This is a genomic window from Tardiphaga sp. 862_B3_N4_1, assembly GCF_051811085.1.
In the GTDB taxonomy this organism is placed as follows: domain Bacteria; phylum Pseudomonadota; class Alphaproteobacteria; order Rhizobiales; family Xanthobacteraceae; genus Tardiphaga; species Tardiphaga robiniae.
In genome coordinates, this window is record NZ_JBPWQB010000001.1 from 3582384 (window position 1) to 3626430 (window position 44047).

Consider the following 44047-nt stretch of genomic DNA (forward strand, 5'->3'; position numbering starts at 1 on the left):
TCGACCGGGCAGTTGATCCACTGCCGCTTGCCCATGATGGTAGCGAGCTCTTCCTTGTTCTCCATCTTGTCGGCCCACTGCTGGGCTTCCATGATAGCCATGGTGATCGCCTTCGCCGCCTTCGGGTTCTTGTCGACCCAGGCCGCGCGCATGCCGAGCGACTTCTCCGGATGCTTGTTCCAGATCTCGCCGGTGTTCACCGCGGTGTAGCCGATCTTCTGGTGCACGAGCTGGCCGGGCCACGGCTCGCCGACGCAGAACGCGTCCATGGTACCGACCTTCATATTCGCCACCATCTGCGGCGGCGGCACGGTAATGGTCTCGACATCCTTGTCGGGATCGATGCCACCGGCCGCGAGCCAGTAGCGGATCCACAGGTCATGCGTGCCGCCCGGGAAGGTCATCGCCACCTTCACCGACTTGCCCGCAGCCTTCTTCTTCTCGAACGCGGCTTTCAGCGGCGCGACATCGAGGCCGACCTTCAGATCGGCATATTCATTGCCGACCGAAATGCACTGCGCATCGAGATTGAGACGCGCGAGGATATACATCGGCGTCGGCTGATTGTTCTGGGTGACCTTGCCGGACGAGATCAGGTACGGCATCGGCGTCAGGATATGCGCGCCATCGATGCCATTGCCTTCGGAGCCGAGCACCATGTTGTCGCGCAGCGTGCCCCACGAGGCCTGCTTCGACACTTCCACATCGGGCATGCCGTATTTGGCGAACAGGCCCTTGTCCTTGGCAACGAACAGCGGACCGGCATCGCTTAGTGCGATGAAGCCGAGCTTGGCGCCTTTCACTTCGGGCCCGGCATCCTGCGCGAAAGCGCCGCCGGGGAAGTTCAGTCGGGCGGCCGCGAGCAAGGCAGCGGTTCCCGCGCCGGCTTTCAGAAGCTGACGGCGGCTGATCTTGCGGCCCGGCTTGTTGGTCTCTGACTTCGTCATGTGCTGCTGTCGTCCTTTCGCGCCTCGGATCGCCTGCACCGTCATTGGCCCCTCGTCACAGCGCACCTTGGGTCGAAGGCGTACGGACATAGCGGCGCGCCTGGGGGAAGCCCCATGATGGCAATGCTGGCTGGTGATTGATTGTGACGGCTACAATGGCGTCGCTAAGAACTATTCAAAGTTCGTGCCAACCGCTGCCTGATGGAAATTTCGATAAATTGCAATCACTTACCTAAAGGCAACAAGACCAGCGCAGAGAACCACGCGCATCGAAAATTTGCGGGACGCTCATTTATTGTGCGACGCACGCGGAATAGGCAATGAATTGTGAGGTACTATTTTGCCGACTTCATCGGCATGCCGACCCGTGGATCGGTGCTATCAACCGAGTCCAATTTCCAGCGAACGGATCGCTTCATGCCGACCATTCCGGTGATCACCGAACCTGCCCTCTCGTCGCTTCGAAAGGTAATCAGCACCCTGAAGGCGGCGACCGTGGTGTCCGCGGCAGCGATCCTGTCTCAGGGCAAAAGCGACCTCGAAGCGAATGCGGCGGCAGCGTTCGGTCATTTCGAGGATGTCTCACGGCAACTTCATATGTTCCGAAAGAGCGTCCTTGAGGACGCGCTGATACCGACCAAAGACAACACTGTCACTGTGGATGTCGATATCGATGCCCTCGATCGCGCCGTCGACGATATCGATCTACAGATCGCACAAACCAAAGGCGCACTCCACGCCGTCCTCGAGAGCTCTGATCGCAGCGGGCTCGAGGCCTTTGCCGAGCGCATCGGCGAACTCGGCCGCGCGCTGTTAGGCATGGTCACCCTCATCGCGCCATCGGCCGCACACGGCGATACACCGTTCCTGTTCGATCAGTTCTTCCTGGAGTCGCTGCAGGAACTCTCGCAACGCGACTGGAGCGCGACCTGATCGCAGATGGCAGACGGCCGAGATCGCTTACGCCTCGGCCTTTTCCGGCATCATCGGCTGCGGCACCGTGCCCTCGCCCGGCTTCATCCGGAAATTATAGGTCATCAGATGCCACGGCCCCGTGGCAGGCTGACCATCAGGCATAAAGGCATCGCTGCGGTTCTCGACGGTGGCGATCAGATCGTACTTCACGCCGAACACGACATCGGAGTCGAGATATTCGTCGCCCTCGATGAAGACGTGAGTGATCAGCGGTTCATAGCCGGGAGCCGCGACGAGAAAGTGCACATGCGCCGGACGCATTGGATGACGTCCCGTTTTCAGCACAAGATCTCCGGCCGGACCATCGGTCGGGATCGGATAGCTGCAGGGCAGAATGGTGCGGAAGAACAGCCGGCCATCACTGTCGGTGATGAAGCGCGCGCGCGACGAAGGGCCCTGCGTGGCATAGCTGGCTTTCTGCGAGTCGTAGAAACCGTCATCATCGGCATGCCAGATGTCAACCGGCACGCCCGTCAGCGGCTTGCCGTCGAGATCGGTGACGCGGCTCTGCACGAACATGCGCTCACCCGTGAGGCCCGGAGAGATATCAGCGCCATGCGCCATGACGGGATGCTCGCCGACATAGAACGGTCCGAGTACCGTCGTCTGTGTGGCCCCCTCACGCTCCCTGTGGTTGACGGCATCGACCAGCATCGAGACGCCCAGCACGTCAGAGAGCAAAATGAACTCCTGCCGGATCGGCGTGCATTTCTGGCCCGTGCGGGTCAGGAAGTCGATCGCCACTTCCCATTCACCGAAGGTGAGATCGGTCTTGCGAACATAGTCGTGCAAAGACTTCACGAGTTCTTGCAGCAGGAATTTCGTACGCGGATCGGGCGTCCTGTCGAAGCTCTGGATGACGGCCGCAGTGAGTTCAGTGTCATTGAATTGGGTCATAATTCCATCCTGAGCAACACGACGCGATTACATCTTTAAGGATACACCAAACAGAGCTTCACGTAAGCTCGCCCCGCTACAAACCCATATGGACAACCGCTGATTTTCATCCATAGAAACGAGCCGCGTCCACACATCGGAGTGATGTTGCAATGCCGTCCCAAAGCCTGAGCCCTTCGTCTGCGTCACCCGAACAGGTCGGCATGTCGACCACAGCACTGGCCCGCGTCGAAGCGCATCTCAAGCAGCGTTATGTCGATGCCGGCCGTTTTTCCGGCACACAGCTTCTGGTCTATCGCCACGGCGAGATCGTGCACAGCGCGACGCAGGGCTTTGCCGATCTCGAGCGAAAGATCGCCGTCAAGGACGATACGATTTTCCGCATCTATTCGATGACCAAGCCGATCACGTCGGTCGCCTTCATGATGCTGGTGGAGGAAGGGCGCGTCACGCTCGATGAACTCGTGCACAAATATATTCCGGAATGGGAAAATATCGGCGTGTTTCAGGCCGGCGTAACGGCGCCGTTCGTGACGAAGCGACCGGCCCGTCCCATGCAGATCATCGACCTGCTGCGTCACACGTCGGGACTCACTTACGGCTTCCAGCAGCGCACCAATGTCGACGCCGCCTATCGTGCACTCAAGATCGGCGAGATCGAAAAATCCGGCACGATGACATCGATGATTTCGGATCTCGCGAAGGTCCCCTTGGAATTCTCCCCGGGGGATGCATGGAATTATTCGGTCTCGACCGACGTGATCGGCTATCTCGTCGAGAAGATCAGTGGACAGCCATTCGAACAATTCCTGCAGGAACGTATCTTCGATCCGCTCGGCATGACGGATACCGGCTTCTTTGTGCCGCCCGACAAGGCGCATCGTCTCGCGGCCTGCTACGCCGCCGACGGCAAGGGCGGCTTTGTTCTTCAGGACGATCCCGCGACGAGTTCATTCCTGTCGCCGCCTAAGATGATTTCCGGCGGCGGCGGCCTATGCTCCACCGCCGCGGACTATCTCACCTTCTGTCGCGCCCTGCTCAATGGCGGTGCGCTCGGCGACGTGCGCCTGCTCGCTCCGAAGACGATCGCGCTGATGACCAACAATCATCTGCCCGGCGGTGCCTACGTCGCCGACATGTCGACGTCGATGTTCAGCGAAACGAGCTATGCCGGCGTCGGCTTCGGACTTGGATTTTCGGTGATGATGAATCCGGTCAAGACCATGATCCCCGGCAGCGCCGGTGAGTATGGATGGGGCGGCGCGGCGAGCACGGTGTTCTGGATAGACCCGGCTGAACAGCTGATCGCAATCTTCATGACACAGCTGTTGCCATCGAGCGCTTATCCGGTTCGGCGCGAGCTGCGTACCATGATCTACTCCGCGATTACCGACAGCAATGTTTAGTAACGAACGGTATGATCAATATTGCTCAGTCGGCGCGCGCCACCAGGCACCGGACGCGTTCAACATATCCAGCACGAATCAAATGAAATTCTCTCTCAGTGAGAATTTGGAATGAAACTTCCGGTGCGCATGGGACGTAGCAACAACCACCCACGGAATTGTGATATTACGTCGGTGCTACACAGGAGATCGTAAAGTGCGAAATTGCAGCTGGAAATCGCATGGAATGCTGCATGCCAGAGATTTGCAGCTTACGAATGCGAACGACTCTCAGTTATCCTGCGTGCGTCAGGCAAGTCACATGTGTATAGCATGATGACCAACTTGTACTTTCGCTTCCGCTGCAAGGCCCGTATCGATAGAAATTGAGTTCCGGTATTCGTTGGAAGTTTTGCAAGCAATGCGAAGTAGCAACAGAATACCGCAAGGTTTTTTGTACGATTGGATGACCCTCGCGATTACGTGTCGATCAATTCGAGTATCGCGACGATTTCAGCCATCCCAATCGTCATGACGATGTGTATAACAGAGATGCCTTTGAAAGTTAGCTTTAAGGGCTCTCGGGCTAAGAAGCTCTAACAAGAAAATAAAACCAAACTCCCTTATTCAAACAAACTGAATGGTGACGAATGAAGCAACGTAGCGCCGGCAAACCCGACATTGAGATGGGCAAGAGGATCCGTCTGCGTCGTGTTGAGCAGAAAATTTCGCAGGCGGATTTAGGCGAAAAGCTGGGCGTCAGCTTCCAGCAGGTTCAGAAGTACGAAAAGGGTGTCAATCGCGTTGGCGCTGCGCGTCTTCAGCAGATTGCGACGGCGCTCGATGTGCCGGTCACCTTCTTCTACGATGGCGATGGCAAGAGCCGTGAAGTGGAAAGCTTACTGTTCCTCGATAGCGCTTTCAGCCTCCGCTTGCTTCGTGCTTACAGCCGCATCAAGAGCCAGACGGTCCAGCGCCAGATGGTCGTCCTGATGGAAGCGATCGCCGACGAAGAGAAGTAATCGTCGCATGGCCGCCGGAGCGACCCGGCCGCTGATCGGCTCGATTTCAATCCCCCCTCGACACGAAAAGAACTCGCCGTAACCGCGGCGAGATTTTACGCATCTGCACCTAGCGGTGGCACAGTTGTTGCTGGAATATTCGTGAACCTCAGGGGGAGCGAACCATGTCTACAGCTACGATTACCGCCGTCGAACCAATCCGCAAGCCTCTCTATCAGTCGCTCTTCGTGCAGGTGCTTGTCGCCTTGCTACTCGGCATCGTCCTTGGCATCGCCGTGCCCGACTTCGCCGTCGGCCTGAAGGTCTTCAGCGACGCCTTCCTCAAACTCATCTCCATGATTGTGGCCCCCATCGTGTTCTGTGTGGTGGTGCATGGCATTGCCGGCGCAGGTGACTTGAAGAAAGTCGGCAGGGTTGGCGTCAAGGCGCTGATCTATTTCGAGGCCATGACCACGCTGGCGCTCGTTGTCGGCCTGGTGCTGGCCTATCTGTTCGGCCCGGGCCACGGCATGAACATCAATCCGGCCTCGCTCGACGGCAAGGCACTCACGACGGTCGCAGACAACGCTCACAAGCTGCAGGGCGGCGGCATCGGTAGTTTCCTGCTCAACATCATTCCGACCACCTCGTTCGACGCTCTGGCGCGCAACGACGTCCTGCAGGTGCTGTTCTTCGCCATCCTGTTCGGCACCAGCCTGGCGCTGGTCGGTGGCGAGAAAGGCGAGCGGATTTCGAGCTTCATCGAAGCCGTATCGACCGTTCTGTTCCGCGCCATGGGACTGATCGTTCGCCTCGCCCCGATCGGCGTGCTCGGCGCTGTCGCCTATACGGTCGGACGCTACGGTGTCGGATCGCTGAAGCAACTCGTCTCGCTGGTGGTGCTGTTCTATGTCTCGGTCGCGATCTTCGTCTTCGGCGTACTCGGCGGCGTGATGGCGCTGGCCGGGCTGAACATCATCAAATTCCTGAACTATCTGCGCGAAGAACTCACCATCGTGCTCGCCACCGCGTCATCGGATGCAGTGCTGCCCCAGGTCATGCGCAAACTCGAACGGCTCGGCGTCAAGGACAACGTGGTCGGCCTCGTGATCCCGACAGGCTACTCGTTCAATCTCGATGCATTCTCGATCTATCTGACGCTGGCCGTCGTGTTCATCGCGCAGGCCACGAATACACCGCTGTCTTTCGGCGATCTCATGCTGGTGCTGGGCGTCTCGCTGGTAACGTCGAAGGGCGCCCATGGCGTACCGGGCTCAGCGATCGTGATCCTTGCCGCGACGCTGAATGCCGTGCCGAGCATTCCCGCCATCGGTCTCGTGCTGGTGCTGTCGGTAGACTGGTTCATCGGCATGGCCCGCGCGCTCGGCAACCTGATCGGCAACTGCGTTGCCACCGTCGTGGTCGGCGCATGGGAAGGCGATCTCGACCATGCCAAGGCGAAGCGTGTGTTGGATGGCGAAGAGCTCGTGGATGTAACGGCCGGCTAATCGCGTCACCCGTCAAAAAAGAAGCGGCCCGAAGGCCGCTTCTCAACGTCAGAATGAATGCTTCAACCTTACGCCGGCGTGAGGATCGCGCGGCCGACCAGCTTGCCGTCTTTCAGGTCGTTCAGAGCGGCATTGGCTTTTGCGAGCGGCATCGGGCTTGTCGGGATCGGCTGCACCTTCTTGGTGCGCACCAGCTCCAGCAATTCCTTGGTCTCGCGGAGATTGCCGACATAGCTGCCCTGGATGGTGAGCGCCTTCATGGCGATCAGCGGCAGCGCCCAGGTGGCGCCGCCACCGAACAGGCCGACCATGATCAGCTTGCCGCCCTTGGAGAGCACGTCGAAGCCGAGCTGCGTCGTTGACGGAGTGCCGACCAGATCGATCACCGACAGAATCGGCTGACCGGCGGCCTTGGCAAGCTGCTCAAGCGCGTCGGGCGCATTGCCGTCCACGGCCGCCAGAGCGCCGGCCTTGATCGCCGCCTCGCGCTTTCGCGCATCGATATCGACAACGATGGCGCCCTTGCCCCCCATCGCCTTCAACAGTTCAAGCGCCATCAGGCCGAGGCCACCAGCGCCGAAGATCACGATCGGATTGCCGAGATCGCTCTCGATCTTCTTCAGCGCGCTATAGGTGGTGACGCCCGAGCAGGCGTAAGGCGCGGCGATGACCGGATCCATGCCCTTGAGGTCGATCAGGTAGCGCGGATGCGGCACTAGAAGGTGATCGGAGTAACCACCGTCGCAATGTACGCCGAGGCAGCGCGGCGCGAGGCAGAGATTCTCATCACCGGCAAGACAGACCGCACATTTGCCGCAGCCGATCCATGGATAGGCCAATGCGATATCGCCAATCTTGACGCCGCCGGCTTCCTGCTGCGCATCCGGACCAAAGGCAATGACTTCGCCGACGGTCTCGTGGCCCATGGTGCGCGGCAGCGTGATGCCGCGATCCTTCAGCGATAGCTTCTTGCGGCCGTGGCCGAGTTCATAGCCGCCTTCCCAGATGTGCAGGTCGCTATGGCAGACGCCGGCAGCCTTCACGCGGATCAGCACCTGCGTGCCGGTCGGCTGCGGTGTCTGCTCGTCGACCTCGCCGAGCGGCTCGTTGAATTCGAGAACCTTGAAGCTCTTCATTGTGTTTTCTCTCCCGGTTGAAGTTTCTTGTTATCCGCAGGATGGGTCGAGCGAAGCGAAACCCATCGCATAGAACCCGATCATGATGGGTTTCGCGACGACGCTCTACCCATCCTGCTGGGTCTCAGCCATGCGTTGCGCTTGCGCTCCTGATCGCTTCCCACACCTTGATGGGTGACAGCGGCGTATTGAGCTGCGTGATGCCCAGTGGTTGCAGCGCATCCAGCACGCCATTGACGATGCAGGGCGGACCGCCGATCGCGCCGGATTCGCCGCAGCCCTTCGAGCCGATCGGGTTGGTGACGCAGGGTGCCGAACCATCCAATGTCACTGACAGAGGTGGCAGGTCGCCGGCGCGCGGAATGCAGTAATCCTGATAGCTGGCTGTGATGAGCTGGCCATCCTCGTCGTAATGAACGTTCTCGAACAGCGCCTGGCCGATGCCCTGCGCCACGCCGCCGTGGATCTGGCCGGTCACCAGCATCGGATTCACCGCTACGCCGACATCGTCGACCGTGGTGTAACGAACGACATTGGTGATGCCGGTCTCCGGATCGATCTCGACCTCGCAGATATGCGTTCCGTTCGGCCAGGTCGGGCCGTCCGCCACGCCGGTGGACTCGACGCTGAGCTGTTCGCCGTCTTCGGCCTTCGCGATTTCGAACAGGCCGACGCGCTTGTCGGTGCCGACGACGGTGAGGAAGCCCGCGGAATACTCGATGTCCTCCACGGAGGCTTCGAGCATGTTGGCCGCCTTCTCGCGCGCCTTGGCGATCATGTCGGCGGCCGACACCACCGCGGCAGTGCCGCCAACGAACAGCGAACGCGAACCGACACTACCCATGCCGACGATGACGTCGGTATCGCCCTGGATCACATCGATCTTGTCGATGCCAATGCCAAGGGCTTCAGAGACGAGCTGCGAATAAGCGGTCTGCAGGCCCTGTCCCATTGCCATGGTGCCGGAATGCAGGATGACGCGGCCATTGGCCGTGGCGCGCAGGCGAACCTTCTCGGTGGTGCCCGGACCGCCGGTCCATTCGATGTAGCTGGTGAGCCCGCGGCCGTAGAGCAGGCCTTTCTTCTTCGCCGCCTTCTTGCGCGCGGCGAAGCCGTCCCAATCCGACAATTCGGTGGCGCGGTCGAGCATGTGCGCGAAGGCGCCGCTGTCATAGGTCTGGCCGACGGCGTTCTTGTAGGGAAACTGCGTCGGCTTGATGTAATTCACCTTGCGGATCGCCCGCGGATCCATGCCCATCTGCCGCGCGGCGGCATCCATCAAGCGCTCGATGATGAAAACGGCTTCCGGACGCCCGGCACCGCGATAGGCGCCCACCGGCGCGGTGTTCGTGATGACCGCCTTGATATCGTAATGCACGTTCTGCAGGTCGTAGACGCCGGTCTGCACGAACGGTCCCAACACCAACGGAATGATGACCGCGGTCGCCGACATATAGGCACCGGTGCCGCCGATCGAACGCACGCGATAGGCCAAGATCCGACCCTTGGCATCGAGCGCGAGTTCTGCCGTCGACGTCAGATCGCGACCATGCGTCCCGCCGACGAATTCATCGGTGCGATCGCCGCGCCAGCGGATCGTCTTGTTCAGCTTCACGGCTACATAGGCGACGACGCCGTCTTCCGGATACAGGCTCGTCTTCTGGCCGAAACCGCCGCCGATATCACCCACCACCACGCGGATCGATTCCTTCGGACGCTTGAGCACCGCGTCGGCAAGGATATCGCGGGTCGATGCCGGGGTCTGCGACTGCACGTACAGGGTCAGCTTGCCGGACTTCTTGTCGACTTCAGCGATGGTCGAGCGCGGCTCCATGGCCGATGGCACGAGACGCTGACTCACGATGTCCAGCGACACCGTATGCTTGGCAGCGGCAAAAGCAGCCTCCACCTTGGCAGGATCGCCATAGCTGGTGGCCGCGACAATATTGTCCGGTGCATCCGGCCAGACCACGGCCGCACCGGGCTTCATCGCCTCGACGGGATCGACCACCGCGGGCAGGACGTCATAGCTGATGTCGATCGCCTCGGCCGCGAGCTGGGCAGCGGCGCGCGACGTGGCGACGATCGCCGCCACTGCTTCGCCGGCGAACCGCACGACCTCGTGCGCGAGCAGCCGGCGCGGCGGAAAGGTCGCCGCCGAGCCGTCGGGACGCTTGAAGATCGGCAGCGTCGGCAGCGTGCCGACATCGTCGGCCACGAGATCCGCGCCGGTATAGATCGCCTCGATACCGGGCATCGCCTTGGCGGCGGCCACGTCAATCGCGGTGATCTTCGCATGGGCATGCGGCGAGCGCAGCAGATGCAGCCACAGCGCGCCGTCTTCCGGCTTGTCGTCGATGAATTTGCCCTGCCCGGTGAGAAGTCTTTGATCTTCAAGGCGCTTGGGAGAAAGACCGGCGCCGAAGCGCAGATTGCCGGGCAGAATGTTCATCAGACGTCCTTCAATGGCGAGCCTTACGGGCGGGCTGTATGGTTTCTAGCCCAGAAAGACCGCGTGAGCCAACAGGCCAGCCGCACAAGGCTGAGCGACAGAATGTGCATGAGCGCTGCTCGTTTGCGCGTCTGGCGGCAACGACATCGATCAGCCGACATCCCGCAAAACGGCCTCGATCACCTTGCGCTCGTCCGCGGTCAAAGCCGGCTGCGGGGCCACGGGGTCGCCGACCTCATAGCCCTGGATCGCGAGGCCCGTCTTGATGCAGGCCGCCAGATTATAGCGCGCAAAGGCCTCGTTGAGCCGCCACATCCGCCGCTGCAAGACCATGGCCTCGTCCCAGCGATGCGCCTTGCAGAGATTGTAGAGTTCGACGCTCTGCTTCGGCACGACGCAGGCAGGTCCCGCCATCCAGCCAACGCCGCCGATCAGCATGACGGCTGACGGAATATGCGCCGAGGCGGCAAACACTTTCAGTTTGTCGCCGCAGCGGTTGATGATCGACAACAGCCGGCCGGTATTGGTGGAGGCATCCTTGATATACTGGATGCGCGGATGCTCGGCGAGCCGCGCCACGACGTCGAGCGTCAGATCCGAACGCTGGAATTGCGGATTGGTGTAGATCACCACGGGAATATCGACGGCATCGGCGATGGCGCGGAAGTAGGATTCGATCTGCGCATCCTTGAGCGGGAAATACGCTTCGAGAATAGCCAGGATGCCGGTGGCGCCGAGCTTCTGATACGACTTCGCCTGCGCCACCGCATCGACCGTCGAGGTCGATGCCACGCCTGCCACCACCGGCACGCGCCCGCCTGCCGCATCGATCGTGGCCTGCACCACCGTCCTGCGCTGCTCGCGATTGAGATAGGCGAATTCGCCGGTCGAGCCGAGCGGCGTCAGACCATGCACGCCCGCGCCGATGAGATCGCCGCACAGGCGGCCCAGCACATCGGTGCGGATACGCCCCTCGTCGTCAGCCGGCGAGACGAGATAGGGAAACACGCCGTGGAAATCTGCCATCGCATCAGGCCTTCGGCTTAAAATTCTCGATCACGCGCAACAACACGCGCGCACCGACCTCGACATCCGCATCGTCCACATGCTCGGCAGGATTGTGGCTGATCCCGCCGCGACAGCGCACGAACAGCATCGCCACATCGGCAATATCGGTCATCGCCATGCCGTCATGGCCGGCCCCGCTCGGCAGCTCGAACGCGCGATAGCCCTCGGCAGTAATTGCATCGGCGATCTGCTTCTGCAGCCAGGGCGCACACGGCACCGTGCGATTCTCATGGGTGATGTTGATCTGCAGATCGAGCTTGCGCGCTTTGGCGATCGACTCGATCTCGCGCACCATGTCGGTGATGGCGAGCTTGCGATAGGAATCCTTCGGCGATCGGATATCCATGGTGAACGACACCAGACCCGGGATCACATTGGTCGCGCCCGGCATCGCGTTGATATAGCCGACGGTGCCGACAAGACCGCCGCGGTCCGACTGGCAGAACTCCTCGATCGCAACGATACATTCGGCGGCGCCCACCAGTGCATCGCGTCGCATCGCCATCGGCACCGTGCCGGCATGACCGGCCATGCCGTGCAACTCGACAGCAAGCCGCGTCGCACCCGAAATGGCAGTCACGACCCCTACCGGAAGCTTCTGCGCTTCAAGCACGGGCCCCTGCTCGATATGCAATTCGAGATAGGCCAGCAATTCGCCGGGCGCGCGCGCTGCGGCGCCGACGTGATCGGGATCGAGGCCGAAGGTGATCATCGCCTCGCGCATCGAGATACCCGCTTTGTCGCGGCCGCCGAGCACGCTCTCGACAAACGTCCCGGCCACCGCGCGGCTGCCGAGCAGCGTCGAGGCGAAGCGTACGCCCTCCTCGTCGGCGAAGGCGGCGATCTCGATGGCGAATGGCAGACGCAGACCACGGCGATTGAGATCGCTAACGCAGGAAATCGCCGTGATGATCCCGAGCGGTCCGTCCCAGCGGCCGGCATCGCGCACGGTGTCGTAATGTGAGCCCAGCATCAGGCACGGCAGACCGGGCCGGTCGCCTTCATAGCGTCCGCAGACATTCCCGATCGCATCGATACGCGCCCGCATGCCGGCTGCCTGCATCCATCCGATGATCAGTTCGGCGGCAGTACGATGTTCCGGTGTAAGGAATATTCGTGTGATGTTGTCCGGCGCTTCCGAAATAGCAGCCAGCGCATTGATGCGTTCGACGATCTCGCCGCCGAGCGATTGGCCGGAAGCTCCGACGACTTTCTCTTCCATCGCAATCATGCTTCTTTGTTCAGACCACAGACCCGGCTGGGACTTGAACGATTTAGATCGTCAATACTAGTGCGGCCAGCGGGCCAAAGCGAATCCGCGCCTAGCCTCGCGGGAAACTAGCAGATTTCGACGCGCCGACGACAGGAGCCCCCTGATGCCAAAGCAAGACTCGTCGAGTAGGGATGAGGCCTTTCTCAGGCTTTCTTTCGACGCTGCACGCAAAGCCGTGGAGCGCGGCAACCATCCGTTTGGTGCGATCCTGGTCGATGCGCACGGCAAGGTCCTGATGGAAGCCGGTAACGCCTTCATGCCCTCTCATGACGGCACCGCCCATGCAGAGCGGCTGCTGTGCAGCGAAGCCTCGATTGCCTATGAAGAGACCGAGCTGAAGACCTTCACGCTGTATTCGTCGGCAGAACCCTGCGCGATGTGCGCGGGCGCGATCTATTGGGTCGGCATTGGACGGCTGGTTTATGGGCTCGGCGAAGCAAGGCTCAAGGCGATCACCGGCGACCATCCGGAGAATCCCACGCTTGATCTGCCTTGCCGCAATGTCTTTGCTGCCGGGCAGAAGAGCATCGAGGTCGTCGGACCGCTGCTCGAAGACGAGGCAGCCGCGCAGCACGAGAATTTCTGGGCGCAGCTGCGCTAGCGGCACGCGCGCAGGAGCTTGCAAAAAACTGAAGGCGCCGCGAGGACATCGCGACGCCATCAGCCTGGAGATTGGCCTTGGAGAATTAGCCCCGGAAGTCAGCTCAGATCAGAACTTGACGGTGACGCCGGAATAGAGCGAGTCCTCGCGGCACGATCCGGGCGCAAACGTGGTGCACGGCAGGCTGGCATTCTCATCCAAGCCGAACTTGTTCCGCCAGAGCCGATAGGCCACCCACACGTCGACATTGTGAGTGTATTTCGGTCCCCAGATCGCCTTGCTGGCGTCGAAGGTCAGACGGATCGGTTCGGCGTTGATCTCCATCTTGGTTGCCGTGCCGATGATCTGGCCGTTCTCCGAACCTTTCGGCCCGTAGAAGCCTGCGCGGCCGCTGATCGCGAAATAATCCATGCTCGGCGGCAGGAAGCCGAGATCCATGTAGTAATTGAGTTCAACGGCCCAGGTCGGGTTGAACTGGCGGTTGCCATCGATGTTACAGGAGACGCCAGGAATCTGGCCGGGAGCCCCGGCATAACCACACTGCGTGAACGTGCTGCGATTGGCGAATTCGTAGTAGAACAACGGATTGACGTTGAAGAAGCCCTTGTAAGGCAGGTCGAAAGCGAATTGCAGACCGGTCACGACGTCGCGCTTGGATGCGGAGAAGAACCGATTTTCAGTGCTGCCATCCGCACCGATGACGAACGACACGTTGCGCAGCGGCCCCATCGAGAAGGCCTTGGTGTTGAAGACCTCGTTGAAGCCGATCGTGCTACGGATCAGGCCGTAGATTTCTGTTGCGCCTTCGCAGCCCGTGATCGGACGCAGCGGATCGGCGCACGGATTAGCCGGGCTGCTCTTACCCGCCTTTTCGAGACCGATGTTGAAGAAGTTGGTGCCGTAGGTCCACACGTCGAAGTGGGTGAAGGCGAAGACCTGCTTGGTGGTCTTGGCGGTGACGCCGGGATCGACCGCCCCCCACTGATAGGCATAGGTGAAACGGTTATCGATCAGCAGGAAGAACGGCAGATCCGGGATCGGCTTTGCCTTGACCGGCATGGCCGCCATGTCGGCGGCGCCTGCCGAGCCTGTCGGCACCATGGCTGTTAGCGACAGCAACGTCGCGGCTGCGATTGCGCGGAAACGATTGGCCATTGGAATTACCCCCACCTGTTGACAATGATTGCGTGCCTCTCGCGAGAGAGTTGTTGCAATCAGTCCGGGTGAGAAGCCTCAACTTTTTCCAATAGTTGCCACGGATTTCATCAGGGATGCCCAGTGAAATCAGTATTTTATGCTTGAAGCATCGTGTTTTCGGGATGGTGAAATGACGCCATGCGAGCGCGTGTAAGACAAGCGCTTAGAGACTGTAAAGATTGGTATTTTGCGACGTTCTGTCGCAGGTTTCCGTACGAAGCTCCGATGGTGAATTCACACTGTGATTCCGTGTTTGCACTGCAAGAAAATCACTGCCCAACTTCTCAACACACGAGAAAATCCGGATTCCGAATTCGTTGCACATGTACCAGAACTGCAACACTTCAGACCAAGTATACAACGCGAAAGTCGAATAAACGTCATTCAATCAATGAAAAGCCCGAGCCTTACGCGATTGCGTCGAGAGGAATCGCCCAAGAAAGCGATCCAGTCCAAAAATAAGGCAGACGCTGGCGCTTATTCGAGATTTACGCTGCATTCCAATCCGGCACACACTTGCCGCAAACCTCCTTTTCACGCGTGAGTAGCGAATGTTGGATTCGGGATCGGGACACGCGCGTATGGGGACGGTGCTTCTGCAGACCATTGGTCTGACCAAGCGCTATGGCAGTTTCCTCGCCAATGACGCCATCGACATCGCGATCCGTCCGCAGGAAATCCACGCGCTGCTCGGCGAGAACGGCGCCGGCAAATCCACGCTCGTCAAAACCATCCACGGCCTGATCCAGCCGAGCGAAGGCGAGATGCTCTGGCAGGGCGAGAAGATGGTGCTCGCCGGCCCGCATGATGCGCGCGCGCGCGGCATCGGCATGGTGTTCCAGCATTTCTCGCTGTTCGACAATCTCACTGTCGCCGAGAACGTTGCGCTCGGTCTCGACGGCAAGGAATCCTTCAAAGCGATGTCGGCGCGGCTCGAACAGGTGTCGCAGCAATATGGCCTGCCGCTCGATCCCAAGCGCGAGGTCTGGCAACTCTCGGTCGGCGAACGTCAGCGCATCGAGATCGTGCGCGTGCTGATGCAGAATCCGAAATTCCTGATCCTCGACGAGCCCACCGCCGTGCTGACGCCGCAGGAGGCCGATCAATTGTTTGTCGTGCTGGAGCGCCTGAAGTCGGAAGGCCGCGCGATCCTTTACATCAGCCACAAGCTGGACGAAGTGAAGCGGCTCTGCGACACCGCGACCATCCTGCGCGGCGGCAAGAAGATCTCGACCTGCCTGCCGCGCGAAGAAACTGCCGCATCACTGGCGCGCATGATGGTCGGCACCGAGATCAAGCAGGTGAAAGCCGCCGCCAACCGGCAGACGACGGTGCCACGGCTCGTGGTCAATGATCTCAGCCTCGCGCCCGACGAACCACATGGCGTGCATCTGAAAAACATCTCGCTGGAGCTGAAGGGCGGCGAGATCCTGGGGATCGCTGGCGTCGCCGGCAATGGGCAGGACGAGTTCTTCGCGGCGCTCTCCGGCGAGCGTCTCGCCAAAGATCCCGGCACCATTGTCATCGACGGTCACGCCGCCGGACATCTGTCGATCACCGCGCGCCGCAAGCTTGGCGCGGCCTTCGTGCCCGAAGAACGGCTCGGCCACGGCACCGCGCCGCGCATGCGCCTGTCGGAGAACGCGCTGCTCACCGGCCACGCCGCATCCGGCATGGTGCACAACGGTTTCATCAATACGGCGGCAACGCTCGCGACCGTCGATCGCGCCACCGAAAGTTTCGACGTCCGCAAGGCCAAGCGCGATCCAGAAGCCGCCAGCCTCTCCGGCGGCAACCTGCAGAAATTCATCGTCGGCCGCGAGATCCTGCGCAATCCCATCGTGCTGGTGGTCAGCCAGCCGACATGGGGCGTCGATGCCGGCGCTGCCGCCGTCATTCGTCAGGCGCTGCTCGATCTTGCCGCTGCGGGCGCGGCCATCCTCGTCACCAGTCAGGACCTTGACGAACTCGCTGACATCGCCGACCGCATCGCCGTGATGTTCCACGGCCGTCTCTCCGAGCCATTGATGACGGCAGATGCGGACAGGGAAACGCTGGGCTTGTTGATGGGCGGCAGCGCACTCACGCCAAAGGACGTGCCCGATGCAGTTGGTGCTTGAGAAGCGCGCGGAGCGATCGACCATCATCGCGCTGGTATCGCCTGTTATCGCCATCGGGCTCACCATCGTGACCATGAGCATCCTGTTCGTGATCATCGGCAAAAATCCGATCGCCGCGCTCAACGTCTATTTCATCACGCCGCTGACCGACGCCTATTCGCTGCAGGAGCTCGCGGTGAAAGCCGCGCCACTGGTGATGATCGCCATCGGCCTCTCGCTCTGTTATCTCGCCAATGTCTGGAACATCGGCGCGGAGGGACAGTTCCTCGTCGGTGCCGTGGCGGGCAGTTGGCTTGCGGTGAAGACCAACGGCACCGATGCCGGCGTCTGGGTCTTGCTGGCGATGCTGCTGCTCGGCGCCATCGCGGGCGCGCTCTATGCATTGATCCCGGCCTTCTGCAAGGTGCGCTTCGGCGCCAGCGAAATTCTGGTCAGTCTGATGCTGGTCTATGTGGCCGACCTGCTGCTCGATTATCTCGTCCGCGGCCCGTGGCGCGATCCCAAAGGGTTCAACTTCCCGACCACGGCCGAATTCGATCCGGTCGCCACCGTGCCCCTGCTGTTCGAGGGTGGACGGCTGCATCTCGGCGCGGTCATCGCGCTGGTGATCGTTGTTGCCGCTGCTGTCCTGCTCGGCCGCACCATCAAGGGCTTTGAAATTCGCGTGGTTGGCGCGGCACCGCGGGCGGCGCGCTTCGGCGGCTTCTCGTCGAACCAGCTGGTGCTGCTGACTTTCGCGATATCCGGCGCGCTGGCCGGCCTCGCGGGGATCATCGAGGTCGCCGGCCCCGTCGGTCATCTGCAGCCCGGCATCTCGCCCGGCTATGGCTTCACCGCGATCATCGTTGCATTTCTCGGACGGCTCAACCCGGTTGGAATACTAATTGCAGGGCTTTTCCTGGCGCTGACATTTATCGGCGGGGAGCAAGCGCAGATCGCTATGAAGATCCCACTCGATATCACCAAGGTGTTTCAGGGTATCCTGCTGTTCTATGTGCTCGCCTGCGACAGCCTGATCCTGTACCGGATCAAGCTCATCATGCCGCAGCGGAAGGTCGCCGATGGAGCTGCTTGAAGCCATCATCCTTGCCGTACTCGCGGCGTCGACACCGCTGCTGCTCGCCGCCTCCGGCGAGCTGCTGGTGGAGCGCGCCGGCGTGCTCAATCTCGGCGTCGAAGGCATGATGATCGTCGGCGCAGCCTGCGGCTTTGCTGGCGCCTGGGCCACCGGCTCGACATTCATCGGCGCGCTGTGCGGAATTCTCGCGGGCGTCGCGCTCTCATTGGTATTTGCACTGATGACGCTCGGCCTCGCCGTCAATCAGGTCGCCACGGGTCTCGCGCTCACAATCCTGGGCATCGGCGTGTCCGGCCTGATCGGCGCCGGCTTCGTCGGCGAGCGTATCGCCACCGCGCCGCGGCTGTACATTCCCGGCCTGACCACGCTCCCCTTCGTCGGCAAGATCCTGTTCGGCGAAGACGCCTTCGTCTATGTCTCGCTTGCGCTGATCATCGGCATGTCCTGGTTCCTCTATCGCACCCGGGCGGGGCTGGTCCTCCGCGCCATCGGCGACAATCACGTCTCCGCCCATGCGCTCGGTTATCCCGTGCTCAAGATCCGCACCCTCGCCGTGATGTTCGGCGGCGGCTGCGCGGGTCTGGCCGGCGCCTATCTGCCGCTGGCCTATACGCCGTTCTTCGTCCCCGGCATGACCGCCGGCCGCGGCTGGATCGCGCTGGCGCTGGTGGTATTCGCCTCATGGCTGCCGGGGCGCCTCGTAATTGGCGCCTATCTGTTCGGCGCGGTCTCGATCTTGCAACTGCATGCGCAGGGCTGGGGCGTCGGCGTGCCCTCGCAACTGATGTCCGCACTGCCCTATCTCGCAACCGTCGTCGTGCTGGTGTTGATCTCGCGCACCCGCAGCGGCGGCTCCACGGCGCCGGCAGCATTGGGCACGGTATTCGTGCCCGACCGCTAAAGACATTCTCGCAAGACTATCTCGCAAACAGGAGACGCGTATGAACAGGAAAGCACTTGCAGCCGCCGCCCTACTGCTGGCCACCGGCCTCGGATTGGGTGCAGCCGTCGCCGCCGACAAGCTGAAAGTCGGCTTCGTCTATATCGGCCCGGTCGGCGATTTCGGCTGGACCTATCAGCACGAAGTCGGCCGCCAGATGATCGTCAAGGAGTTCGGCGACAAGATCGAGACCACCTATCTCGAAAATGTCAGTGAGGGTCCGGACTCTGAGCGCTCCATCGAACAGCTCGCGCGCGCCGGCAACCAGCTCATCTTCACCACGTCGTTCGGCTACATGGACCCAACGCTCAAGGTCGCCAAGCGCAATCCCAAGGTGATGTTCGAACATGCCACTGGCTTCAAGCGCGACAAGAACATGTCGAGCTATTCCGGCCGGTTCTTTGAAGGCCGCTACATCCAGGGTCTGATCGCCGCCAAGATGTCGAAGAGGGGCGTGCTGGGCTATATTGGCTCGTTCCCGATCCCGGAAGTCATCTCGGGCATCAATGCGACCATGCTCGCCGCGCAGAAGATCAATCCGGACATCAAGATCAAGATCATCTGGGTCAACACCTGGTTCGATCCCGGCAAGGAAGCCGATGCCGCCAAGGCGCTGCTCGATCAGGGCGCCGACGTGATCATGCAGCACACCGACAGCCCGGCTGCGATGCAGGTCGCCTCCGAGCGCGGCGCCCTCGCCTTCGGCCAGGACTCCGACATGATCAAGTTCGGTCCCAAGACCCAGCTCACCGCGGTCACCAACAACTGGGGCCCGTATTACGTCGAGCGCGTCAAGGCGGCCCTCGATGGCACCTGGAAGTCGGAAGACACCTGGGCCGGCCTGAAAGAGAAGATGGTCGTGATGGCGCCCTATACCAACATGCCGGATGACGTGAAGAAGATGGCGATGGACACCGAAGCCGCCATCATCGCCGGCACGCTTAAGCCGTTCAAATGCCCGATCATGGGACAAGACGGCAAGGAAGTGGAATGCAAGGGCGGCGATGCCCTCGACCCCGGCCAGGTGCTCGGCATGAACTTCTATGTGAAGGGTATCGACGACAAGATTCCGGGGAAGTAACGAGCGAATAGCCGCACAATGAACGCCGTCGTCCCCTCCCCCCTTGCGGGGGAGGGTTAGGGAGGGGGCGGCAGCAGGTGCGTTCAGAGTTTGTGGCACCACCCTCTCCAACTCTCCCCCGCAAGGGGGGAGAGGGCAGGCCGCAGCGCGTTGAAGCGTTCGCGCAATACCTCTGCGGAAGTTATCATCCCGCCTGCATCGCCTTCGCCGCCGCGCCGTGTCGGCGGATCAGATCCGCGATATCCAGCCCCGGGATCGCACCGTCGATCACGCGCCATGCGCCGCCCACCATCACGCGGTCCGCACGATGCGCACCGCACAACACCAGCGCCGCCAGGGGATCGCCATGGCCGGAGAAGCGCAGCTCGTCGAGTTTGAACAGCGCGAGATCGGCCATTTTGCCGACCGCGATCTCGCCGAGCTCCGGCCGCCCCACACAGGCCGCCGAGCCTTTCGTCGCCCAGCGCAATGCATCCTTGTGACTGACGCGCCCGACGCCGTAACGCGCCCGCTGCAGCAGAAATGCCGCGCGCACTTCCTGCATCAGATTCGATCCGTCATTCGACGCCGAACCATCGACGCCGAGGCCGATGCCGACGCCGGCATCCTCCATCTCGCAGACCGGGCAGCAGCCAGAGGCCAATAGCTGATTGCTGCAGGAGCAATGACTGATGGTAGTCCCGGCCTTGCCGAGCCGCAGCATTTCCGCCCCGTTGAAATGAATGCCATGCGCCAGCCAGGTGCGTTTATTCAGCCAGCCGGTCTGCTCCAGATAATCCAGCGGACGGCAGCCATAGATCTCCTCGCAATAGCGGTTCTCGTCCTCGGTCTCGCCGAGATGCGTATGCAGCCGCACATCGAGCTTGTCGGCCAGCGCGGCGGTCGAGGCCATCAGGGAGGTCGTCACCGAGAATGGCGAACACGGCGCCAATGCGATCTGCACCATCGCGTCCTCGCCGCGCTGATGGAATGTCGCCACCACACGTTCGCTATCGGCGAGGATCGTGTCCTCGTCCTGCACCACCGAGTCCGGCGGCAGACCGCCGTCGCGCTGCGAGCGGTTCATCGATCCCCGCGTCAGCAGCACGCGCATGCCGAGCCGCTGCGCCACCGCGACCTCGATATCGACGGACGCTTCGAGCCCCGCCGGAAACACATAGTGGTGATCGGTGGTCGTGGTGCAGCCCGACAGCAACAATTCCGACATCGCCACACTGACGCCGAGATGGAGATTCTCGGGCGTCAGCCGCGCCCAGACCGGATAGAGCGCCTGCAGCCAGGGAAACAGCTCGCGATTCAGCGCCGCCGGCAAGGCGCGCGTGAGCGTCTGATAGAAATGGTGATGCGTATTGATCAGCCCCGGCAGCACCACATGGGCGCCGGCGTCATAGACCACGACGTCCGCCGTTGTCGGCTGGCCCCCCGCCGGCACCAGTTCGACAATTCGGCCATTCCTGACGACAATGCCGCGCTCGGCACCCTCGGCGAAAATGCCGACTGGATCCTTGATCCATGTGGCCTGCGTTTCTGTCATGGCTCATCTCCTTCGGTCATGGACCCGACCTTGCAATTCAGGGACCAGCCACGAATACTTCAATTTGTTCTGCAATTGTCGGCGACTTGGCGTCGGTCTTGCAAGGTTCACAATGATACTTCAAGGGGTCATTGCCGAGTGAAAGCATAACCGCCCTATGGATTTGAATACGGTCACGTCCGTTACCCGCCCCACGACGCGGGAACAGCTACCGACATGGAGTGCCGGGGATGCATGGCTCGCCGGGGGCACCTGGCTTTTCTCCGAACCGCAGACCCATCTGACGCGGCTGATCGATCTCACCGATCTCAAATGGTCGGCCCTCACCGTCACCGTCAACGAATTACAGATCGCTGCGACCTGCACAGTCGCACAGCTCGACGCGCTGCCCTGCCCTCCTGACTGGATCGCGTCGCCGCTTATCAATCAATGTTGCCGCGCCTTTCTCGCTTCTTTCAAGATCTGGAAGACCGCAACGGTCGGCGGCAATCTCTGCATGTCGCTGCCGGCCGGCCCGATGATCGCGCTCACCGCCGCGCTCGATGGTGTCTGCACGATCTGGAAGGCCGATGGCAGCGCAGACACGATCGACGTCGTGGACTTCGTCACCGGCGATCAAAGCAATGTGCTGATGCCGGGTGATCTCCTGCGCAGCATTGCCATTCCGCTTGCAGCCTTCAAACGACGCTCTGCATTCAGGCAGATCTCGCTGACGCCGGTCGGGCGATCTGCTGCGCTGTTGACAGGAAGTCTTGATGAGGATGGCTGGCGGCTGACGATCACGGCATCGACGAAGCGTCCTGTTCGTATCGCGCTCCCAACACTTCCCGATGCCGATACGCTTGAGGAAGCGATCCTCGACCGGATCCCTGACAATCTCTATCACGACGATGTTCATGGCAAGCCGGCCTGGCGCAAGCAGATGACGCTGCGGCTCGCGGAAGAAATCCGAGCCGAGTTGCAGGGCGTCCGGCCATGAGCTTCGAGATCAACGGCCACAACTTTTCGGAGAAGCCGCAAGCCGGCCAGTGCCTGCGTACCTTCCTGCGTCAGCTCGGCCATTTCGGCGTCAAAAAGGGCTGCGACGCCGGCGACTGCGGCGCCTGCACCGTGCTGCTCGATGGCGAGCCGGTGCATAGCTGCATCATCCCGGCATTTCGCGCCGAGGGTCATACCGTCACCACCATCGAAGGTCTCGCGTCCGAAGGCGGCATCCATCCGATGCAGCAGGCGTTCTTGGACGCACAGGGATTCCAGTGCGGCTTCTGCACATCGGGCATGATCGTGACCTGCGCATCGCTCAATCAGGCACAGCGTGCCGATCTCGGAGCGTCGTTGAAGGGCAATCTGTGTCGCTGCACAGGCTATCGCACGATCGAAGATGCACTCGACGGCAAGTCCAATGTGGAAGACGCCGAGCCCGGCACCGCCTTCGGCCGCAGCCTGCCCGCGCCCGCAGGTCCCCAGGTGGTGACGGGCAAGGCGCGCTACACATTTGACGTCGCCATGGACGGCCTGCTGCATATCAAGATGCTGCGCTCGCCGCATCCCCATGCCCGCATCGTGTCGATTGATTCATCAGCAGCGCGGGCCATGCCAGGCGTGTATGCGGTCCTGACGCATGCGGATACTCCGGCCACTTTGTTCTCGACCGCGCGCCACGAGATCGATGCGATGGATCCCGAGGACACACGGATCCTCGACGACACCGTGCGCTTCATCGGCCAGAAGGTCGCGGCCGTGGTCGCGGACAGCGAAGCCATCGCGGAGGAAGCCTGTCGCCGCATCGATGTCGTCTACGACATCCTGCCCGCGGTATTCGATCCCGCCACCGCCATCGCGCCCGGTGCGCCGGTCATTCACCCCGACAAGACGCCGGCGCATCGCGTCAGCAATGCTATCCGCAACATTGTCGCTGAAACGCACGGCGAATTCGGCGATGTCGCAGCGGCGCTGGCAGCGGCGGCCGTCACCTATGAGGGCACATTCACCACGCAACGCGTGCAGCACGGCCATCTCGAGACCCATGGCGGCATGGCCTGGCTCGATGCAGACGGCATCCTCAATATTCGCTCGAGCACGCAGACGCCATTCCTGACCCGCCGTGCGCTGGCTCAATTGTATGACCTTCCCTCCGACAAGGTCCGCGTGTTCTGCGAACGCGTCGGCGGCGGGTTCGGCGGCAAGCAGGAAATGTTCGTCGAGGACATTCTCGCGCTGGCCGCACTCAAGACCGGCCGCCCGGTGAAATGGGAACTGACCCGCGAGGAGCAATTTATCGCCACATCGACGCGACATCCGATGCGCGTCACGGTCAGGGCCGGCGCCGACAGACAAGGCAAGCTCACCGCGCTGCAGCTCGACGTGCTCTCCAACACCGGCGCCTATGGCAATCACGCAGGCCCGGTGCTGTTTCATGCCTGCGGTGAATCGCTCGGCGTCTATAACTGCACCAACAAGAAGGTCGATGCCGTGGTCGCCTATACCAACACGGTGCCTGCGGGGGCGTTTCGTGGCTACGGCCTGCCGCAAACGCTGTTCGCGGTGGAAGCGGCCATCGACGATCTCGCCGCGCAGCTCGGCATCAGCCCGTATGATTTCCGCCGGCACAACGCGATCAAGCCCGGCGATGCGATGCTGTCGCCCGCCGGCACGCATTATGACGACGTGACAATCGGCAGCTACGGCCTCGACCAGTGCCTCGATCTGGTCGAGCAGGCGATGCAGGTGAAGACGAAGCACGATCTCGATGACGACTGGCTGATCGGCGACGGCATCGCGCTGACCATGATCGACACCGTGCCGCCGCAGGGCCATATCGCCGAAGTCGTCATCGCCAAACGCGACGACGGCGGTTACGAGCTCACGGTCGGCACCGCCGAATTCGGCAATGGCACCGCGACGGTGCATCGGCAGATCGCGGCCACGACACTTGGTTGCACTGTCGAGCAGATTCATCTGCGCCAGTCCGATACGAGGAACGGCGGTCACGACACCGGCGCCTATGGCAGTGCCGGCACATTCGTCGCTGGCAAAGCCACCCATGACGCCGCGCAAAAGCTGGTGGCGGCGATGCAGGCGGACAGCAATGCACGCAGCGCCACCGGAACGTCAGGCGGCACGCCGCGTTCGGTCGCCTTCAACGTTCAGGGATTTCGCGTGGCGGTGAACAAGGGTACCGGCGCGATCAAGGTTCTCAAGAGCGTGCAGGCTGCGGATGCTGGCGCCGTCGCCAATCCAATGCAGCTCCGCGGCCAGATCGAAGGCGGCGTCGCGCAATCGCTGGGGGCCACGCTCTACGAGGAGATGGTGATCGACGGCCGCGGCCGCGTCGTCAATCCGAAATTCCGCGACTATCATCTGCCGTCCTTCGCCGATCTGCCGCGCACCGACGTGTATTTCGCCGACACCTATGATGCGATCGGGCCATTGGGTGCGAAGTCGATGAGCGAAAGCCCCTACAATCCCGTCGCGGCCGCCCTGGGCAACGCACTGTTCGACGCCACCGGCATCCGATTCACGCAGGTGCCGTTCAAGCCGGATCGGATTTTTCCGGAATTGCAGAAGAAGTTTGGGAAGTCGTAGTGACGTTCCCGAGCTTGCACTGTCATTCCGGGGCGCAGGACAGCGGCGAAGCCGCTGGCAGGCGAACCCGGAATCTCGAAGTGTTCAGCCATGCCGAGATTCCCCGCCACTTCATTGAAGTGGCTGAGGTTCACGTGCGCAAAGATGCGCACGCGCCCCGGAATGACAACCGACAGATAGGCCCCCCTAAGCTACCCCCGCCCCACCGTGCATTCGATCTGCCCGTGCGGCTCGTCCGTCGGCAGGAACACGTCGTTGTTGTTGTCGAGACCAAAGGCCGAGAGATTCATGGGGATGTAGTGGATGTTCGGACAGGCCATGCTGATCTCCGAAATCTCCGGCACGGCGGCCAGCACCTTCTCGCCCATGCGATACAGGCTGTTCTGGACGCTCGGACTATAGGTCGTCGCGAATTCCTTCAGCAGCGTGTCCAGAATTGTCTTGTTGGTCGCCGGATAGCTCGCCGGCTTGCCGGACCATATCCACGACGCCACCATCGATGTCGCACAGATGCGGTCGTTGGTCGGCTGGATCGTCGAATATTTGTCGGTGTAGTAATTCTCCCAGCCCGACTGGGTCGACTTCATGAAGGTGAAACCGTCGAGGCCCGAACTCATGACCGTGCCGTCGCGCGTGGCATGGATCTCGACGGTCGGCTTGCCGTTGCTATCGAGCAGGAATGCGTGCGGGTGTAGTTCGCCGTCGACAGCCAGCCGGGCCCACTTGGTCTCATGCGCAGTGATGCTGACGGAACTCGCCTGCGGATACAGGTCGAGATAGCGCTTCGCCAGCACCTGGCAGAACTCCTCCGTCGACAGCGCGGTATTCTCGCGCGCCACCACATTGACGATGTTCTTGATCGTGTCCGTGGATGTCGAGGTGGAGTTGTCGGCGTCGGTATAGGCCCGGCCGAAATCGCCTTCCAGCATCGCCTTGATGCTGAGCTGGCTGACATCCTGCTTGTCGCCGTCGCGATGGATCCGCATGATGCGGACACGGCCTTTTCCATATCTGTTCTTGATCAGCGGCACGCGCGACCTCCAGTCCGTGTTGGCGACCAGGGAACCCCGGTCGCCGGGCAATATATTGAGCAATGCTCGCTTCGAGCAACCTTCGTGCCACCGGTCGCCACACCACCGGGGCGAAATGGCTTTTAGCGGCGTCTGGCACGAGGTTTGTATCTGACGATCATAATGCCACGATATTTCATCACCTAAGCAAGGGGCTAGATCAATGACAGTGAGCGTCCATCCCGTCGACGAGATGCTACCGACGCCGCGCCTGTTCGCGTTAGGCCTGCAGCACGTTCTGGTCATGTATGCCGGCGCCGTGGCGGTGCCGCTCATTATCGGCCGCGCCCTGAAGCTGCCGCCGCAGGAGGTCGCCTTCCTGATCTCCGCCGACCTGTTCGCCTGCGGCCTTGCGACTTTGGTCCAGTGTATCGGCTTTCCCGGCGTCGGCATCCGCCTGCCGGTCATGATGGGCGTCACCTTCGCCTCGGTCGGGCCGATGCTGTCGATGGCCACCGCCCCGGAGATCGGCCTGCTCGGCATCTATGGATCGGTCATCGCTGCCGGAATCTTCGGCATCCTTGTCGCGCCTTTCATCAGCCGGCTGCTGCCGCTGTTTCCACCGGTGGTCACCGGCACCATCATCATGGTGATCGGCATCTCCCTGATGCGCGTTGGTATCAACTGGGCTGGTGGCGGACTACCCATGTTCACAAAGATGATCGATGGCGTTCCGCACACGTTCCCCAATCCGGCTTACGGCCAGTTGCAGGGGCTCGGCATCGCGCTGTTCGTGCTGGTCGTGATCCTTGCTTTGATCAAATGGGGCACCGGCTTTCTGTCCAATGTCTCGGTGCTGCTCGGCATCATCGCGGGCGCCATCCTTGCCAGCGTGCTCGGCGTGATGCATTTCGACAAGGTCGGCACTGCCGGCTGGGTCGATATCGTGCTGCCGTTCCATTTCGGCATGCCGCAATTCCATCTCGTGCCGGTCGTCACCATGTGCATCGTGATGATCGTGGTGATGATCGAGTCGCTCGGCATGTTCCTGGCTCTCGGCGAGATGACCGACCGCAAGGTCGACCGCGATGCGCTGACCAAGGGTCTGCGCGCCGATGGTGTCGGCACCTTCCTCGGCGGCATCTTCAACACCTTCCCCTATACCTCGTTCTCGCAGAATGTCGGCCTCGTCGGCGTCACCGGCGTGCGCTCGCGCTGGGTCACCATCGCCGGCGGCGGCATCATGCTGGTGCTCGGCCTGCTGCCGAAGATGGCCGCGCTCGTGGAGTCGGTGCCGCAGGTGGTGCTCGGCGGCGCCGGCCTCGTGATGTTCGGCATGGTCGCCGCGACCGGCGCGCGCATCCTCACCGCGGTCGATTTCAAGACCAACCAGCGCAACCTGTTCGTGGTCGCCATCTCCGTCGGATTCGGCATGATCCCGCTGGTGTCGCCAAACTTCTTCAAGGCACTGCCGCACGACCTGCATCCGCTGCTGGAGTCGGGCATCCTGCTCTGCGCACTGGTGGCGGTGATCCTGAACGCGTTCTTCAATGGCGTCAGCAGTGCCGAGACCGCAAAGGCGGAAGCGGCGGGCGTGGCTGCGGCTGCGACGCATTGAAAAGATCAGGGCCAAACACTCCGCCCTCATCCTGAGGAGCCGCGCATCTTGCGCGGCGTCTCGAAGGATGGCCGCCAACTCATGGTTCGAGACGCGCGCCAAGAGGCACGCTCCTCACCATGAGGGACGGAGTGAGAGCGTCTACTTCACCTTGGGCTCGAGCCCGCTGGCCACGATCACAGGGGCGGCCTGCTTCGAGGACAGAAACGCGATCAGCGCCTTGCCGGCATCGGGCTGCGGCGCATTGCTCGCGAGCCCCGCCGAGAACACCGTGATCTTCTGCAGCTCCGCCGGCAGCGGGCCGACGATCTCGATGCCCTTGACCGGCTTCAATTCGCTGATCTGCTGAAAACCGATCTCCGCCTCGCCCCTGGCGACGATCTCGCCGACCGGCGTCGCCGGGATCTTGCGCGCCTTGTCCTTCATGGCGTCGGCAATGCCGAGCTTCTCGAACATCTCCTTGCTGACATACACACCGCTGGCGCTGTCCGAATAGGCCACGGTCCGCGTCTTCAGCAGCGCGACCTTCAGCGTATCCGCCGAGGACAGGTCCGGCTTCGGCGCGCCCTCCTTCACCGCCACGCCGATCGGCGAATCCGCGAGATCGACGCGGCTGTCGGCGACCACCTTGCCCTTGCTGATGAGATCGCCCAGCGCATAGCCCACCATGATCAGCACATCGGCCGGCTCGCCGCGCGCCAGCCGCATCGGGATCGCCTGCGGCGTCTCGCCCATCGACGGCCCATAGGCCGTGACGACCGTATTGCCCGTTGCCTTCTCGAACTGCGGCACCAGTTCCTTGTAGGCTGCCGTGAAGCCGCCGGAGATCATCACATGGACTTCGGAGGCGAAGGCGCTGGCCGTGGCGATGGATGTGAATGCCGCGACCAGCAGCAGGCGATTGATGCCACGCATGACGTTCTCCCTGATTTTTGTTTTGTGATGAGACGACCGATTTGGGTCGAATGTAGGATGGCGCGATTGCGAAACTCTCAGTCGTCATGGCTGGGCTTGTCCCGGCCATCCACGTCTGAACTCCGTCCTCATCCTGAGGAGCGCGTTCTTCACGCGCGTCTCGAAGGATGTGCGTAATACTCTTCATGGTTCGAGACGCGCGCCAAGTGGCGCGCTCCTCACCATGAGGCATCGCGCCCCGCTCAGCTTCCCCGATAGGTCCCATAGCTCCACGGCGTCACCAGCAGCGGCACGTGGAGATGGCCTTCGGGTTCATAGACCGAAAAGCGCAGCGGGATCTCGTCGAGGAACGGCGGATCGGACATCGGCACGCCCCGCTCCGCAAAATAGCTGCCGACCTTGAAGGTCAATTCATAGCGTCCGATCGGCACCGGGCGGCCGCCGATCAGCGGCACATCGGTGCGGCCATCGTGATTGGTCAGCGTGCGCGCAATCACGCGGCTGACACCGAGCTTCGACAATTCGACAAGCTCGACCGAAATCCCCGCTGCAGGCCGGCCGCTATGGGTATCCAGCACATGGGTCGAGAGCCGGCCATGCACCTGCAGGCGATCTGGCCCGTCGACCAAAAGATCGGTACGCAGCGCCGCGATCTTGCAGATTTCGGCGACCGATGCGGTGACCTCGGCGGCCGGGTCGTTCGGCAACCGCTTCTCGAAATCCGCCAGGATCGAATCCTTGGTGTGGCGGCGAACGCAGACGATATACGGGAAGCCGAACTTCGCACGATAGGCATTGTTGACGCGATCGAAGGCGGCGTATTCGGCTTCCGAGAGCCGGTCGAGCCCGACGCTGTTCTGCTCGGCATTGGATTCCGCCGTCAGGAGATCGCCGCGTTGCGTTTTATCGGCAAGATCCGGATGCGCCTTGATCAGCGCCAGCCGCTGACCTGCAGCCGCCTCCTCCACCACCTTGCGCATCGCGGCGAACAACTGCTTCACGCCCGCGAAGGGCCTGCTCTCCGCCGCCTTCTCCGCGATCCACGGCGAATACTCGAAAATATTCGCCAGCGCCGCGACGAAATCCGCTTTGCTGCAGGCGTTGAGTTCGTCGAGCGTCTTCTCTGTCATGACAGGGCCTATCCCAATCCTGGTCTATCCGATGGCACGGGCGTCGGCGGCAAGATGTTTCAGATTGGCGTGCCAGTGCTCGGCGATATCAAGACGCGTCGGCACCCAGACGCGCTCGTGGCTCGCGATGTAATCGAGGAACCGCATCAGCGACGCCGCACGACCCGGACGACCGACGACGCGGCAATGCAGGCCGACCGTCATCATCTTCGGCGACGTCGCGCCTTCGGCATACAGCACATCGAACGAATCCTTCAGGTAAGTGAAGAACTCGTCACCGCCACCAAAGCCCTGCGGGTTGACGAAGCGCATGTCGTTGGCATCGAGCGTATAGGGAATGACGAGCTGCGGTTCGCTGGGCCCCTTGATCCAGTATGGCAGATCGTCGGCATAGGAATCGCACAGATACTTGAAGCCGCCGGCTTCCATCAGCAGGCGAATGGTGTTGATGGAACTGCGGCCGGTGTACCAGCCGGTCGGGCGCGCGCCGGTCGCCTCGGTGTGCACGCGGATCGCCTCGGCAATCTCGAAACGCTCCTCCGGCTCCGACATATCCTTGTGCTCGATCCACTTCAGACTGTGGCTGGCGATGTCCCACTTCGCCTCCTGCATGGCGGCGACGATTTCGGGATTACGCTGCAGCGCTGTCGCCACGCCGAACACCGTCGTCGGCATCTTGCGTTCGGTGAACATCCGCCACAGCCGCCAGAAGCCAGCGCGCGAGCCATATTCGAACATGGATTCGATATTGGCATGGCGCTGGCCCGGCCAGGGCTGTGCCCCCAGTACGTCCGAGAGGAACGCTTCCGAGGCGCGGTCGCCATGCAGAATGTTATTCTCGCCGCCCTCTTCGAAATTGACCACGAACTGCACCGCCACGCGCGCCCCATCCGGCCATTTCGGATCGGGCGGATTGCGGCCGTAGCCGCGGAGGTCGCGGGGATAATCGCTCCCGGCCATCAGACCATCTCGAAACGAACGGGTTGCGCACCCTTCCAGAGCACGGTCTTGCCCATCTCTTTCAGATTTTCGAGGTTCGAGGTCAGCGTAATGAAATGGTTGCCGGCGAGCTGGCCCATCTTGCTGGCGAAATGCACGCCGCTATAGGCCAGCAGGATCTCGGTCTCGCTGATGCCGCCCGGATACAGGATGATGTGGCCCGGCGCCGGAAAGCTGGTGTGGTTCTCATAGGGCACGCCGAAATCGAGATCGCCAAGCGGCATCCAGACGCCCTCGCCGCTCCAGCGCACATGGATGGCCTGGCTGACGAACGGCATCGCCTTCTTGAAGGCGGCGACGGTCTTGGGGGCGTCCTTCTCCTCGAATTTCGCATCGAAGGTGAAGTCGCCGACATGGACTTTGAGCTGGCTCATCCGTGGAATCTCGTAATTGGAGTGACTGACAGTGATCCATCCAGATTGCAGCAGGGGGCGAAAGAAGCAAGCCGCAGTTTTCGGCGGCGTTGCCTGTAGACTGCGTTCCCTCTCCAACACTGTCATTCCGGGGCCTCCTTGCTCGTCATTCCGGGGCGCACGAAGCGGCGCAGCCGCGTAGTGCGAACCCGAAATCTTGAGGTGTTGCTGAACATGCTGGGATTCTGGGGTCGCGTCCGGCTTACGCCGGCCACGCCCTCAGGCAAACCAATTGGTTTGCCGGGGAATGACGAGTGTGGGGGGCAGGAAGACGTCAAACATTTTTTCCTATCTCCCGTTGACAATATCCCGGCATGGACTATATTCCCCTCCGTCCGGCCTCGATGAGAGGGGCGAGCGCGATCGTCACGTTCGCGGGGCTGGATGCGGTGGACGCCGGAGATGCGGCGTTACGCGATTCATGGGTGACGTCTGTCTTCGGGCAGGACGGATCTGCGCCAGCACTGCCACTGGCATGGAGACGGCTGGCCTTGGGATGGAAAGACTCTCTGGACAGTGTGACGGACGACCAAGTCAAAACGCGTTCGGCCCAGTCGCTTGAGGCTCCCTTCCCATCGCCTTGGGACTTTAATTCGCGATCGGAGCGTTCGTCGAGGCAAAGTGCAAGCAACCGAAAAAACACCGCATGCGGAACGCTGGGCAATCGCTCGTGCTTCCGAAAGTCCTGATGCATTACCCCATGCGGAAGACCGCATTCGCATCAGGCCCAAGGGTGCATCGGGCACCCGGCGTTCCGCACGCCCTCTTTTCGAAGAGGGTCGAAGGAATGCTCATAGCTCGGACGCGCAAGCGCCGCGAGAATGCGAACGCATGTTTTCAGGACAGTGGCTGTTTGAAATTTGAATCCTGCAATGATGCGCTGCCGCTATCGTTCATCACTCAGCGGTGGCTTGAACGTCAGCGGTGATTCCATCGCACGCTGCCTCGCGCGATCGACGGCCTGTGCAAAATCCTGCGCATCGAACCATGGCTCATCGCGCATCAGCGCATCCAGATCCTCGTTCCAGATCTGCGACACCTCGATATCGAACTTCATATTGTGCTTCTGGCTGACAGCCTGAATTCCATAGCCGGTGACGGCCCATTGTTTGCCGAGCCAAAACACATCCCGATGCAGCACCACGTCTACGCCCAATCTCGTCCGGTATCGTACAGAGACGAAAAGAACCCCAACCTGATGAGGGTGAGGCTCTACTGAACCGGTCTAGTCCATCAAATTTTAGCAACATCGTCCAGCGTTGAGAACAACGCCGATCTAGATGCGACCATTCTCGTTCGGCGGCTGTGGATGCTGCGCCTTCTGCGCCCGTTCCGCATCGGCCTTGTTGGCCTCGTGGCGTCCGATCACGCACCCCGCAACGACGCCGACCTTGCCATGTCCTGCATAGTGGCCGGCGATTCCGCCAATGATCGCGCCTTTGATACAGCCTTTCGCCTCGGCCGCAACCGATGAAAACGCGAGACCAGCAACCGCAGTGCACAGCAGCAATTTCTTCATGATAACTCTCCCGCGTGATCGACCTCCTATAAGTCGCCGCTCCGCATTTCGTTCCATCAGTTGAAATATCGCCGACTCACACTCGCATCCGATTCGTGCCATAGATGTCGCAAATTGCGTCCAGGGATAAAACGACCATGCCAGCACCCAAACCGCCTGCTTTCGAAACGCTGAGTCTGCATGCCGGCCAGCATCCGGACGCAGTCACCGGCGCGCGCGCCGTGCCGATCTACCAGACCACATCCTACGTGTTCCAGGACTCGGATCACGCCGCTGCGCTGTTCAATCTCGAACGCGCCGGCCACATCTATACGCGCATTTCCAATCCGACGACGGCGGTGCTGGAAGAGCGCCTCGCTGCACTCGAAAACGGCGTCGGCGCCGTGTGCACCGCGTCAGGCATGGCGGCACTGCATCTCGCCATCGCCACATTGCTCAATGCCGGCGATCACATCGTGGCGTCGTCCTCGCTCTATGGCGGCACCATCAACTTGCTGGCCCACACGCTGCCGCGCTTCGGCATCACCACGACATTCGTCAAGCCGCGCGATCTCGACGCCTTCAAGGCGGCGATCAAGCCCAACACCAGACTGGTCATCGGCGAAACCATCGGCAATCCCGGCCTCGAAGTGCTCGACATTCCCGCCGTCGCCGACATCGCCCACGCCGCAAAGATCCCGCTGCTGATCGACAACACCTTCGCGACGCCGTTCCTGTCGCGGCCGATCGAGCTCGGCGCCGATATCGTGATGAACTCCGCCACCAAATGGATCGGCGGCCACGGCATCGCCATCGGCGGCGTGATCGTCGATGGCGGCCGCTTCGACTGGCACGCCTCCGGCAAGTTCCCGCAACTGACCGAACCCTATGCCGGCTATCACGGCATCGTCTTCGACGAACAGTTCGGCACTGCCGCCTTCATCATGCGTGCCCGTACGGAAGGATTGCGCGATTTCGGCGCGTGTCTCTCGCCGACCAATGCATTCCAGCTGCTACAGGGTGTCGAGACGCTGGGCATTCGCATGGAGCGCCATATGGCCAATACGCATGCGGTGCTGGCGGCGCTCACGGCCAACAAGGCGGTCGACTGGGTGCTGCATCCGTCGCTGGAGAACCATCCGGATTACGAACTCGCGAAACGCCTGCTGCCGCGCGGCGCCGGCTCCATCGTCTCGTTTGGTATCAAGGGCGGCCGCAATGCCGGCCGCAAATTCATCGAAGCGCTGAAGCTGACCAGCCATCTCGCCAATGTCGGCGACGCCAAGACACTGGTCATTCATCCCGGCAGCACCACGCATCAGCAGATGGATGCGGAGCAGCTCAAGGCCGCCGGCATCGGCGAGGAGCTGATCCGTCTCTCCATCGGCATCGAAGCCGCCGATGACATCATCGATGACCTCGCGCAGGCGCTGCGCATCTCGCAAAAGGGCTGAGCGATGCAACTCACCGTCAACGGTCACGAGACCTATATCGCGAATGGCGGCCGCGCATTCGATCCTTCCCTGCCCGTAGTCGTGATGATCCACGGCGCCGGCTTCGATCACTCGACATGGGCGCTGCATACGCGCTGGTTTGCGCATCATGGCTTCGCCGTACTAGCGCCGGATCTGCCCGGCCATGGTCGCTCGAAAGGTGAAGCGCTCACGACCATCGCCGATCTCGCAGACTGGACAGCAGCATTGATCGAGGCAGCGGGCACAAAGACTGCGCGGCTGATCGGCCATTCCATGGGCTCGCTGATTGCGCTGGAGACCGCAGCGCGGCATCCCCGTAAAGTCACGCGCCTCGACCTGATGGGCACGGCAGGGACGATGACCGTCGGCCCGGATCTGTTGAAGGATGCCGAAGCCAATCAGCACTCCGCCATCGACATGGTGTCAATCTGGGGGCTCGGCTTTCGCGCCGAACTCGGCGGCAGTCTCGCGCCGGGGTTGTGGATGCATAGCGGCGCGCAGCGCGTGCTGGAAGCCACGAAGCCGGGCGTGCTGTTCGCCGATCTCAACGCCTGCAATACATACCAGAATGCGCTGACTGCTGCGGCCCAGCTCGAAATCCCGGTCACGCTCATCCTCGGCGAGCGGGACATGATGACTCCCGCCAAGGCTGGCAAGACCCTGGCCGCCGCCTTGAAAAACGCCCGCACGGTGATTCTGCCGGGCACTGGCCACATGATGATGGTCGAGCGCCCCGACGACGTGCTCGCCGCGCTACAGCACGAGCAATAGAGTCCCCAACGCGGCGATGGCTGTTGCACCGCGCGGCGCGCTGTGCTTCCTGTCTGTCGTTATCGGTGCCTCCGCAAGGAGGTGAAACGGGAATGCGGTGCGGGGAAATATCCCCTATGCCGCGGCTGCCCCCGCAACTGTAAGCGGCCATTCCAGGTCCACAAAGCCACTGAATTTGCATCGCAGATTCGGGAAGGCGGACCGGGAGACCACCGCGAGCCAGGAGACCGGCCGGTAACGAGTTTCACACTCGTTCGACGGTGGGTCGACGGAAGGGGTTATATGACTATCCGGAATTTGGCCGCAGGCACTGCGGCCGTTGTTGTTCTGTCCTGCTCTCACAGTGCTGCGCAGTCCAGTGCCGAGCAGCTCTCCGAAATCGTAGTGACGGCGGACAGAGCACCCGAACAGCTCAATCGCACTGGCAGTTCGATTAGCGTGGTGTCAGGCGAAACCATTGCGACCAGCAATCCCGGCTCGCTGGTCGATGCGCTGCGCACCGTGCCTGGCCTCGATATCAGCGAAAATGGCGGCCCCGGCGGCACCGCGAATGTGCGCCTGCGCGGCGGCAATACCGGCCAGACCCTGGTGATGATCGACGGCATCCGCGTCAACGATCCCACGGCTGCATCGGGCGACTTCGAATTCGCCATGTTCACGCCCTCCGCCATCGAGCGCATCGAGGTCCTGAAGGGGCCACAGAGCGCGCTCTATGGCTCAGACGCCATGAGCGGCGTGGTCAACATCATCACCAAGAAGGGCTCCGGTCCTGCGCAGGTCAATGTCCGCACGGAAGCCGGCAGCTATGGCACCGTCATGACGCAGGGATCGCTGACCGGATCCAACGGTCCGTGGTCCTATGCCTTCACCGGCGGCGGTCAGCACAGCAACGGTTTCTCGCGTTACGGTTATCGTATCCCTGCCCTCGAAGCACGTTTTCCGAATCTCGAAAACGACAGCTTCGATCGCGTCGGCGGCTCGGCGCGCATCGGCTACGATGCAGGCGAAGGCATCCGGCTTGAGTCAGGCATCGTCCATTCGTTCACGCGCTCGGCCTATGATGCAGCAACGGGAACGCTTCCGGATACGCCGTCAGCGGCGACGCGTCTGCTGCAAACCGTCTATGGACGCGTCGGCATCGATTCATTCGGTGGCATTCTGACTCACAATGTCACCGTGTCGAATACGCACACCGAGCGGATGTTTGACGACGTCAGCTATCGCACCAACAGGTTGCCGGCAAACACCACCGAGAAAATCTCCGATTATGTCGGCAACAGTCTCGGCGCCGAATATCAGGCGACCCTGAAGCTCGGCGCATTCGGCTCCCTCGTCTATGGTGCCAAGACACAGACCGAGACCGCGCAGACCTACAGCACGAATATCTCGCCTGTTGCCGGCCCATTGACGCCGCTGCTAGCCAAACAGCAGGACACCAACTCGATCTTCGCTTTGTGGTCTGTGCCGATCGGTGAACGGCTCAACGTCACGCTCGGCGGCCGGGTCGATGACGTCGTCGACGTTGCCCGCTTCGAGACCTGGCGCGCTACGGCTGCCTACAACATTACAGAAACCGGCACCAAATTCCGCGCCAGCGCTGGCACCGGCGCAAAAGCGCCGACGCTGTTTCAGCTTTACGACACGACCTACGGCAGCAGAAACCTGACGCCGGAAACCAATTTCGGCTATGACGCGGGTATCGACCAGAGCCTCTTCAACGGCCGCGTCGTGCTGTCGGTCACAGGCTTTTCCACCGATTACAGCAATCTGATCAACTTTGTCTCCGATGCGTCCCGCCCGCTCGGCTATTACGTCAACGTCGCCCGCGCCGAGACCAGCGGTCTCGAAGTCGGCGGCAATGTCGATGTCATTCCGGGCTGGGTGAAATTCAACGTAGCCTACACTTACCTTCACGCACAGGATCTCGGCACCGACACCGTGCTGGCACGTCGTCCCAAGAACTTCGCCCGCTTCGCACTCACGATCACGCCCACCGACAAGTGGATGATCGAGCCGCGTGTCACCACGGTGTCGAAGCGCTTCAGCAGTGCCAATCAGGTCGGTCAGGTGGATGCCTATACCCGCGTCGACCTCTATACCGAGTACAAGATCGATGCGAACTGGAAGGTCTTCGCCCGCGGCGAGAACATCCTGAATGAGCATTATCAGGAAGTGCTGAACTTCGGCACCACGGGGCCTGCGGCTTACGCAGGCTTCAACGCCACATGGTGAGCATAGCGCCAGCAGCACGGCGCCGGACGATCGCGACCATCGCGCTCGTCGGCCTCGTCACGCTGCTGGCACTGGGCTCGCTCGGCACGGGACCTGTCAAACTCTCGCCGCTGACGGTGCTCGATGCACTGTTCGGCGGCGGCAGCGACGTGCATCAGATCATCGTGCGTGAAATCCGCCTGCCCCGCGCGATTCTCGCACTTGCCATCGGCGCGATCCTCGGCCTGTCCGGTGCCGCGCTGCAGGGCTTGCTGCGCAATCCCCTCGCCTCGCCGTCGCTGTTCGGCGCGCCGCAATCCGCGGCCTTCGGTGCGGTGCTGATGATCTCGCTCGGCTGGGCCGATGTTCGCTCATGGGCGCTGCCTGTTGCCGGCATCACGATGGCGTTCCTGTCGGTCTTCGTGCTCCTCGGCATCGCCGGTCGCAATGCGGGCCTGTTGCTGTTGATCCTCGCGGGGCTTGCGATCTCAAGTCTCGCAGGTGCTGCGACGGCGCTGGTGATGAACCTGTCGCCCAATCCCTTCGCCGCACTCGAAATTGCATTCTGGCTGCTCGGTTCACTGGAAGACCGCAGCTTCCGTCACGTCACGCTGGCGCTGCCGTTCATTGTCGCCGGCGCAATCATTTTGATGAGCCAGCGCTCGGCCTTTCGTGCATTGAGCCTTGGCGAAGAGACCGCACAGAGCCTCGGTGTCCATGTGAGCCGCCTGCGCCTGCTGGTGATTCTTGGCGTCGCGCTCGGCGTTGGCGGCGCTGTCGCTGTCACCGGCACGATCGGCTTCATCGGCCTTATCGCGCCGCATCTGATGCGCCCGATCATCGGCCATGATCCCGCGCGCCTGCTGATTCCGAGCGCGCTGACCGGCTCCGCGCTGTTGCTGGCTGCCGATATCGCCGTGCGCCTGATCCCATCGACCACCGACATCAAGGTCGGCGTGCTGACCTCGATCATCGGCGTGCCGTTCTTCCTCTATCTCATCATGCGCGAGCGTCGCGCCCTGGGTGGAGGCGTCGCATGAGCGATCAGGCGCTGCTGACCGCGAGCCATCTGAGCGTCACGCTCTCCGGGCGCGAGGTGCTGCACGATGTCTCGCTCTCGCTACACCGACGGCATCTCGTCGCTCTGGTCGGTCCGAACGGCGCCGGCAAGACGACGCTGCTGCGCGCATTGGCAGGATTGCAATCATCCACCGGCGCGATCCATGTCGCAGGCCATACACTGGCGTCCTTGTCGCTCCGCGAGCGCGCAAAGCGCTTCGGCTATCTGCCGCAAGGCCATGTCGTACACTGGCCCCTCGACGTGAAGGACGTCGTCGCCCTCGGCCGCTATCCGCATGGCGCAACCGATCCGGCGCGGCTGACATCATCGGACAAGGCTGCGGTCGAGCGCGCAATGCTGGCAACGGACATCGTCGCCTTTGCCGATCGGCGTGTGACCGAACTCTCCGGCGGCGAACGCAGCCGCGTCGCGCTCGCCCGCGTCCTCGCTGTCGAGGCCCCGATCGTACTGGCGGATGAGCCGACCGCATCGCTCGATCCGCGCTACCAGATCGACGTCATGACAAATCTGCGCGATGTCGCTAACAGCGGCGTGCTGGTGATCGTGGTGACGCACGATCTCGGACTCGCGGCGCGCTTTGCCGATACGGTCCTGGTGATGTCTGATGGGCGCCTCGCAGCGCAGGGCGCGCCGCAACAAGCGCTGTCCGATGACATCGTCGCCAATGTGTTCCGCATCAGCACCTATCGCGCCGAACACCGGAACGAAACGATTATCCTCCCCTGGGCGGGAGTCTGAGCGATGTGGCGGTTATTTCGCCAGCGCAGAAGCAAGCCGGCTCAGAGCAGCCGCATCGGGTGGCAAGCCGAACCGCAGCAGCTCATGGCTCCAGTCGAAGTGGCGACACCAGATCTGCTGCCGGGCCAATGCGGCATGCCATTTCAAAGCGTCGGCATGTCGCGCCAACCTGTACAGCGGCGTGCCGCCGACAATCTCGAAACCGGCATCGGCCAACACGTTGTCGAGCTTGATGCCTTGGGCGACCAGCGCGACGCGAGTCTGCGTGGCCCAGCGCTCGTCGCGCAAGGCGGCCGCACCGATAACCTGTGCGGGACCGGAACAAGCCCATGGACCAATAGCGGTCGCGATACGCTGCGCGATCAGCGGCGCCGCGAGCGCGAAGCCGAGACGTACGCCTGCGAGACCGTAGAATTTTCCGAAGGAGCGCAGGATCGCCGCCGGCAACTTCCCGCACAGATCGACCGCGCTGATTGCGGGATCGACATCGGCGAAGGCTTCATCGATCACCAGCCAGCCGCCGCGCCGTTGCAAGATCGCCGCAACATCGGCGAGCTCGTCGCGCGTGGCGACACGCCCGTCGGGATTGTTGGGATTGACGATCACCACATGCCTGGCATGATCAGGCAACGCGCTGAGGCTGCCGATCACGCCGACCTCATGTCCGCCGGCACGCCAGGCCGCGACATGCTCGTTATAGGTCGGCCCGACGATGGCAACAGCTCCAGGCACGGCGAGATGCGGCAGCCACTGGATCAGAGCCTGCGTACCGGCAGCGGCAACGACATCGACGTTATCGGGCACGTGGTAAGCGCTGCGCGCGGCGGACAGCAGCGACTGTTCGTCGGCGCGCGTCGGCAAGCGCTCCCAAAGATGGCTCGGCAGGTTGGCAGGAATGGGCCACGGCCATGGATTGATCCCGGTCGAGAGATCGAGCCATTGGTCCGGCGCGCCGCCGAATTCAGCCATCGCCTGCGTGAGATCGCCACCATGTTTCATGCCTGTGTCATGCCATCATATCGGGCAAAGCGCGAGAGGCTTTGGCCGCTCGCGGCTACGGCACTCGCACTGCTCGCATACGCGCCGCTGCAGGCCAGTGCGGCCGATCTGCCGCGCATCGCCTCGATCAATCTCTGCACCGATCAACTGCTCGTCACCCTCGCCGATCCCGAGCAGATTTTGGGCCTCAGCCCCTATGCACGCGATCCGTTCCGCTCCTGGGACAAGGACAAGGCAAAGGCGTTCCGCCTGCTGTCCGGCGAAGCCGAGGATGTGCTGGCGCTAAAGCCGGATGTTGTCGTTGCCGGCCGCTTCACCAAGCGCGCGACCCGCGAACTCCTGAAGGACAAGGGGTTGAAGGTCACCGAATTCGATCCCGCCCGCTCGCTCGACGACGTCAAGAAACAGCTCCGCCAGATGGGCGCGTTGGCCAAGCATCCGGAGCGTGCTGAAGCCGAAATCGCGAAACTCGATAGTGCGATCGCGCAGGCCCATGCCGCCGTGCAGCGCAAGCCGTTGCGCGTGCTGGCGGTGTCGCGGCGCGGCTGGGTGTCCGGCGGCGAAAATCTGACCACGTCGTTGCTATCAGCGGTCGGGCTGCGCAATGCCGGCGGCGAGCTCGGGCTCAAGGCTGGCGGCTTCGCCTCCTTGGAGGCGATCGTCACACTGAGGCCCGATCTGCTGCTGGTCACCGACAATACCGACTTCGCCGAAGACGAAGGCCGCGCCTTCCTGCTGCATCCCGCACTGGAGACATTCTATCCGGCGTCGAAGCGACTGGTTCTGCCCGAGCGCCTCACCGCCTGCGGTGGCCCGACCATGGTCGAAGCACTCGACCGATTGACCACCGAAATCAACCGCGTGGCCCCCTGATGCTGGTGGATGGCGACGCGCTCCTGCTGGTGGTCGCGGCGCTGCTGCTCGATGCCGTGATCGGCGATCCCGACTGGCTGTGGCGACGACTACCGCATCCCGTGGTCTGGATCGGCAACGGCATCGGCTGGCTGGAACGCTGGCTCAATCGTGAAGACTGGTCGCGTCGGCAGCGCAAGCTGGCAGGCGTCGTCACCATCATCGCGCTAGTCAGTGTCGCAATGCTTGTCGGCGGACTGCTCGCCGATCTTCTCAACGACAACTGGATCGGTTTCGGCGTCGAAGCCCTGATTGCCTCGACGCTGATCGCCCAACGCAGCCTGTATCAGCATGTGGCCCGCGTGCGTCGCGCTTTCACCGAGGGCGGATTGCCCGCAGCACGCCAGGCCGTCGCAATGATCGTCGGCCGCGATCCTGAGCGGCTTGATGAAGGCGGCGTCGCGCGCGCAGCGATCGAATCCACCGCCGAAAATTTCTCCGACGGCATCGTCGCGCCGGTGTTCTGGCTGGCATTGCTCGGATTGCCCGGCCTGATCGCCTACAAGGCCATCAACACAGCCGACTCCATGATCGGCCATCGCAGCACGCGCTATATCGATTTCGGCTGGGCTGCAGCGCGGCTCGACGATCTCGTCAACCTGATCCCGGCGCGCTTGTCGGGAATATTGGTCGCGCTTGCCGCGCCAGTGTCACGCGGATCAATCATCGCGTCATTGAAGATCATGATGTGCGACGCTTCCAAGCATCGTTCGCCCAATGCGGGCTGGCCGGAAAGTGCCATGGCTGGCGCGCTCGGAATCGCGATCGCTGGACCGCGCGTCTATGCCGAGGGCGCCGTCAACGATCCTTATCTCAATGCCGAAGGCCGAACCGCAGCGCCTGACGACATCGGCCGGGCACTTCGCGTGTTCGTCGCAGCCTGCGTCTCGCAAACCACAATCTATGCTGCGCTAGCGCTGTTGCTGTGACGGCTGCGGGCAATCTCGATTAGTCGATCGATATCGAGATGCTTTTCGCAATGGTCAGCGAGCGCATCGAGCGCAACTTCGATCTGCGCGTCATAGGCCAGCGACGACGCGATGCCGAGATTGGCCAGCCATGCCTTGCGGAACGCATCGCCGGTGAACAAGCCATGGACATAAGTGCCCTGCACCCGTCCATCGACTGACGCAGCACCATCAGGTCGTCCATCGATCATCAGCAGCGGCCGCGCGCAGTCGTCACCCTCGCTGCGACCGAGATGAATTTCGTAGCCTTCGATTGCGGCGCCAGTCGCGCAATGCGTTCCGGCGATAAGCGTGGTGGATTTGTCGGCGCTCATCAGCGTCGCGATATCGAGCAGGCCGAGGCCATCGACCAACCCGGGCGAACCATCGACACCATCGGGATCGGCGATCGTCTTACCCAGCATCTGGTAGCCTCCGCACAGGCCGAGCACATGACCACCGCGGCGCACATGCGCCTTGATATCGATGTCCCAGCCTTGAGCGCGGAGAAAGGCGAGATCGCCGATGGTGGATTTACTGCCGGGAATGATGATCACGTCGGCATTGCCCGGAATGGCTTCGCCCGGCCTGATGAAGACAAGCTTCACGCCGGGCTCCATGCCAAGCGGATCGAGATCGTCGAAATTGGCGATCCGCGCCAGCACCGGCACGGCGATGATGCGGGTCGATGACGAGGCATGGGTGCGATCGAGATCGACGGCGTCTTCGGCGGGCAGGAACGCCGCCTGCGGCAGCCAGGGCAACACACCGATGGATGGCCACCCCGTCAGCCGCGTGATCGCCCTGAGGCCGTTGTCGAACAGGCTGGGATCGCCGCGAAACTTGTTGACGATGAAGCCGTGGATGCGCGCACGTTCTTCCGGCTCCAGCACCAGATGCGTGCCGGCGAGGCTCGCAATGACGCCGCCGCGATCGATATCGCCGGCGAGCACTACGGGAATGTTGGCCGCGGCAGCAAAACCCATATTGGCGATGTCGCCGGCGCGCAGATTGATCTCGGCCGGGCTGCCGGCGCCCTCTATGAGAACGATGTCCGCCTGATCGGCCAGCAGCGAGAAACTTTCAAGCACCGCCGGTAGGAGTGCAGCTTTCTTCTCCAGATAGTTCTTCGCCCGCAGCGTGCCCCAGCGCTTGCCCTGAACGATCACCTGGGCGCCGGTGTCCGTCTCCGGCTTCAGCAGCACCGGATTCATGTGGACACTTGGCGGCAACCTGGCGGCCCGCGCCTGCACCGCCTGCGCGCGGCCGATCTCGCCGCCATCGACCGCGACAGCAGCATTGTTCGACATGTTCTGCGGCTTGAACGGTGCCACATTCAAGCCACGCCGCACCAGTGCCCGCGCCAGCCCAGCGACGATCGTCGACTTGCCGGCATTGGAGCCGGTCGCCTGGATCATCAACGCGGGCGTGGTGAGGTTCATGCTGCGCTCCAGCCTCTCAGCATGTCATCCCCGCGAAGGCGGGGATCCATAAACACATCAGAGATAAGTGATCGCCGCAGCAACTGCTCTGCCGTTTCCATTGCTCCGACAGGGGCTATGGATCCCCGCCTTCGCGGGGATGACAGATGGAGAGGTCCTGCGTGCTCAAGGTTCAAAACTCGATGCCCTTCTGGCCCTTGATGCCAGCGCGGAACGGATGCTTGATCAGCGTCATCTCGGTGACCAGATCGGCCATCTCGATCAGCTCGGGCTTGGCGTTCCGGCCGGTGATGACCACGTGCTTGTCGGCCGGCTTCTCGTCGCGCAGGAAGGTCAGCACCTCATTGAGGTCGAGATAGTCGTAACGCAGCACGATATTGAGTTCATCGAGCAGCACCAGACGATGGCGGTCATCGCGGATCATTTCCTTGGCGCGCTCCCAGCCCGCGTTCGCGGCAGCAATGTCGCGTTCCCGGTCCTGCGTGATCCAGGTGAAGCCCTCGCCCATGATGTGCAGCGTGACGAGATCCGGGAAGGTCTTCAGCAGCCGCGCTTCGCCAGTGTCCCATTCCGGCGACTTGGTGAATTGGACGATACCGACCGGATAGCCGTGACCGATATGGCGGAACACCATGCCGAGCGCTGCAGAAGTCTTGCCCTTGCCGGTACCGGTGTGAACGATCAAGAGGCCCTTCTCGCCGACCTTAGTCGCCATGATCTTGTCCTTCGCCGCCTTGTGCTTGGCGGCCTTCTCCTTGTGGCGCGCGTTCTCGGCGGCTTCGTCGTGGGCGGTTCCGGTCATGCGATTTCCTTTGCGATCTCTTTGTGTACCTGCGGCAGAAGTTCGGCAATCAGATCGGCAGCGCGATTGGAACGCGGTGTCCACAGATCCCGGCGAATGGCTTCGGCAAAGCGCGCCGCCGTCTCACGCAGTGCCGCGGGATTGGCAGATGCCATAAAGCCGCGAACTTCGTCATTTTCCAAATAGGAGGCGAACAGCTGATCGAAATGGTGATTGGCGACCGCATTGGTGGAGGCCGCGAAACCGAACAGATAATCAACCGTCGCCGCGATCTCGAAGGCGCCTTTGTAGCCGTGACGCATGACGCC

38 protein-coding genes and 1 riboswitch (1 of these 39 running past the window's edge) are annotated in these 44047 nt (G+C 62.0%); of the genes, 19 read left to right on the top strand and 19 right to left on the bottom strand.

What is annotated here, in order from left to right:
• Positions 1-947 carry the 5' portion of a CmpA/NrtA family ABC transporter substrate-binding protein gene (locus AB8B02_RS17090; protein ID WP_089265247.1) on the bottom strand. 370 nt of this gene lie to the left of the window's left edge, so 947 of the gene's 1317 nt are visible here — the first part of the coding sequence; it begins with the start codon at positions 945-947; its stop codon lies off the left edge, out of view.
• Positions 948-1274: 327 nt separating this feature from the next.
• Between AB8B02_RS17090 and AB8B02_RS17095 the strand changes: the two genes are divergently transcribed.
• Positions 1275-1880 carry a hypothetical protein gene (locus AB8B02_RS17095; protein WP_439064535.1) on the top strand — a complete coding sequence of 202 codons (606 nt, stop codon included), beginning with the start codon at positions 1275-1277 and terminating at the stop codon, positions 1878-1880.
• 27 nt (positions 1881-1907) lie between these two features.
• Here AB8B02_RS17095 and AB8B02_RS17100 read toward each other — a convergent pair whose 3' ends face one another.
• Positions 1908-2819, bottom strand: coding sequence for an intradiol ring-cleavage dioxygenase (locus AB8B02_RS17100; RefSeq protein WP_439064536.1), 912 nt, complete (start codon positions 2817-2819; stop codon positions 1908-1910).
• 152 nt (positions 2820-2971) lie between these two features.
• On the opposite strand from AB8B02_RS17100, the gene AB8B02_RS17105 reads away from it, so the two are divergent.
• The 3 genes from AB8B02_RS17105 to AB8B02_RS17115 all read left to right on the top strand — a co-directional run bounded on the left by AB8B02_RS17105 (position 2972) and on the right by AB8B02_RS17115 (position 6713).
• Positions 2972-4225, top strand: coding sequence for a serine hydrolase domain-containing protein (locus AB8B02_RS17105; protein ID WP_439064537.1), 1254 nt, complete (start codon positions 2972-2974; stop codon positions 4223-4225).
• A 629-nt stretch (positions 4226-4854) separates the two neighbouring features.
• On the top strand, positions 4855-5226 hold the full coding sequence (locus AB8B02_RS17110; RefSeq protein ID WP_089265251.1) for a helix-turn-helix domain-containing protein: 372 nt from the start codon (positions 4855-4857) through the stop codon (positions 5224-5226).
• Positions 5227-5390: 164 nt separating this feature from the next.
• Positions 5391-6713, top strand: coding sequence for a dicarboxylate/amino acid:cation symporter (locus AB8B02_RS17115; protein WP_089265252.1), 1323 nt, complete (start codon positions 5391-5393; stop codon positions 6711-6713).
• Positions 6714-6781: 68 nt separating this feature from the next.
• On the opposite strand, the gene AB8B02_RS17120 is transcribed toward AB8B02_RS17115, so the two are convergent.
• The 4 genes from AB8B02_RS17120 to AB8B02_RS17135 all read right to left on the bottom strand — a co-directional run bounded on the left by AB8B02_RS17120 (position 6782) and on the right by AB8B02_RS17135 (position 12591).
• On the bottom strand, positions 6782-7849 hold the full coding sequence (locus AB8B02_RS17120; RefSeq protein ID WP_093756673.1) for an alcohol dehydrogenase: 1068 nt from the start codon (positions 7847-7849) through the stop codon (positions 6782-6784).
• Between the two features lie 124 nt (positions 7850-7973).
• Entirely contained in the window at positions 7974-10301 is a 2328-nt protein-coding gene (locus AB8B02_RS17125) for a xanthine dehydrogenase family protein molybdopterin-binding subunit (RefSeq protein ID WP_439064538.1), read from the bottom strand.
• A gap of 150 nt (positions 10302-10451) precedes the next feature.
• Positions 10452-11327, bottom strand: a complete 876-nt coding sequence (locus tag AB8B02_RS17130) for a dihydrodipicolinate synthase family protein (protein WP_439064539.1) — start codon at positions 11325-11327, stop codon at positions 10452-10454.
• Between the two features lie 4 nt (positions 11328-11331).
• A complete protein-coding gene (locus tag AB8B02_RS17135) occupies positions 11332-12591 on the bottom strand; it encodes an allantoate amidohydrolase (RefSeq protein ID WP_439064540.1) in 1260 nt (419 codons plus the stop codon).
• Positions 12592-12745: 154 nt separating this feature from the next.
• Here AB8B02_RS17135 and AB8B02_RS17140 point away from each other — a divergent pair, with 154 nt between their 5' ends.
• Positions 12746-13243 carry a nucleoside deaminase gene (locus tag AB8B02_RS17140; RefSeq protein WP_439064541.1) on the top strand — a complete coding sequence of 166 codons (498 nt, stop codon included), beginning with the start codon at positions 12746-12748 and terminating at the stop codon, positions 13241-13243.
• A 108-nt stretch (positions 13244-13351) separates the two neighbouring features.
• On the opposite strand, the gene AB8B02_RS17145 is transcribed toward AB8B02_RS17140, so the two are convergent.
• Positions 13352-14398 (bottom strand): hypothetical protein, encoded by a 1047-nt coding sequence (locus tag AB8B02_RS17145; protein WP_089265258.1) that lies wholly within the window; start codon positions 14396-14398, stop codon positions 13352-13354.
• 593 nt (positions 14399-14991) lie between these two features.
• Here AB8B02_RS17145 and AB8B02_RS17150 point away from each other — a divergent pair.
• Genes AB8B02_RS17150 through AB8B02_RS17165 form a run of 4 tightly spaced genes read left to right on the top strand, consistent with a single transcriptional unit; the run spans position 14992 to position 19659 of the window.
• Positions 14992-16560 carry an ABC transporter ATP-binding protein gene (locus tag AB8B02_RS17150; protein WP_439064542.1) on the top strand — a complete coding sequence of 523 codons (1569 nt, stop codon included), beginning with the start codon at positions 14992-14994 and terminating at the stop codon, positions 16558-16560.
• Positions 16544-17635: an ABC transporter permease gene (locus AB8B02_RS17155; protein ID WP_439064543.1), complete on the top strand. Its 1092-nt coding sequence runs from the start codon at positions 16544-16546 to the stop codon at positions 17633-17635. The genes AB8B02_RS17150 and AB8B02_RS17155 overlap by 17 nt, the downstream gene beginning before the upstream one ends.
• Positions 17622-18539: an ABC transporter permease gene (locus AB8B02_RS17160; RefSeq protein WP_439064544.1), complete on the top strand. Its 918-nt coding sequence runs from the start codon at positions 17622-17624 to the stop codon at positions 18537-18539. The genes AB8B02_RS17155 and AB8B02_RS17160 overlap by 14 nt, the downstream gene beginning before the upstream one ends.
• Before the next feature lie 40 nt (positions 18540-18579).
• Positions 18580-19659 carry a BMP family ABC transporter substrate-binding protein gene (locus tag AB8B02_RS17165; RefSeq protein WP_439064545.1) on the top strand — a complete coding sequence of 360 codons (1080 nt, stop codon included), beginning with the start codon at positions 18580-18582 and terminating at the stop codon, positions 19657-19659.
• Positions 19660-19843: 184 nt separating this feature from the next.
• Here the strand turns inward: AB8B02_RS17165 and AB8B02_RS17170 are convergent, their stop codons facing one another.
• On the bottom strand, positions 19844-21193 hold the full coding sequence (locus AB8B02_RS17170; RefSeq protein ID WP_439064546.1) for an 8-oxoguanine deaminase: 1350 nt from the start codon (positions 21191-21193) through the stop codon (positions 19844-19846).
• A 157-nt stretch (positions 21194-21350) separates the two neighbouring features.
• Between AB8B02_RS17170 and AB8B02_RS17175 the strand changes: the two genes are divergently transcribed.
• Positions 21351-22172, top strand: coding sequence for an FAD binding domain-containing protein (locus AB8B02_RS17175; protein ID WP_439064547.1), 822 nt, complete (start codon positions 21351-21353; stop codon positions 22170-22172).
• A complete protein-coding gene (locus AB8B02_RS17180; RefSeq protein WP_439064548.1) occupies positions 22169-24778 on the top strand; it encodes a molybdopterin-dependent oxidoreductase in 2610 nt (869 codons plus the stop codon). The genes AB8B02_RS17175 and AB8B02_RS17180 overlap by 4 nt, the downstream gene beginning before the upstream one ends.
• A gap of 191 nt (positions 24779-24969) precedes the next feature.
• Here the strand turns inward: AB8B02_RS17180 and pucL are convergent, their stop codons facing one another.
• Entirely contained in the window at positions 24970-25809 is an 840-nt protein-coding gene (gene pucL, locus AB8B02_RS17185) for a factor-independent urate hydroxylase (protein ID WP_439064549.1), read from the bottom strand.
• A 202-nt stretch (positions 25810-26011) separates the two neighbouring features.
• On the opposite strand from pucL, the gene AB8B02_RS17190 reads away from it, so the two are divergent.
• On the top strand, positions 26012-27406 hold the full coding sequence (locus tag AB8B02_RS17190) for a nucleobase:cation symporter-2 family protein (RefSeq protein WP_439064550.1): 1395 nt from the start codon (positions 26012-26014) through the stop codon (positions 27404-27406).
• Positions 27407-27547: 141 nt separating this feature from the next.
• Here the strand turns inward: AB8B02_RS17190 and AB8B02_RS17195 are convergent, their stop codons facing one another.
• The 6 genes from AB8B02_RS17195 to AB8B02_RS17220 all read right to left on the bottom strand — a co-directional run bounded on the left by AB8B02_RS17195 (position 27548) and on the right by AB8B02_RS17220 (position 32382).
• Positions 27548-28321: a substrate-binding domain-containing protein gene (locus tag AB8B02_RS17195; RefSeq protein WP_439064551.1), complete on the bottom strand. Its 774-nt coding sequence runs from the start codon at positions 28319-28321 to the stop codon at positions 27548-27550.
• A gap of 242 nt (positions 28322-28563) precedes the next feature.
• Positions 28564-29451, bottom strand: coding sequence for a 2-oxo-4-hydroxy-4-carboxy-5-ureidoimidazoline decarboxylase (gene uraD, locus AB8B02_RS17200; RefSeq protein WP_175366626.1), 888 nt, complete (start codon positions 29449-29451; stop codon positions 28564-28566).
• A gap of 24 nt (positions 29452-29475) precedes the next feature.
• Positions 29476-30411 (bottom strand): allantoinase PuuE, encoded by a 936-nt coding sequence (gene puuE / locus AB8B02_RS17205; protein WP_184518933.1) that lies wholly within the window; start codon positions 30409-30411, stop codon positions 29476-29478.
• Positions 30411-30824, bottom strand: a complete 414-nt coding sequence (locus tag AB8B02_RS17210; RefSeq protein WP_068735441.1) for a DUF3830 family protein — start codon at positions 30822-30824, stop codon at positions 30411-30413. The genes puuE and AB8B02_RS17210 overlap by 1 nt, the downstream gene beginning before the upstream one ends.
• Before the next feature lie 925 nt (positions 30825-31749).
• On the bottom strand, positions 31750-32019 hold the full coding sequence (locus tag AB8B02_RS17215; protein WP_141137111.1) for a hypothetical protein: 270 nt from the start codon (positions 32017-32019) through the stop codon (positions 31750-31752).
• A 120-nt stretch (positions 32020-32139) separates the two neighbouring features.
• Positions 32140-32382 carry a hypothetical protein gene (locus AB8B02_RS17220; protein ID WP_068734329.1) on the bottom strand — a complete coding sequence of 81 codons (243 nt, stop codon included), beginning with the start codon at positions 32380-32382 and terminating at the stop codon, positions 32140-32142.
• Positions 32383-32519: 137 nt separating this feature from the next.
• Here AB8B02_RS17220 and AB8B02_RS17225 point away from each other — a divergent pair, with 137 nt between their 5' ends.
• From AB8B02_RS17225 to AB8B02_RS17245, 5 genes are all read left to right on the top strand, one after another.
• Positions 32520-33815, top strand: a complete 1296-nt coding sequence (locus AB8B02_RS17225; protein WP_439064552.1) for an O-acetylhomoserine aminocarboxypropyltransferase — start codon at positions 32520-32522, stop codon at positions 33813-33815.
• A 3-nt stretch (positions 33816-33818) separates the two neighbouring features.
• Complete coding sequence (locus AB8B02_RS17230) at positions 33819-34607, top strand: alpha/beta fold hydrolase (protein ID WP_439064553.1); 789 nt, start codon at positions 33819-33821, stop codon at positions 34605-34607.
• 46 nt (positions 34608-34653) lie between these two features.
• Positions 34654-34857, top strand: a riboswitch (cobalamin riboswitch).
• 32 nt (positions 34858-34889) lie between these two features.
• A complete protein-coding gene (locus AB8B02_RS17235; RefSeq protein ID WP_439064554.1) occupies positions 34890-36839 on the top strand; it encodes a TonB-dependent receptor plug domain-containing protein in 1950 nt (649 codons plus the stop codon).
• A complete protein-coding gene (locus tag AB8B02_RS17240; protein WP_439064555.1) occupies positions 36833-37858 on the top strand; it encodes a FecCD family ABC transporter permease in 1026 nt (341 codons plus the stop codon). Before AB8B02_RS17235 ends, AB8B02_RS17240 begins: the two co-directional genes overlap by 7 nt.
• Complete coding sequence (locus AB8B02_RS17245) at positions 37855-38637, top strand: ABC transporter ATP-binding protein (protein ID WP_439064556.1); 783 nt, start codon at positions 37855-37857, stop codon at positions 38635-38637. The genes AB8B02_RS17240 and AB8B02_RS17245 overlap by 4 nt, the downstream gene beginning before the upstream one ends.
• Positions 38638-38649: 12 nt before the next feature.
• Here AB8B02_RS17245 and cobD read toward each other — a convergent pair whose 3' ends face one another.
• Entirely contained in the window at positions 38650-39636 is a 987-nt protein-coding gene (gene cobD / locus AB8B02_RS17250) for a threonine-phosphate decarboxylase CobD (protein ID WP_439064557.1), read from the bottom strand.
• A gap of 9 nt (positions 39637-39645) precedes the next feature.
• Between cobD and AB8B02_RS17255 the strand changes: the two genes are divergently transcribed.
• A complete protein-coding gene (locus AB8B02_RS17255) occupies positions 39646-40509 on the top strand; it encodes an ABC transporter substrate-binding protein (protein WP_439064558.1) in 864 nt (287 codons plus the stop codon).
• Positions 40509-41477, top strand: coding sequence for an adenosylcobinamide-phosphate synthase CbiB (gene cbiB / locus AB8B02_RS17260; RefSeq protein ID WP_439064559.1), 969 nt, complete (start codon positions 40509-40511; stop codon positions 41475-41477). The genes AB8B02_RS17255 and cbiB overlap by 1 nt, the downstream gene beginning before the upstream one ends.
• On the opposite strand, the gene AB8B02_RS17265 is transcribed toward cbiB, so the two are convergent.
• The 3 genes from AB8B02_RS17265 to AB8B02_RS17275 form a co-directional block, all read right to left on the bottom strand.
• A complete protein-coding gene (locus AB8B02_RS17265; protein WP_439064560.1) occupies positions 41450-42937 on the bottom strand; it encodes a cobyric acid synthase in 1488 nt (495 codons plus the stop codon). The genes cbiB and AB8B02_RS17265 overlap by 28 nt on opposite strands.
• A 172-nt stretch (positions 42938-43109) precedes the next feature.
• A complete protein-coding gene (gene cobO, locus AB8B02_RS17270) occupies positions 43110-43739 on the bottom strand; it encodes a cob(I)yrinic acid a,c-diamide adenosyltransferase (protein ID WP_439064561.1) in 630 nt (209 codons plus the stop codon).
• The coding region (locus AB8B02_RS17275; RefSeq protein WP_439064562.1) for a cobaltochelatase subunit CobN at positions 43736-44047 on the bottom strand (312 nt) is incomplete at its 5' end. The genes AB8B02_RS17275 and cobO, both read right to left, overlap by 4 nt.

What these genes read in the sequence shown, in the direction of transcription:
- AB8B02_RS17170 (WP_439064546.1), bottom strand. Translation starts at nt 21,193, where the DNA reads ATGACAGAAACGCAGGCCACATGGATCAAGGATCCAGTCGGCATTTTC.
- AB8B02_RS17110 (WP_089265251.1), top strand. Translation starts at nt 4,855, where the DNA reads ATGAAGCAACGTAGCGCCGGCAAACCCGACATTGAGATGGGCAAGAGG.
- AB8B02_RS17140 (WP_439064541.1), top strand. Translation starts at nt 12,746, where the DNA reads ATGCCAAAGCAAGACTCGTCGAGTAGGGATGAGGCCTTTCTCAGGCTT.
- AB8B02_RS17225 (WP_439064552.1), top strand. Translation starts at nt 32,520, where the DNA reads ATGCCAGCACCCAAACCGCCTGCTTTCGAAACGCTGAGTCTGCATGCC.
- AB8B02_RS17135 (WP_439064540.1), bottom strand. Translation starts at nt 12,591, where the DNA reads ATGGAAGAGAAAGTCGTCGGAGCTTCCGGCCAATCGCTCGGCGGCGAG.
- cbiB (WP_439064559.1), top strand. Translation starts at nt 40,509, where the DNA reads ATGCTGGTGGATGGCGACGCGCTCCTGCTGGTGGTCGCGGCGCTGCTG.
- AB8B02_RS17245 (WP_439064556.1), top strand. Translation starts at nt 37,855, where the DNA reads ATGAGCGATCAGGCGCTGCTGACCGCGAGCCATCTGAGCGTCACGCTC.
- AB8B02_RS17230 (WP_439064553.1), top strand. Translation starts at nt 33,819, where the DNA reads ATGCAACTCACCGTCAACGGTCACGAGACCTATATCGCGAATGGCGGC.
- AB8B02_RS17130 (WP_439064539.1), bottom strand. Translation starts at nt 11,327, where the DNA reads ATGGCAGATTTCCACGGCGTGTTTCCCTATCTCGTCTCGCCGGCTGAC.
- AB8B02_RS17235 (WP_439064554.1), top strand. Translation starts at nt 34,890, where the DNA reads ATGACTATCCGGAATTTGGCCGCAGGCACTGCGGCCGTTGTTGTTCTG.
- AB8B02_RS17220 (WP_068734329.1), bottom strand. Translation starts at nt 32,382, where the DNA reads ATGAAGAAATTGCTGCTGTGCACTGCGGTTGCTGGTCTCGCGTTTTCA.
- AB8B02_RS17145 (WP_089265258.1), bottom strand. Translation starts at nt 14,398, where the DNA reads ATGGCCAATCGTTTCCGCGCAATCGCAGCCGCGACGTTGCTGTCGCTA.
- AB8B02_RS17240 (WP_439064555.1), top strand. Translation starts at nt 36,833, where the DNA reads ATGGTGAGCATAGCGCCAGCAGCACGGCGCCGGACGATCGCGACCATC.
- AB8B02_RS17155 (WP_439064543.1), top strand. Translation starts at nt 16,544, where the DNA reads ATGCAGTTGGTGCTTGAGAAGCGCGCGGAGCGATCGACCATCATCGCG.
- AB8B02_RS17210 (WP_068735441.1), bottom strand. Translation starts at nt 30,824, where the DNA reads ATGAGCCAGCTCAAAGTCCATGTCGGCGACTTCACCTTCGATGCGAAA.
- AB8B02_RS17180 (WP_439064548.1), top strand. Translation starts at nt 22,169, where the DNA reads ATGAGCTTCGAGATCAACGGCCACAACTTTTCGGAGAAGCCGCAAGCC.
- AB8B02_RS17255 (WP_439064558.1), top strand. Translation starts at nt 39,646, where the DNA reads ATGCCATCATATCGGGCAAAGCGCGAGAGGCTTTGGCCGCTCGCGGCT.
- AB8B02_RS17195 (WP_439064551.1), bottom strand. Translation starts at nt 28,321, where the DNA reads ATGCGTGGCATCAATCGCCTGCTGCTGGTCGCGGCATTCACATCCATC.
- puuE (WP_184518933.1), bottom strand. Translation starts at nt 30,411, where the DNA reads ATGGCCGGGAGCGATTATCCCCGCGACCTCCGCGGCTACGGCCGCAAT.
- AB8B02_RS17265 (WP_439064560.1), bottom strand. Translation starts at nt 42,937, where the DNA reads ATGAACCTCACCACGCCCGCGTTGATGATCCAGGCGACCGGCTCCAAT.
- AB8B02_RS17105 (WP_439064537.1), top strand. Translation starts at nt 2,972, where the DNA reads ATGCCGTCCCAAAGCCTGAGCCCTTCGTCTGCGTCACCCGAACAGGTC.
- AB8B02_RS17165 (WP_439064545.1), top strand. Translation starts at nt 18,580, where the DNA reads ATGAACAGGAAAGCACTTGCAGCCGCCGCCCTACTGCTGGCCACCGGC.
- AB8B02_RS17115 (WP_089265252.1), top strand. Translation starts at nt 5,391, where the DNA reads ATGTCTACAGCTACGATTACCGCCGTCGAACCAATCCGCAAGCCTCTC.
- AB8B02_RS17190 (WP_439064550.1), top strand. Translation starts at nt 26,012, where the DNA reads ATGACAGTGAGCGTCCATCCCGTCGACGAGATGCTACCGACGCCGCGC.
- uraD (WP_175366626.1), bottom strand. Translation starts at nt 29,451, where the DNA reads ATGACAGAGAAGACGCTCGACGAACTCAACGCCTGCAGCAAAGCGGAT.
- AB8B02_RS17160 (WP_439064544.1), top strand. Translation starts at nt 17,622, where the DNA reads ATGGAGCTGCTTGAAGCCATCATCCTTGCCGTACTCGCGGCGTCGACA.
- AB8B02_RS17100 (WP_439064536.1), bottom strand. Translation starts at nt 2,819, where the DNA reads ATGACCCAATTCAATGACACTGAACTCACTGCGGCCGTCATCCAGAGC.
- AB8B02_RS17125 (WP_439064538.1), bottom strand. Translation starts at nt 10,301, where the DNA reads ATGAACATTCTGCCCGGCAATCTGCGCTTCGGCGCCGGTCTTTCTCCC.
- AB8B02_RS17175 (WP_439064547.1), top strand. Translation starts at nt 21,351, where the DNA reads ATGGATTTGAATACGGTCACGTCCGTTACCCGCCCCACGACGCGGGAA.
- cobD (WP_439064557.1), bottom strand. Translation starts at nt 39,636, where the DNA reads ATGAAACATGGTGGCGATCTCACGCAGGCGATGGCTGAATTCGGCGGC.
- AB8B02_RS17120 (WP_093756673.1), bottom strand. Translation starts at nt 7,849, where the DNA reads ATGAAGAGCTTCAAGGTTCTCGAATTCAACGAGCCGCTCGGCGAGGTC.
- AB8B02_RS17150 (WP_439064542.1), top strand. Translation starts at nt 14,992, where the DNA reads ATGTTGGATTCGGGATCGGGACACGCGCGTATGGGGACGGTGCTTCTG.
- cobO (WP_439064561.1), bottom strand. Translation starts at nt 43,739, where the DNA reads ATGACCGGAACCGCCCACGACGAAGCCGCCGAGAACGCGCGCCACAAG.